Source organism: Shewanella sp. 10N.286.52.E4, from assembly GCF_041468785.1.
Classification (GTDB): Bacteria; Pseudomonadota; Gammaproteobacteria; order Enterobacterales; family Shewanellaceae; genus Shewanella; species Shewanella electrodiphila.
In genome coordinates, this window is record NZ_JBFRJJ010000042.1 from 1 (window position 1) to 44,708 (window position 44,708).

Sequence of the window (44,708 nt, forward strand, 5' to 3'; positions counted from 1 at the left end):
GGTCTGCCAAACATCAAATTTAGCAACACAAACACTCAAGTAGCTGGCTTGCCAAACATTAAATTTGCAGAAACTAATATACATGTAGCAGGTTTACCAAACATTAAATTCAGCAACACAAGCATTGCTTAAGGAAATCATTATGTTTAATTCATTAAAGAAAGCCCTTGGTATTGCTCAACCACAACGTAAAAAGGTAAAGCTACCTGAAGGTTTAGAACATTTAGAAGTCATTAAAGCTAAAGCTTGGTGGAGTTAAATTTGCGTAATTTAACAATCAACTATAGCCAATAAAAAAGGGAGCAAATGCTCCCTTTTTTATTGGTGTTACCAATTCAGAAATGATTGGTCTGCTCACTCTCAATAGAGAGCTTTCTAAGCAATAAGTATTTGTGACTATTAAATAACGGATACGCTAATGGCCCCATTAACAATCCCGCCAATGACCACCTTTTAACAGCCATGCCGTTACTAAAAGCCTGGTTACCTAGGTAATAGCCTGATGCACACGATAATAAGATAAGTAGAAATATCACTGAAACCTCTATAATTCATTCAGTTAACATCATTCCTTAATGTATGGGTAAATTAATATGTATTGTCATCACCCTCAACGCTCAGATTATAACCAAACCTAAGCGTATTTACTAATAGCCTTTAAAAGCAATAATCAATCAAATACACAAACGGGCTATTTTTTAGGCAAATAACTGCCACTTTCGCATGAAAAAGCGGCGCAATGTTGCCGCTTTGTAAAATTATCAATAGCAAAAAGTATTAATTAAGGCTAATAAAAATTAGTCCCCTCTTCCGCCATTTGAATTAATTTGTCACATGGTGTGAAACGTTCACCATGTTGTTGTTCATATTGACGTAACTTTGACACTAGTGTCGCGATGCCCATTGAGTCCATATAACGGAATGGACCACCTAAAAATGGTGGAAAACCGATACCAAAAATAGCGCCAATATCACCGTCGCGAGGGTTTGCAATTATTCCTTCATCTAAACAGCGCACCGCTTCGTTCAACATGAGTACAACGCAGCGCATCGCAATGTCACTTGCTGAGCCTGTTGTTTGATTGCTGACACCCAGTACTTGGTAGACAGTCTCGTCCACTAATTTAGCTTTAGACTTTTTATTGCCATATTGATAGAAACCTTTGCCATTTTTACGTCCCTTACGGTCATCAGCAAGTAACTTATCAAACGCATCTGGCGCTCTAAAACGTTCACCTAATTCTTGCGTTAAGATTGGCGCGATCTTAGCGCCTACATCTATCCCCACTTCATCAAGTAGTGTTATAGGTCCGACAGGGAAACCGAATTTAACCAAGGCTTTATCAAGGCTTTCTACTTTCTCGCCAGATAATAAAACTTGAGCGGCTTCATTCATGTAAGGAGCAAGAATACGGTTAACATAAAAACCTGCGCCATCCTGAACAACAATAGGCGTTTTGCCTTGCTTACGCGCAAAAGCAACTGTGGTAGCAATGGTTTCAGGTGATGTAGTTTTATGTGCAATAACTTCAACTAACGGCATTTTTTCTACAGGAGAAAAATAATGTAAACCGATGACATTTTCAGGTCTTTGCGCCGCTTCTGCAATCTGACCAATAGGTAAAGATGAAGTGTTAGATGCAAAAATTGTGTTTTCATGACATTCGCGCTCTACATCTTTCACCATCTGATGCTTGAGTGCTAAATCTTCAAATACCGCTTCAACGACGATATCCGCATCTTTAACGCCTTTATATTCTGTTGTCGTCGTCATTAACGCCATTAAATTATCTCTAACAGCGGGTGTCATATGACGTCGCTTGACCCCTTTCGCCAATAATTTATAGGCATAAGCTAATGCGTTGCTTAAGCCTTTGTCATTGATGTCTTTCACTCGAGCAGGAATTTTAGCTTTAGTGGTTGTAACAGAAGCGATACCGCCACCCATCAAGCCACCACCAATAACGAGAGCTTTATTCACTTTGCGCGGCTCAGCACCTTCTGCTCCAGTTTCTTTTTTCATTTCAGTCGTTGCAAAAAAGATGCTGCGAAGTGATTCAGATTCAGGAGACATGACGAGTTCTGCAAAATGGCTTGCTTCAACCTCAAGCCCTTTAATCATGCCTTTATTCATCCCTTGCTTAACACAGTCGATGATTTTAGCTGGTGCAGGATAATTACCCAGTGTTTTCTTTTGTACTTGTTTTGCGGCTTGATCGAAGATGATATCGCGAGTGGTACTTGTGGCTTCAAGCACCTTATTTAGTGCGCTCTTCTTGGCAACTTTAGCCGCAGACTTTCCTTTCTTGGCCATTGCAATGGCGGTGTCCAACAAAATTGACTCAGGAACAACATCATCAACAAGCGCCATTTTAAGTGCTTGCTTAGGACGGATTTGCTTACCCGTTAGCATCATATCAAGTGCAGTTGTGATGCCTACTTTTCTAGGCAAACGTTGCGTACCGCCACCACCTGGCAATAAACCAAGCTGAACTTCAGGTACACCCATGATAGTTTTCTTATCATCAGTACACACACGTAAATGACACGCTAAAGCTAACTCTAAACCACCACCTAAACAGGCACCATTAATTGCAGCAACAACAGGTATTGATAGTTTCTCAAGTTCATTGAAAACGACATGCCCTTGTTGTGATAATTCTTTCGCAGCTGACACACTGGTACATGCGTCAAGCATACTAATATCAGCACCTGCGACAAAAGAATCTGATTTCCCTGAAATAACCACTAAGCCTTTTACACTCGCGTCGTGTTTAATTTCAGCTAAAATTTCGCTTATTTCAGGGCCAAACTCTGCTTTTAAGGTGTTCATGGTTTCACCAGGAACATCCATAGTCAAAATAGCAATACCGTCTTCGCGGCGAGATAAATTAAATGTCTTTTCCATCAGAATTACTCCACTTCAACTATCATTGCTGCGCCAAGACCACCAGCAGCACAAGCTGTTGCTAGACCAGTACCACCACCACGTCGTTTTAATTCACGACACACTTGAGTGATTAAACGTGTACCAGTAGCTGCAAATGGATGTCCATAAGCCAACGAGCCACCTAAAACGTTAAATTTACTCATATCGATTTCACCGATTGCGCGGTTTCTACCAAGCTTTTCTTCGGCAAACTTTTTAGAACCAAACATTTGCATATTCGCTAGTGTTTGCGCAGCAAACGCTTCATGCATTTCAATAAGGGTTAGATCTTCAAGCTCCATTCCTGCACGTTTTAATGCAAGCGGCGTAGCGTAAGACGGTCCCATTAACATGTCTTGCCAAACATCAATGGCAGTAAATGCATAACTCTTAATGTAACCAATAGGCTGATAACCTAACGCTTTAGCTCTGCCTTCACTCATTAGAATAATGGCTGAAGCACCATCAGTTAATGGCGTACTATTAGCTGCAGTAACAGAACCATGTTTACGGTCAAAAGCAGGACGTAATTTTGCGTAAGACTCAAGCACTGAGTTTTCGCGGATATTATTATCACGGTCAATGAATTGCTTATAAGGAGGTACGTGAGCGGTCATGACTTCGTCACGTAAGTTACCTGTGTTCCAGGTTTCTGTAGCCAATGTGTGCGAGCGATGCGCCAATGCATCTTGATCAGCACGGCTAATGCCATAGGTCTTTGCCATTTGCTCAGCTGTTTGCCCCATAGAAAGGCCAGTTGAGTACTCAGCTACCGCTGGCGGTACAGGCATTAAATCTTTAAGACCTAAGCGGCGAGCTATCGCGAATTTTTGCTTGAAGGTACGCGCTTTATTTAAATCAACCAGAGCATGTGCTAATTTTTTTGAAACGCCAATTGGCAATACAGAAGAAGAGTCTGCACCACCTGCAATACCAATTTCAACATTGCCTGTCATGATAGATTCAGCCACATTTACTGCAGACTGAAAACTTGTAGCACAAGCTCGGGTCACACTGTAAGCATCGGTTGAAACATCCATGCCTGTGCCCAACACAATTTCACGGGCGATATTCGGCGCTGCAGGCATTTGCACCACTTGACCATACACAAGCTGCTCAATAGTTTTAGGGTCTAACTCTGAACGCGATAGCAATTCATTAACCACCATTTTGCCCATATCTAATGCTGATACGCCATGAAATGCGGTAGCTTGTTTTGCGAATGGGGTACGTAAGCCCGCCACGATTGCAATGCGCTCTCCGCGGGCGTTGGTTACTTGTTGTCTATCACTCATTGTTCACCCTCTTGTAATTGTTTAGCCTTTAACTGGCTTATCAGTGAATATCGATTAATGTCAGACAGATCTGGTCTGACCATAAAAGTGTGATCTGATTCTAACTTTTAATTGCGAAGTTTTAAACATCTGTATGAAAATAAGCTCAAATTAAAGGCATACCTTGCCTGAATACACAATTTATAGTAATAAAATCATCTAATTAAAATTTAGAGCTTTAGCTTTAATTTGTCATTTTTTGTATATATTCACTCATTATTTGCGAACTTAACTCAGTTCACCTTTGCTAATGAATAAATAAAAATGAAAATCTGTTAATCATACTAGCCAAAGGCTAATGAAATTCATTAACATGGGTTTAATTAGAACAAAATTCAGCAAATAATTGAGTATCATCATGCCTTTGAGTCGATTTCATTCCTTACGCGCTTATTTAGATAATGTTATTTTGGGACAACCTGTATTAACAGAGAACTTACTTATCGCATTAATTGCCGATGGGCATTTACTGGTTGAAGGCCCTCCAGGTCTTGCAAAAACACGCGCTGTAAAGGCCTTGTGTGATGGGGTTGAAGGTGACTTCCACCGTATTCAATTTACTCCCGATTTATTACCTGCCGATTTAACCGGTACAGATATTTATCGTGCGCAAACAGCCACATTTGAATTTGAAGCAGGACCAATATTTCATAACCTTATTTTGGCGGATGAAATCAACCGTGCCCCTGCAAAGGTGCAATCAGCACTACTTGAGGCAATGGCTGAAGGTCAAGTAACCGTAGGTAAAAATAGCTACCCACTTCCAGATTTATTTTTAGTCATGGCGACTCAAAACCCACTAGAGAATGAAGGTACCTACCCGCTACCAGAAGCTCAACTAGACCGCTTTTTAATGCATTTAAATCTCGATTATCCAAGTGCTGATACAGAGCGTAAAATTTTGCGTCAATCGCGAAATGAAGCCGTCACTAAGCAGCTACCTACCATTGAACCTGTGGCTCAATCTGATGTGTTTGCTGCCCGCGAACAAGCTATGGGATTGTACTTAGCTGAGCCACTCGAAAGTTATATTGTCGAAATTATCATGGCAACTCGTCAACCTGAACGCTATAGCCCTGAGTTGGCTAAATGGCTTGAATACGGTGTCAGCCCTCGTGCATCTATTTCACTCGAGCGCTGTGCCCGCGCAAGAGCTTGGTTACAAGAGCGAGATTTTGTCTCGCCAGAAGATATTCAAGCAGTAGCGCCCAACGTACTGAGACACAGATTATTACTCAGTTATCAAGCACAGGCTGAAGGCATTAATGCAGACCATGTTATCAACCATATTTTAAGCCAAGTTGCAGTACCTTAAATGGGCGAGCTCGCATTTAAGTACCGTTAATTTTAACGCTTTTAAATTGGAACAATAGCACTATGCCAGTTGAACAAACGCTTGAAAATTCGTTGCCATTATTCAGTAATGGCGTGAATTTAACTGAGCAAGAACTCATTAGCTGCCAAAGCACCGCTCGCGCGATGCCGGATAAACGCAGCCGAGCCAAAGCCAGTCAAGCAGGTCATCGCAGTAGCCTGATTAAAGGCCGTGGGATGGAATTTGCCGAAGTACGTCATTATCAAAATGGTGATGATGTCAGAACCATTGACTGGCGAGTCACCGCTAGAACTGGCAAAGCGCACACTAAGCTGTTTGTTGAAGAACGTGAACGCCCCATTATTTTGTTTGTCGACTTTAGCCATAGCTTATTTTTTGGTTCGCGCTTGTTATTGCAATCAGTACAAGTTGCCCACCTTGCTGCAACACTCGGCTGGAATGCGATAAACCATGGCGATCGCCTCGGCGCTTTTATCGCAAGTGAAACTGAACACCTTGAATTAAAACCAAGAAGCCGCCGCCAAGGAATACTTCAACTTACTTCTGCATTAATTAAAGTACATGAAAATCAGTTAAATCATTTTGATGAACTGCCCCAAGACCCACAGCATATTCTTCGTGCCTGTCAACGCCTGCAAAGAATCGCAAAACCAGGCTCCTTAGTATGGATTATTACCGATGGGCAGCACTTTACTCAGGAATGCTTAGCGGCATTAACAGAACTTAAACGTCACTGTGATGTAGGTGCATTTATTATTAGCGACCCACTGAGACAAGGAACACTCACCTTGCCTAAACGTTTTAGTTTACCAGTGAGGGATGGCAAGCAGCAGTTAACACTTACCCGAGACAGCTATGATGCATGGCTGAGTCAGCAACTGGCTAGCCAGCAACAATTTATCGCACTAATGAAAATGATTAAGGTGCCGACTCGATTTATCGATGCCGGAAAAAGTCTTAGTGACCAATTGGAAGTATTACGTTAAATGAATACTGCTCAAACAAACCCTGCACTAATGCAACTGGAAGATATCGTACTACCAGAAAAAATTAGCCAGTTCCCTATTGCACCAGGATTTTGGATACTCGCACTATTCATTATCGCGCTCATCATTTTTGCTGTGGTTAAAATAAAGCAGCATCGCCGCTATCATCTCCCGAGAAAAGCAGCATTAGCGGATTTTGAACAACTAGAACCTGCTAATAGCCAATTTGCTAGTGATATTAATACGCTATTAAAAAGAACCGCGATGAGTTACTTCCCTCGTGAGGATTTTGCTAAGTTAGACGGCGATCGTTGGTATCAATGGCTAGGGTTACGCTTATCCGAACAAGATGCGATAAACATGGGGCAACTCCTGAAAAAGCGATATCAGAAAGACGGCCTGACTTTAACCGAGTCGACACAGTTACACACTTTTACTGAACAATGGTTAAACAAAAGTAGCCGCTTTATCGCGCTATCTGATATGCCTGAAAATATCACTCCGACAAGTCATCAATCGGAGGCATCATGTTCTCAATAGCTTGGCCATGGCTGCTTTTATTATTGCCACTGCCCTTTTTACTCAAACAAAAACATCTTACTAAAAATAGTGGCGGCCAACTGCAACTCCCAGGTATTGGCAGCGCTGAACAACAATTAACAGTCCATCAAGATAAATCAAGCCGCAAAGCCTACTGGTTTATGTGGTTATGCCTATTGTGTGCCTTAGTTCGACCACAATGGTTAGGCGAGCCTATCGAACTGCCTTCAGAAGGCCGAGATGTCATGTTAGCGGTTGATTTATCAGGTAGTATGCAAATAGAAGACATGGTGGTAAATGGCAAAACAGTCGATCGCTTAACCCTCATCAAGCACGTCATCGGTGATTTTATTGAAAGACGAAACGGCGATAGACTCGGCCTGATTTTATTTGCAGATCACGCTTATCTTCAAGCGCCACTCACCCAAGACAGACGCTCAGTTGCCAAGTTTCTTGCCGACAGTGAAATTGGCCTAGTGGGTAAACAAACGGCCATTGGTGAGTCGATAGCACTTGCTGTAAGACGTTTTGATATGGTCAATGACAGCAATCGAGTGTTGATCTTATTAACCGATGGGTCTAATAACGCAGGGAACATTGAACCTGAAGTTGCGGCAAGAATTGCAGCTAAACGAAATGTCACCATTTATACCGTGGGTGTTGGCGCTGAAATATTGGAACGCCGCAGTATTTTCGGTACCGAACGGGTAAACCCATCGCTTGATTTAGATGAAGAACAACTACAACAACTCGCAGATATGACAAACGGTCATTATTTTAGAGCAAGAAATAGTGAAGAGTTGGCACAAATTTACCAAAAGATTGATGAGTTAGAACCTGTGAGTCGCGATCAATTGACCTATCGTCCCAAAAGTGAACTGTTTTACTGGCCATTATTGTTAGCCTTACTGATGAGTGTGTTTATCAGTTTACGCGGCCAATTACCTTCTTCATCACCTTTAAACGCTAAAACAACATCTGGAGGACGATAATGAGTTTACATTTTATTCGTCCAGAATGGCTGCTTGCCTTAATCCCTTTAATCGCAATTGCGTTGTTTTTATGGCGCAGCCAACAGCGTAATTCGGCTTGGCAAGGTTATATTGCACCGCATTTGGCAAACACATTAATCAGTGAAACCAACCAAGTGAAAAAGCAACCTAAGTGGTTACTTATGATATGTTGGTTTATCGCTGTAATCGCGATATCGGGTCCAGCAGTCAATAAACAGAGTTTGCCTGTTTACAGCAACGAGCAAGGTCGAGTGCTGGTCATGGACATGTCCTTGTCTATGTATGCAACCGATCAAAAGCCTAATCGCTTATCCCAAGCTAAATTTAGGGCCACTGATTTTTTAACGAACTTAACTGAAGGTGAAACAGGTTTAATCGCCTTTGCTGGCGATGCCTTTACAATTAGTCCTCTTACCCGAGATAAATCAACACTACTCAACTTATTACCAACACTGACGCCTGATATCATGCCTGTTAGAGGGTCTGATTTATCTGCTGCACTTGAACTCGCTCAGCAATTACTGTCCCAAGGCGGGCATATTACGGGTGATATTATCGTCATGACAGACGGGGTAAACCCACAACAATATGTTGATGCTGCAAAAGTACTTGATGGCAGTCGTTACCGTGTATCAGTGATGGCATTTGGCACACAACAAGGCGCAGCAATACAGTTACCTGATGGTCAATTAATGCGTGATAATCGCGGTGAGATAGTCATAGATAAAACCGATTTTAAACGACTTGAAAACTTAGTTATCCCTACTGGTGGATTAATGATCCCTGCCACTGCAGATGGCAGTTCATTAAGCCGATTAGAGCGCTGGCTTGCTAATGATGGCGACGCTAAAGCCACTGAGCTTGAAGGTGAAAGCTGGCAAGATTTAGGTCCATACATCGCCATGCTGTTGATTATTCCTGTGTTACTCAGCTTTAGATTTACTCTAGTACCAGTATTTACTGCCCTAACCTTAGGTTTATTGTTTCAACCAAGTCCTGTTATGGCTAACACTTGGGATGACTTATGGCAAACTCAAGACCAACAAGCAAGCGACACCTTTAACCAAGCACAATCTGCTGAAGATTATGCCAGCGCCGCCGAGCAATTTAGCCAGCCGTTATGGCAAGCCAGTGCCCAGTACAAAGCGGGTGACTATGAAAATGCACTCGCAGGGTTTGAACAAGATAACTCTGCACAAGGTTTATATAATCAAGCCAATAGCTTAATGCAATTGAATAAATTGGATGATGCTATCGCACGTTATCAAGACGCTTTAAAACAGCAAGCTGACTTTCCTCAAGCACAAAAAAACCTCGAACTTGCTGAAAATATGAAACAGCAACAAGAACAGCAATCTGGTGAAGGTTCGGATCAATCTGATCAAAGCGACTCAGACAATAGCGAGTCTGAACAGAATGAAAATAATCCCAGTGAGAATGGCGAAGGCCAATCCCAGCAACAAAACTCCGACCAGAATGCTGAACAAAACTCTGAACAAAATGCCGAACAAAACCAATCTGAGCAACAAGATTCAGAACAACAAAACAGCCAGGAAAATAGTGCTGAACAAGACAAACAGCAAAATGAGCAAGAGCGTAACGAAGAACGAAACGAAGAAATTAGCGAAGAAAATAGCGAAGAAAATAGCGAAGAAAATCAATCTCAATCAGAAACTTCACAAAGTGATAGTGCTGAAAATGAGAATGAACAAACAGAAAATGAAGCTCAAATGCAGGCGGATGCTCAACAAAATAACCAAGCAGAACCAACTCCTGAACAATTAGAGCAACAAGCACAGGCGGCAGCGGAGCAAGCTGAAGCTGAAAAATCTGACAAACAGCCAGAATCTTCTCAGCCCATTGCATCATCACAGCTGACTGAAGAACCTTTACCAGCAGATTTAGAACGCGCACTTCGCGCTGTGAGTGAAGATCCGCAAGTGCTTATTAGAAACAAAATGCAACTTGAATATCAAAAGCGTCGCCAAAGCGGCCAACTGCCTAAGGACAAACAACAGTGGTAAATAGAATCGTTATCGGCCTTCTTGCAATTCTTTTTACAGGGCAAGTTTACGCAGTCACTCAAATTCAAGCGACTGTTGACAGAAACCCTGTGATGCAAGGTGAATACTTTGTCTTAAATGTCACCGCAAACGCAGATTTAAATGCGGGTTCTTTAAATACATCTATCTTATTAAAGGATTTCATCGTCGGACGAACCAGTGTCGGCAGAAGTACGCAAATCGTTAACTTTGATTCATCTAAAGAGACTCGTTGGCAAGTGCTGCTATCGGCTAAAAACGCCGGTACAGTGACAATCCCCGCATTTACCATGGAAGGGGTTAAATCAAACCCTATAAACCTCACAGTCGCTAAAGCGGGCAGCCAACCGCAACAAATGCGCAATTTATTTGTTGAGGGTCAGCTCAGCACCAATGAAGCGTATGTAGGCCAGCTAATTACCTACAAGGTTAAACTGTTTTTAGCAGCCGAGTTACAGCGTGGCGTTATCAGTTCACCAGAAATAGCTGGAACCGAAATTAAACAAATAGGCGATGACACAGATTCAGTTGAAGTTGTTGATGGTCGCCGCTTTAGAGTGATTGAAAGAACCTATTCAATTATTGCCGACACCCCTGGCACGTTAGCCATTAAAGGCGCAGGATTTTCAGGTGATATCTTAGTCGAAGCGCCAAGACGCGGCGGTATGTTCGGCTTTAATGAAAGCAGACCGATGCAAGCTAAAGCAGAAGACACTCAAATTACCATCAAGCCTATTCCAGATGTATATCAAGGTGATTGGTTGGTGAGTGATTTATTAATTGCGAAAGAGATATGGCCTGATGAGCAAGGTAATGAATTTGAAATAGGAACGCCCATTACCCGAACGATTAATGTCGTTGCATCAAATGCAGATAGTAACAGTTTACCTGACATCAAATTAACCATGCCTAACGGGCTTAGATCTTATCCAGAAAAACCAGTAAGGCAAACTGTGGTACGTGAAAATCAAGTCATCGCTCAATACAGTTTAACCAGCGCGATTGTACCAACAAAACCTGGTACTTTTACTTTGCCTGAAATTATCATTCCTTGGTGGAACCCACATTTGCGGCAGCAGCAATTTGCCACCATACCAGCAAGAATCGTCACCATTACCGGCACCGTGGCGGCTGAACCTGCTCAAATAATAGAGCAAACTGAAACAAGCAATAACAGTTCAGGTATTTGGCCGTGGCTAACACTATTATTTACGACGTTATGGCTTATCACTTTAGCCTTGTGGTTTAATGCTCGTCGTCAACAACACACCACTAAACTTGTTGCAACTACGCCATCAAAAGTGCCGTTGGCACTAGCTGCTAATATGAATGATATTGCTCAAGCTTGTGATAAAAATGATGTCACCTTAGTGATTTCATTACTGCAACACTACTATAGTGCTCAGTTTGCCAAATCGATGACATTGTCTGATATAGCGCAATTATCTACGGTGCTTTCAAAAGCGATTCATCAGTTACAACAAGCTAAATACAGTGAGTCAACGTCAAGTATTGATAAAGGTTTACTACTAAAAGCAATTGAACAAACCCAGATAAATCAACAGCAAACGGCTCCCTCAGCGCTAAGCTCACTGAACCCATAAGCATATTTATACTTGCTATTCACAGCTAACCTTTTAAGCTATCGAACATAATATTTAACAATAAGTCATAAAATGTTCGATAGCTTGCGAAATAAAAAGTCCGAACCCACGGTCTTATCTGACATGCTAACTAAACAGCGACGATACGACAGCCTCGTCAGGGCACTTCACACTGATATCTTCCGATACGCCTACTGGTTAATCGGCGATAAGCATATTGCTGAAGACGTCACTCAAGAAACCTTTCTTCGTGCTTGGCGCGCTTTAGATTCGTTAAAAGATGATAAAGCAGCAAAAGCATGGCTAATTACCATATTACGCCGTGAGAATGCACGCAGGTTTGAGCGTAAACAGTTTGACTACAGTGATGTTGAGCAAGAATTGCTTGAAGATGAAAAATCATCGACCAATGAAGAACAAACTGAGCAATATTGGCTACGTAAGCAAATTGGACAACTTGAAGTCGAATATCGTGAACCACTATTACTGCAACTGATTGGCGGTTTTAGCGGTGAAGAAATTGCTGATTTATTAGAGTTAAATAGAAACACCGTCATGACGCGTTTATTTCGCGCCCGTAATCAATTAAAAGACGCTTTAGAGTCTCCTGAAGTTAGAGGTCAATCAAATGGATGATCTAAAATTTCGTCGCCATGCATATGGTGACCCAAACAGCCAAGATGAAGAATTTCTTGCACAAATTTCAGCGTCTGAATCCGATGCAAAACTCGTTAACGAGCTAAAAGCATTAGACAGTAAACTGACCAATGCACTGAATATTGATGTGCCTGATGACTTAGCTGACAAACTGATTTTACGTCAGCAACTCAGCAAGCATCAGCAGCAAAAAAAGCACACTCGCTACTTAATGGCGATGGCCGCGTCAGTTGCCTTAGTGATTGGATTAAGCGTCAGTATGCTTCGTTTTACGCCAGTTGATTTAGCAGAACATGCTCTGGCACATGTTTATCATGAGCCAAAGGCAATGAATGTCGATCAAAATGTTGGCTTTGAAGATGTAAACTTTAAACTGGCTGGTATTGGTGGATTAGAGAACGCCAAGTTCATCCAACAACCAGGTAAAGTGTTTTACACTTCTTACTGTGATTTCCAAGGTGTAAAGAGTTTGCACCTTGTGATGGAAGGTGAGCAAGGGAAAGTTACCCTCTTTATCATCCCCACCGAAAACAGAATGGTCACTGAAGAATCGTTTGCAGATCAGAATTATCATGGTTTAGGTTTTCAAACAGCCGACACCTTCATGTTACTGGTAGGTGAACAAGATGCTGACCTGCAATACGTAAAAAACGAGATTGAGCAAACTTTTATTTAAATTCAAACATTTAGCAAACAAAGCGTTCACAGACCAGCTAGTGAAATTTCATTGGCTGGTCAATAACTCTTCATACTTCCTGTCAAAATTGTGCACTGTGTCAAACATCTGTTAGCATATGCCGCACAATAATGAGAACAATACGGAAGTAGCATGGCAATTGAAGCTCCAATTCTAATTACATTCATTGGTTATCTCGCCCTTATGATAGGCATAGGCTATTGGGCCTATCGCAAAACAGACACAGTAGACGATTACATCCTAGGCGGCCGCAAAATGGGCCCAGCCGTAACAGCACTGAGTGTCGGTGCGTCAGATATGTCAGGTTGGCTATTACTCGGTTTACCTGGCGCGGTTTATTTAGGTGGTTTAGGTGAAGCTTGGATTGGCTTCGGTTTGGTTTTTGGCGCATGGCTTAACTGGTTATTCGTTGCCAGACGTCTTCGTATCTACACCCAAGCGGCAGATAATGCCCTTACCCTACCCGACTTTTTTGAAAAGCGCTTTGAAGACAAGCAAGGCTTTTTAAAGTTAGTTTCTGCTATTACTATCCTAGTGTTTTTCACTTTCTACACTTCATCAGGCATGGTTGGCGGTGCAATCTTATTTGAACAAATCTTTGGTCTCGATTACACCATCGCATTATTGATTGGTTCAGTCATCATTGTCGCTTATACCTTTGTTGGTGGCTTTTTTGCTGTGAGCTGGACAGATTTCTTCCAAGGTTGTCTGATGTTGCTTGCACTGTTAATTGTACCAATAACCATTTTCAGCAAACCTGATACGCAAGTGGCTTTAGAAACACTTGACCCGAAAATGCTGTCTTTCTTACACAGTAATATGACTACGATTGGTCTTGTGTCACTACTGGCTTGGGGTTTAGGTTACTTCGGCCAACCACATATTCTTTCTCGCTTTATGGCAATTGGCAGCCCAGATGACATCCCGCTATCACGCCGCATTGCAATGAGCTGGATGCTTGTTGCATTAATCGGCGCATTAGCAACGGGGATAGCCGGTACGATTTATTTTGCTGATGCACCATTAGCTAATTCTGAAACCGTTTTCATTCACTTAGCCCAAGTTGCTTTTAATCCTTGGATTGGCGGTATCTTAATCGCGGCAATTTTATCAGCGATTATGAGCACTATCGATTCACAGCTCCTTGTTTGCTCAAGTGTCATCACTGAAGATTTTTACCGTAAATGGTTACGTCCTGACGCGAAAGACAAAGAGTTAATGCTAGTGGGCCGCTTTGGTGTGTTGGCCATTGCTGTTATCGCAATTGTGATTGCACTTGACCCTGACAGTAAAGTTCTTGAGCTGGTGAGCTATGCATGGGCAGGATTTGGCGCAGCATTTGGACCTGTAGTGTTAATGTCACTATTTTGGCAAGGCTATAGTCGTAATGGTGCTATCGCCACTATTCTTGTTGGTGCGATAACGGTTGTCGTGTGGAAGCAGCTTTCTGGCGGTATCTTCGACTTATACGAAATCTTACCAGGTTTCCTATTCGCCACGGTTGTCGGTGTTGTAGTCAGTAAAATCTCACCACCAGCTGAGTCAATTAAGACGCAATTCGCTAACTTTAAAGCTTCGCTTTAATCTCCAAAAGGTTCGATTACTGGTGTAAAACTGGTAATCGAACCTCTCAGCGTACACTTGTACGCTTTTTTACAAAATAATCTTGTTACCCACTTGTTACCTGTTATTTCGTTATAATATTTCAGCCTCCAGAACCAAATTCACAACTGCCCTACAGCACAGCGTTTATAGAGTATTTACTCAGTTTGACCTAAATACGTCAAAAACAAAAATTAACTTAACAGTAACAATAACTAGCAACTGGTCGGAGTTGTAGAGGTAACAACTGTTACCTAATATGCCCGCAATTACTAAGTTGGTGTTGATTGGGGAGCCCTATGCTAAGCATGGCGCGAATTAATAAACTGACGTACAACGATGAGAGCAAACTGATGACTAAATTCAACAAGACACTTCTTGCAGTAGCGGTAACGCTAGCAAGCACACAATCAATGGCAGCTGGTTTTCAGTTAAACAGCCAATCTGCAACTGGTATTGGCCGTGCGATGGCGGGTGATGCAATCATCGCTGATAACGCGTCTGTACTAGCACGTAACCCTGCTGCTATGGCATTGTTTGATGAAACAGCTATCTCTGTTGGTATGACTTACGCTGATATCAATGTTGAAGTTAGTGATGTTCAGTATGACTCGTTATTAGGTGGAACCAATCACTTAGGCAGCCTAGATAACGCAGCAGAAAATAAAATTATCCCAAACTTTTATTACATCAATCCTATTAATGACAAAATCGCTTTCGGTTTTGCTGCATTCAGTAACTATGGTACTGGTACCGACCTTAGTGAGCTAAACAATAACCAAGACTTCAACACTCCTATTGATTTGCTGGGTAATACTGAAGTTGTCACAATCAACTTAAATGCCAGCATGTCATACCGCATTAACGATTCTCTAAGCCTAGGTTTAGGTTTAGATATCATCCAAGGTTCTGGTACATTAACTCGTAATGGTGAAATCACGATTCCAGGCGTAGGCGAAGATATTCCATTAAACCTTGTTGATGTTGACGCTGATGGCTGGGCTGTTGGTGGTATCGTTGGTTTAGCTTACGAAATTAATGAAAATCACCGATTTGGTCTAAGCTACCGTTTCAGCCCTGAAATGAAAGCTTCCGGTGACATAGCTTATAATGCGAATCCATTAACAGCTGCAGAAAACTTCGATGAAATTGAAATTCCAATGGCTGATATCGCTCAGTTCGCTGGTTTCCATCAGTTAACTGAAAAGTTTGCTGTTCACTATACCGCACAGTGGACTCAATGGAGCACATTCGATCATATCGGCTTAGTTGATGGTGATGCTGGTTCTAGCGAAGCTATTTTAAAAGAATACAACTGGAAAGATTCTTGGTTCTTAAGTTTAGGTGCAACTTACGACATCAACGAAAACTGGACCGTTAGAGCTGGTATTGCCAACGACCAAGGTGTAGTCGGCGAAGTATCATCTTTATCAATTCCTGATTCAGACCGTATTTGGTACTCAGCAGGTTTCACTTACAACATTAACCAAAACTCGAGTATCGACTTCGGCTATACCTTAGTAGACGGTGAAAAAGTGCATGTTCTTGAAGAAAGCGCCTTAACGCCAACAGTTAGTGCTTATACTGAGTCTGGTGCAAACTACTTCTCACTGCAGTACAACTACAACTTCTAAATTTAACAATTTACTAGTGTAGATTAAGACTAGAAAAGCCGCCTATTCGAGTTAGGCGGCTTTTTTGTGTCTAAATTCTCTCCAACGATTAATAACACAATCCCTATTAACACAATCCCTATTAACACAATCCCTATTAATACAACATCCATTAGATTTTCCTCATAAATAGATTGCACAAGACAATAAAGTCTATTAGAATTTTCTTATGGATTATTTTTCTATTGTTGGATAAGTTTATGTGGCGCACACGTTCGATGTTAATTACGGTTTTATCAATTTCGCAAATCAGCATTTTTGCCCCATTGGCAATTGCGGCGCCCGAAACCATCCATATCCAACCGCAAAGTCATATTCCTTACCTTCAATTTGATGGGCAGATTGAAGCAATCAAAGCTGCCACGGTTTCTGCGCAAACTGCTGGGCGAATTCTTAAACTTAACTATGATGTAAATGATACTGTCCCAGAAGGCGCTGCTTTACTTGAAATAACCAGTAAAGAGCAAGGCGCTGGACTTGCGGCTGCTGAAGCTGAACTTGCACAAGCCAAAGCGAGAAATATTGAATCTCAAGCCCAGTTCAAGCGTTATCAAGAGCTGTTTCCAAAGGGCGCGATTTCTAAAGGTGCTATGGACGAGGCGACGGCTAACTCTGCCTCAAGTTTACAAGCCGTATCAGCTGCTAAAGCCAAGTTAATTCAAGCCAATGAAACCTTAAACTACACCACGGTTAATGCCCCTTTTAGCGGCCGCGTTACCCAGCGTTTTGTTGAGCAAGGCGAAACCGTCACTGTTGGCCAAGCCCTATATGCTGGTTACTCTACCGACAATATGCGTGCGATCTTTCAACTGCCGCAGCAATATCGACAACTCGTCGATGCTAACGCAAAGATTACCGTTGAGCTCAACTCTGGCTTGCGTATTAGCTCCACTGATATCAATCCATATGTGTTCTTACAAACTGCAAGTCAAAGCTACCAAGTACGTATCAACCTACCACAAACAAACGCCGCTCTCTCGCCAGGTGAATGGGTAAAAGTAATGATTGCCGATACAGCAACAGATCAAATTATCATTCCACATTCTGCGGTCTTTCAACGTGGCGACTACACAGCAGTATTTCGTCAGCAAAATGATAAGTTCGTGCAAACACAAGTTAGATTACGCCAAATCGACAATCAACAATATGTTGTCGAAGCGGGTTTAATTGCTGGCGATAAGATTATTAAGCGCGCCACTAAGTACCTACTCAACACCGAAAAATCAGGCGAGTAATATCATGACTGAACCTACTACTCTTGGCATTTCAGGTAAAATTGCAAAAGCCTTCCAATCAAGTGCTATCACGCCATTGTTGGCTCTTTTAGCGCTTTTATTAGGCTTATTTGCCATCATAGTCACGCCTAAAGAAGAAGAACCACAAATAGACGTCACTTTTGCTGATGTTTATATTCCTTATGTTGGCGCCACACCAGAAGAAGTGTCTAGACAGGTCACATTACCCGCTGAAAAGATTATTTCTGAACTTAAAGGAATAGACACCTTATATTCCTTTTCGATGAATGACGGTGCGCTCATCATCGCAGTATTTGATGTGGGCGTTGCTCGCGATCACGCCATTGTTAATTTATACAACCAACTGCAATCAAACCAAGATAAGTTTAATCAAGCTGCAGGCATTGGCACACCTTTAATCAAACCTCGCGGTATCGATGATGTACCAATTGTAGGCTTAACCCTTTGGTCGAAAGATCCTAATGTGAATGCTGAAGAATTAACCATTGTCGCCACTGAACTTGAAAATGAATTTAAGCGGGTTAAAGGTACTCGAGAAATTTACTCGATGGGACGCCAAGAGCTGGCGGTAAATGTTCGACTTGATCCACTTAAAATGAATCACTATGGCGTGAGTTTTTCAGAGTTAACACACGTCCTCACTGATAATAATCAAATATCCATGCCTGGTGACTTAATCCAGCAGAATCAACTCATCAAGGTTCAAACTGGTCAGTTCCTTCAGAGCATTGAAGATGTGAGCCAATTGATTGTTAAAGTTAGCCAAGTCAATAACCAAGCAAACCCTGTGTATTTATCAGATATTGCTGACATCAGCTTACAAGCTGATACCGCAACCGATAACGTTTGGCATGTTGATTCATCAGGCACCTACCCAGCTGTCACGATTGCCATTGGTAAACAAGGCGGCGAAAACGCGGTGGAGATCACTGAGCAAATCATGACGCGCCTAGCCAAGGTCGATAATCTATTAATTCCAGACAATGTTGAAGTAACGGTTTCAAGAAACTATGGTGAAACAGCTGGTAATAAAGCCAATACGCTCATCCTGAAACTCATGTTTGCCACGATGGCTGTTGTGCTATTGGTATTAATCACCATGGGCAAGCGTGAAGCCCTAGTGGTCGGTATCGCAATTATCGTCACCTTAGCCATGACATTATTTGCATCGTGGGCATGGGGTTTTACCCTTAATCGAATATCCTTATTTGCGTTAATATTTTCCATCGGGATTTTGGTCGACGATGCCATTGTGGTGGTCGAAAATATTCACCGACACATGGCAATGGGGACTAAAGACTTTAAAACACTGATACCTCTTGCAGTTGATGAAGTCGGCGGGCCGACGATTCTAGCCACCTTTACTGTTATTGCTGCACTTATGCCTATGGCGTTCGTTTCTGGTCTTATGGGGCCTTATATGAGCCCTATTCCGATAAATTCCAGTATGGGTATGTTGATCTCATTAGTCGTCGCATTTGTCGTCACACCTTGGTTGAGTTTAAAACTGCTCAGACACAGTCATTCAGGTCAACAAGACAATTCAGATGTTACCGTATCAAGTTCGGCTACATCTGATACAAAACAAGCGGTTCGTCAGACACAATTAAATTCAGGTCAACAAGACAATTCAGGTGTTACCGCATCAAGTTCGGCTACACCTGATACAAAACAAGCGGATCGTCAGACACAATTAAAGCCACAGTCACATAATACAGACGATAAACTACAGGCTTTATTCACACGATTAATGACACCGTTTCTCATAGGTAGCAAAGCGCGTTTAGCCCGCTTTGGCTTAACAGGTGCCATTTTATTATTAATTGCTATCGCTGTAGCATTGCCAGTTGGCCAGGCTGTGATTTTAAAAATGCTGCCATTTGATAATAAGTCTGAGTTTCAAGTGTTGGTGGATATGCCCGAAGGTACCCCAGTGGAGCAAACTCAGCGAGTCCTTAAAGACTTAAGTGACTACTTGCTCAGCGTAGATGAAGTTGAACATCTACAACTTTATGCTGGTACTCACGCACCAATAAACTTCAATGGCCTTGTCAGACATTATTTTATGCGACAAAGCCAAGAGTTGGGTGATATCCAAGTAAACCTTGTCGACAAATCAGATAGAAGTAGAGATAGCCACGAAATCGCAACCTCAGTTCGCAATAAACTGCATGAGATAGCTAAACCCTATCAAGCCAATATTAAAATTGTTGAAGTGCCACCTGGACCACCTGTGTGGTCACCGATTTTGGCAGAGGTTTATGCCCCCACGACTGAATTGCGTGAGCAAACCGCCAAAGCATTAGAGCAACGCTTTAAGCAAACTGAACATGTGGTCGATGTGGATATTTATCTGCCCAGTGATGCGGCGCACTGGCGCTTAAATATTGATAGAAGCAAGGCGCAATTATTGGGTCTTCAATACACTCAAATTGTCAATACCATCGCCACTGCGGTAGAAGGTGCAGATGTGAGTTATTTGCATAATAAAGATTATCAATTACCGATCCCAATTAGATTACAGGCAAGCGAAGAATCTAAGCTTAATTTACAACAGATATTGTCATTAAGATTGACCAATGCCGAGGGCACAAGCATTAGCTTAAGCGACCTTGTATCAATTGAGTACGGCAACATCAATACCCCAATCATCCACAAAAACATGGTGCCGATGATTATGGTGGTTGCTGATATGGCAGGGCCAACAGATAGCCCACTTTACGGCATGTTCAGCATGTTTGCAGGCATAGAAGATGATAATGACTCCGGCGTTAACCCTTACCCAATTAAACAGCATTTGATTAATCAACCCGATGGCTTAGATGAAGTGGCTATTTTATGGGATGGTGAATGGAAAATTACCTATGAAACCTTCAGAGATATGGGAATTGCCTATGCCATTGGGATGATAGCGATTTACTTATTGGTTGTGGGCCACTTTAAGTCCTATATCGTTCCTTTAGTGATTATGGCGCCTATTCCGCTGACTATTATTGGCGTGATGCCGGGCCATGCTTTATTGGGCGCTCATTTCACCGCCCCGTCAATGATTGGCATGATTGCCCTTGCCGGGATCATCGTACGGAATTCGATTTTACTCGTTGATTTCATCAATTTAGAAACAGCCAAAGGTGTGCCGCTGGAACAAGCAGTTATTCAGTCAGGCGCTGTGCGGGCAAAACCCATTATGTTGACTGCATTTGCAGCCATGATCGGTGCCCTATTTATCATTGATGACCCTATCTTTAATGGTCTAGCTATCAGTCTTATTTTCGGGATTTTTATATCCAGTATTTTAACTCTGGTGGTTATTCCAATTCTGTATTACAGCGTAATGAAAAATAAACAATTTATACAAGAATAAACAAGGTATTTAAGGAGATTCACATGTCTTTAGAAAGAGTTATTATGGCATTTGCCGGTTTTATGGTGTTGTTGTCATTGGCATTAACAGCTTGGCTAGATCATAACTTTATCTGGCTAACCGTGTTTGTTGGCGCTAATCTATTACAAAGTGCCTTCACTGGCTTTTGCCCAGCTGCAATGCTGTTTAAAAAGCTAGGTGTCAAAACGGCCACTGAATTAGCAATGCTACAAAAAGAATAAAAGGAACGCCTGTGCAACAACGACACTCTCGCTTTTTTCATCAAACAGCATTACTGGTTATTGGCTGCTTAGCATTGATGTTTTCAGCTATTTCAAGTGCTGAAGATAAGGTTCCAAGTGTGGCTTGGGATAAAATTAATGCTGGAGCGATACTACTTGATGTCCGCACTGAACAAGAGTTTGCAGCAGGACATTTAGAAGGGGCTATCAATATCCCTTTTGAAGTGGTGCTAAACAAATTAACCGAGCAAAAGCTGTCAAAAGATACGTCAATCGTACTCTATTGTCGTAGTGGAAGACGCAGTGGCATTGCTAATGCAGAACTGGTCAAAGCAGGTTTTACTCAAAGCTATAATGGCGGTGGATTTGAAATATTGCGCGCACATGAAACTAATTAACCTCGTTAACTGATCCCCACAACGACCTCAATATTGGTATCTATTTGTGACACAAAAAAGCCTCATTGATGAGGCTTTTTTAATGTCTAACTCTTTATCACTCAATACTCGTGAACCCAATTTATTTGTATAACCGAACATAAATGATAGCACTGACGCTAAAGGACTTTAACCATCGGAATACAGGCAAGATCGATCCCTCTAGGAGAATGCCAAACAGACTGATTATGTCCTTCAAAACCACAACTTCTGTAGAATGCGGCTGCATTTAACGTGGCATCCAACCTCAATTCTTTACAGTTTACTCGCCTTGCTTGAGCTTCTAGATGCATAAGCATTCGCTTACCTAAGCCTTTACCGAAAGACTCTGGGCGAACAAATATGGCATCGACCATACCGTTATCAACATCAAGCATACCAACACCAACCACTTTGTTTTCGATTTCAGAAACAAAACCATATTTTGCGAATGCATGAGCAAACTCTGTCGGTAACTCTCCATCTGTCCACTTAGTCAATATATCATCGCTATAGTGGCCTTTGCATTGTGATAAAATCGCCAGATTACGAATTTCAAATGCGTCTGGAGCATCGTCAATGGTTGCCTTTCGAATATGCATAATCACTCCATCTAAAAAGGTTTATTAGACATTAATGATTATACTTTTGAAAAACAACACCAAAGACGATTTGATTTAATCATTTCAGAACAAAACTTCAATGACCTAAGTAACTTCAATAACTGTATGCAATTCACCACATTCAGCTAGCGACTTTTACTTTCTCGATGCTATCGGCTATTTCCATAAAGCTAGGATTAAGGCTCACATCAATCGGGAGTTTTAATTTTCGCACGATATCATTTGCTGAAATAAGTCCCCGAATCACATCTCGTTGCTCATCGACAACCAAACAATGCTGATGCTGAGAATGTTTAAGCGTATCAATCACATCACAAATGCGCGCTTTTGAAAGTTCTTGGTAATCAATGGCTTTTAAGGCATCTTTTGGCAGCATGAAGTCGGACAATAATAACTGCTCCCTTGGGAAGCCTTGTGCGACATGTTTTTGCATTTCTTGGCTATGAAGCATTTGCAAACTGACTAAGCCCATAAAGTGGCCTTTTTCATCAATCACTATTTTGAGCCTAACATGGGATTGTTTCATCAAATGTTCAACATCGACAGCTGCGGTGTTCATTTTAATGACTAAAGGTTTGAGGGTTTTAAAATCGGTGAAAACTGCAGAGGCGGCAGAGAATATATTGATATGCTCAGCCACTTCTGGCCGAGCGAGTAGATCTATTTTTTCAATAGTTTTTAACGATAGCGTCTTCATTGTCACATCCTTCATAGACTGTTCTAGTACAAATCCCAATTTGTTATCGAGTCTATTCTGGTTGCTTCAACATTTACCCGTTAAAACATATCTTGTAAAAAACATATTTTGTAAAAAACAGAGTCAGTAAAGATATTGAAAACCAAATATATAACCTTCTGAAACCGCTGTTTAAAACGGTCATAGCCATAAAAGTTATTATATTGGCCATTTTAAAAATGGCGCACGTCGTTATAACTAAGGCAAGGTTACTAAGACTTGGTAACCTACAAATTATAGTCCATATTTAGTTTGCTGTTACTTTAACTGCTCAGGTTGGATCATCAAACTGTTAGTGTCATCAGACAGCCAAATCTCGCCATCACTGATGCTCACTTGAATCTTCATACTGCGCGCGACAAACACTTCCATAGCTTTAACACTGTCTTCATCAATATTAAATACTGACAGGTTCTTATAGCGTTGAAGCGCCTGTTCATTTTGCTGCCACCAGATAGGTACACTGCGACCCGCATATGTGATTAATTGCACTTGCTTTGAACGGCCGCACGCTTTGCGTAGCCATTTTTCATCAGCTTGGCCAAATTCAATCCAAAGCATGATTTCATCTGAAAGACTCTTTTCCCATAGCTCTGGCTCATCATCAACACAAAGGCCTTTGCTGAACTGCAAAGCGTCTGAGGCATTCATAATAAACGCGAGAATTCTTACCATCATACGGCTATCAGTTTCTGAAGGATGCTGAGCAATCGTTAATTGATGGTCAGCATAGTAATTTCTGTCCATATCAGCAATTTGAAGTGCAGCTTTAAAGACGGTAGCTTTAGGCGCCATGAGGGTTCCAGTCAAATAAAAAAACCGAGTTTATACTGTTTAACTTCAGTATGAAACTCGGTTTATGATAAGCGGTTATCAAACAGACCTTATTTTACCACTCTCGGCATCAATTTTATAAAAATGAACTCAATCACGTTAATATTATAAAGCGCCAGGTTGTAGATGTTTGGCCATAGGAAAATGCGCTTTAAGCTTATTCAGTTTTTCTTGATTGACCACCAGTAACATCCTATCGCCATGTTGATATTTCTCAGTGATTTCGCTCAATGTTGGAATGCTTTCACGACTGGCATCACGTCTTACTAACTCATTAATATCGGTTAAGCTATGGTGGTTAGCACTACTTGCCTCATGATTAACACCATCTTGAGTCATATCAGAATAAAACGTATCTATTTTTTGTAGTAATGGCATGGCGGCAATAGGAAGCAATCCTGCATTATCATTTTCATTAAATAATAAAATTTCACCTTCGGCGCCATAACTTTCAAATGCATCTTGGTAATGGCTTTGCGTGCCACTATCAAAACGATCATTATTGAGATTAAAAAAACGTTCCCAAAATAATCGTCTGTCTTTACCTGAAGTAATTTTATGCTGCACTTCAATGCGCTTAGAAGCGACGAAATCAAATAATGGACTCAATGATTGCGGTAATAACGTTTCAAGGCGTGAGCGAATGGTACGAGCGAATACAGGCGCAGCACCAGCAGTACTAATCGCGACGACTAATCTTCCTCTGTCGACAATTGACGGGGTAATAAAGCGGCAGAAACTTGGATTATCGACAACATTTACCCAAATTCCTTTTTGAGTGGCCAAAACCGCATAATCCATATTCAGCTGTTCATTAGCCGTCGCCATGTAAATAACATCATAATCAGCAATGTCATCAGCGTGAACTGCACGTTGATAAAGCTTGATACGACCCTTTTGTTCATAAACACGGATTTCGGCAGCAATATCTGGCGCAATAACGTCTATTTCGGCTTCTGTACGAGATAATAAATCTAACTTTCTGGTTGCTACTTCACCAGCACCAACAATTAATACACTTAAATTTTTAGTATCCACAAACAATGGGAAGTACTGCATTGATTAGTCTCGAAATATCACAATGACCTGACTATAACCAATTTAATCAGTGATTGTCCTAGTCAATTTGGCTATCAAAGATAATCAATTAATATGATTTAACTCATTATCTTAGTTTTGGGTCATTGGTTATGGCTATTCGCTATTGATATTCATTATGTATATTAGTTATGAGGTGTACTTTGGGGCGAACTGCATTGCCAACACAATTCAAAACTGCCGTCATTCATTTCATGACAATGTAAACATTGCCATTGAGGACGATCCATATCATGTGATTCAAGAATTGAGCGAGCTTGCTCTAATTGATTTTGGTTAACCCATAGATCGACAGTTTGCATTTCAGTAGGAAGTTCGCCGACCCCCCCCACTAATGCTTCGCCTGTGAGCTCGACCATGATGCCATTTGTTTCCAGTAGTCCTTTCCAAGTGTGTGCCTGGAGCAAGTTTCCACCAGTTAATAGTACTTTTCTATCTTCCATTATTATCCTTACTGCTATTGCTCTGCTGGCAAATTTTTAATTATCCTACTTGCAAATGGTTCTTGCTGTCGAGCATTGATTAAACTTTATACTCAATATATGCTCATGTTAGTTCTAAAAGGAGAACAATATGAATCTTCAAATATCAGGCATTTTTCAAATTACCAGCTGGGATGAAACCACCGATATCCAGCACCCTGATGGCGCGAAACAAACGTCAGCAAGTATTACCCAAATGTATTCTGGTGATCTTGAAGGGGTCAGCCAGCCTAAATACATTATGTGCTATACCGCCGACGGCATGGCAGTATTTTGCGGTTATGAGAACGTTGAAGTGAGTGTTAGTGGTAAATCTGGCAGTTTCGTATTACAGCATGATGGCAAATTTGAAAATGGCATTGCCAGCAGCCATTTTATGATTGTGCCTAATTCTGGCCAAGGTGAGTTAGTTAATATTCAAGGACACGGTACTTTTACTTCTGGTGAAAAAGGCCAAGCCCATTATCAAATCGAAGTGACTCAATTATGATCCCATTTACGATTACTCGATTACATACCAATTTTGGCATTATCAAAGCAAAAGGGCTGTGGGAGGCTCAAGCGGTGGACAGTACCCAGGTTAACGTTTTAGAGCAACTTTCAACGGATGGTTGGGTTGAACTCGATGTATTACACCCTGCTAATGGCCAGTTTATTGCTGCAATTTCTCCTCTCGTCTTCCAACATTTGTTATCCCAACAAAACGCTTAATTCGCTAAATGACATTCACAAAAAAGCCACTCAATATTGAGTGGCTTTTGGGTTCGCTAATTATTAGCTATTTCCTTAATAAGTTAATAATTAAGGCATAACAGCGTCTTGATCAGCGCCTTCTTTTTCAATCTCAACAGGCATCATATGTTCACGACAGATCCCAAGCTTAATCGCTAAGAAACTTGCAACGTAAATAGATGAATAGGTACCCACAAAGATACCGCACAGCAATGCTGTTGCGAATCCGTGGATCATCGTGCCACCTTTAAGGAACAGTGCAATCACTACCACAAGGGTTGTACCTGTTGTAATAATGGTACGGCTCATAGTTTGAGTAATTGACTTATTGACGACTTCATTAGGGCCGCCTTTACGCATCTTGAGGAAGTTTTCACGAACACGGTCATATACAACAATCGTATCGTTCAATGAATACCCGACAACGGTCAATAAGCCCGCTAATACGGTCAAATCAAACTCAAGTTGTAAGATTGAGAAAACACCTAAAGTAACGATAACGTCATGAGCAAGTGCCGCAACTGAACCCATTGCTAAGCGCCATTCAAAACGGAATGATACGTAAATCAAAATACAAATTAACGCAACAATAACGGCTAGACCGCCCTGCTCGGCTAACTCTTTACCGACTTGAGGTCCAACAAACTCAACACGCTTTTGAATCACGTTCGAATCAATTGAACGAGCAGCTTCCATAACGGCGCTAACTTGGTCATCACTTTTGATTTCTTCTCGTACCGGAAGACGAATTAATACGTCACGGCTTGAGCCAAAGTTTTGAACCACCGCACCTTCTGCTTCATCAGCATCAAGTCCGCTGCGCAGTTGAATCAAATCAACCTGCTGAGAAAACTCAAGTTCAACGACGGTACCGCCAGTAAAATCAAGTCCCCAGTTTATGCCTTTAACCCCTAAAGAGAGTAGAGAACCAACAACAAGAACAACCGATAAAAGACTGATAACCTTCGCATGCTTAAGGAAGTCGATCGCTTTGGTAACTGAAAATATTTGTAACATAGTCGACGTCTCCTTAAATAGACAGTTTCTTAACGCGTTTACCACCCCACATGAGATTCACGATGACACGTGTTCCCACAATAGATGTAAACATAGACGTTGCGATACCTATCATTAGTGTGACTGCGAAACCTTTTACAGCACCAGTACCCACAGCAAATAGAATCAAGGCAGTCATAAAGGTTGTGATGTTCGCATCGGCAATGGTAGAGAATGCATTCGCATACCCTTCATGAATTGCCTGTTGAACACTACGACCTGCTAACAACTCTTCACGAATACGTTCGAAAATAAGCACGTTGCCATCAACAGCCATACCAACTGTTAGTACCATACCTGCGATACCTGGCAGGGTTAATACTGCACCTGGGATCATCGACATGACACCCACAACCATCACTAAGTTAGCAGTTAATGCTAAGTTTGCGATGACGCCGAATGCACGGTAATAAATAAGCATAAAGATTAAGACAACTATCATGCCCCATATCATCGCCATTTTACCGTTTTCGATATTTTCAGCACCAAGACTTGGACCAATTGTGCGTTCTTCAACAATCGTTACCGGCGCTATCAAAGCACCTGCACGTAGCAGTAACGCTAAACTTTGTGCTTCAGCATGGTCAAGACCATTAATCACGAAGTTACGGCCAAGACGTGCCTGAATAGTTGCAACTGAAATGACTTCTTCAATCTTAGTCATTTTCACAGTGCCATCAGGGTTACGTTGTCCGCTATCTTTATACTCAATAAATAAAGTCGCCATTGGGTTACCAATGTTGTCTTTAGTCACGTTTGAGAAGATATTACCGCCTTTAGCATCAAGGTTAATTGACACCTGTGGACGACTGTATTCGTCAAATGAAGGTTGAGCACCAGTGATATGATCACCCGTTAGCATCACTTCTTTTTTCAATACAGCAATACCGCCAGAACGACGTGGGTAAACTTCAGATGATGCAGGAACGCGGCCAGCAGCAGCTGCGGCTTGGTCAGCTTTATCATCTACCATGCGAAATTCAATCGATGCGGTTGCACCCAAAATCTCTTTTGCGCGCGCAGTATCTTGAACACCTGGTAACTGAACAATAATACGTTCTGCACCTTGACGTTGTACAACTGGCTCAGCAACACCTAACTCGTTAACACGATTACGAATAGTAGTGATGTTTTGCTGAAGTGCGTCTTCTTTGATTTGACTCAAATAAACATCACTCATGCTTGCGTATAAAGCATAGTTTTCGCCAACGCTACCGTCGGTGAATACCATTTCATTGCTTAACGATTTTAAATAACGTTCAGCTTTAGCAAGATTGTCAGCATCACGGAACTTGATTTCTAAGCCTTTAGCCGTTTTACGAACGCCGGCATAACGGATTTTCTGTTCACGTAATTGGCTTCTGAAATCAGCAATTTTGGCTTCTTCCATCTTACGAATGGCTTCGCCCATATCCACTTCCATTAAGAAATGAACACCGCCACGTAAATCAAGACCCAATTTCATTGGCGTCCCACCCATGGCATCAAGCCATTCAGGGGTAGCTGGCGCTAAGTTTAATGCAACGGTATATTTGTCACCTAAACTTTCTGCAATTGCTTCTCTTGCCAATAATTGCTGTTCAGCATTTTGAACACGGACAATTAATTGTCCATCTTCGAGCTCAGCGCGCTTTACCGCAATGCCTTTACTCTCAAGTAATCCATTTACTGACGATAGTGTTGAAGCTGTTACTTCTGCGCCACGAGTCGCTACGACTTGTACCGCATGATCCTCACCATAAAGGTTTGGAATTGCATAGAAACCACCAATGGTGAGGACAAGCAACACCATGATGTTTTTCCACATTGGGTATTTATTTAACACACCTGAGCCCTCTTGGCTTACAACGACTGGATAGAACCTTTAGGCAATACCGCTGCAACATAATCCTTCTTGATAGTGATTTGACTTGTTTCATTGATGCTCAATAAAAGGTAATCACTGTCTTCGCTGATTTTAGCAATCTTGCCTAAAATGCCGCCGCTTGTTAGCACTTCATCGCCTTTGCTTAATGCTGACATTAGGCTTTTGTGCTCTTTAACGCGCTTTGACTGAGGACGGAAAATCATAAAGTAGAAAATCAAGCCAAAAACTACTAGCATGAAAATCAGTTCCATCGTGCCGCCACCTTGTGGTGCGCCAGCTGCGTTTGCGTATGCATTTGAAATTAACATATTACTCTCTTCTTGTTTTCTAGATTAAAAATCAGTCTTGTAATTCTGGTACTGGTGGGACTTCACGACCCAACTTAGTATAAAAATCCGTAACGAAGGCGTCTAATGTACCCGTCTGAATAGCACCACGCAAACCTTCCATCAAAATTTGATAGTAACGTAGGTTATGAATGGTGTTTAAACGCGCACCTAAGATCTCATTACAGCGATCTAAGTGATATAAATAAGCACGTGAATAATTCTTACAGGTATAACAATCACAGCTTTCATCTAAAGGAGCGGTATCATCGCGATGACGAGCATTACGAATTTTGATGACACCTTCAGAAGTAAATAAGTGACCGTTACGGGCATTACGAGTTGGCATAACACAGTCAAACATGTCTACACCACGGCGAACGCCTTCCACTAAATCTTCTGGTTTACCCACGCCCATTAAGTAACGCGGTTTTTCTTCTGGTAGCTGAGGACAAACATGCTCTAAAATGCGGTGCATGTCTTCTTTTGGCTCACCAACTGCCAAACCACCCACGGCGTAACCATCGAAACCGATGTCAGTTAAGCCTTTAACGCTTTCGTCGCGTAAATCTTCATATACACCACCTTGAACAATACCAAATAAAGAATTTGGATTTTCTAAGCGGTTAAACTCGTCACGTGAACGTTGTGCCCAACGCAGAGACATCTGCATTGATTTACGTGCTTCGTCATGCGTTGCTGGATACGGAGTACATTCGTCAAAAATCATCACGACATCGCTGCCTAATGAGTTTTGGATTTGCATAGACTTTTCAGGGTCTAAGAAAATCTTTTCACCATTAATTGGTGAACGGAAATGTACACCTTCTTCGGTAATTTTACGGATGTCCCCCAAGCTAAATACTTGGAATCCACCTGAATCGGTTAAAATAGGACGTTGCCAGTTCATGAAGTCGTGTAAGTCACCATGCTTGCGCATAATTTCTTCACCAGGACGTAGCCATAAATGGAATGTATTACCCAGTAAAATATCCGCACCCGTCGCACGAACTTCTTCTGGTGTCATACCTTTAACGGTGCCGTAAGTGCCAACTGGCATAAAAGCAGGTGTTTCAACCGTGCCACGTTCAAAAACTAAGCGGCCGCGACGTGCGCGTCCGTCTGTTGTATCAAGTTCAAAATTCATAAATCACCTTGCCAGATAAACAGTCTGACTCGTTGTTGTTGCATAAGACATGAGGGCATAAGTGATAACTTCAAGTAATAAGTTAAAATTAACCCAAAAAAATACCCACCTCTGTGGGCGGGTATTTTAGATCAAAATCAATCGTTACGGGGCTTTTTTCGTTAAAAACATGGCATCGCCATAGCTAAAAAAGCGGTATTTTTGTTCGATCGCGTGTTGATAGGCATTCATTACATTATCAAAACCTGAAAATGCACTAATTAGCATGATCAAAGTTGATTCTGGTAAATGGAAATTAGTCACCATGGCATCAATCACTTTGAACTGATAACCAGGAAAAATAAAGATATCGGTATCGCCTTTAAACTCAGCTAATGGATTATCACCACTTGCTTTGGCCGCACTTTCAAGTGAACGAACCGACGTAGTACCCACTGCAATGACTCGATGACCTGCTTGTTTGGTTGCCGCGATTAAATCAACCACTTCTTGAGAGACTTCAGCCCACTCAGAATGCATCACATGCTCATCAATGGTATCAACACGAACAGGTTGAAAAGTCCCAGCCCCGACATGCAAAGTCACAAAAGCAATATTCACGCCTTTGTCTTTTAATGCAGCCAGCATTGCATCATCAAAATGCAAGCCTGCAGTTGGCGCAGCTACTGCGCCAGGAGTTTGATTGTAAACCGTTTGATAACGCTCTTTATCAGCATCTTCGTCAGGACGGTCAATATATGGAGGCAGTGGCATATGACCCACTTCTTCTAGCACTTCAAGAATCGTTTTATCAGAATCCAGTTCTAATTCGAATAGCGCGTCATGACGCTTAAGCATCTTCATTTCATAACCGCCATCTAGGATGACAATTGAATCAACTTTCGGCGATTTTGAACAACGAACGTGAGCAAGAATACGCTTATCATCAAGCATTCTTTCAACAAGAATTTCGAGTTTACCGCCTGAGGCTTTTTGGCCAAATAGACGCGCGGGAATAACACGAGTGTTATTAAACACCATCAAATCGCCACTGTTTACTTTCGACAACACGTCAGTGAATTGCTGATCTGCTAATGCACCGCTATTGCCGTCAAGGGTCAATAATCTTGATGCATTTCGCTCCGCCATTGGGTAGCGGGCAATAAGTTCATCTGGTAAATCAAAAGAAAAATCAGCAACGCGCATATCTATACTCTTTTAAAGACAATAAAAACGGCCGCTAGTCTAGGACTACCGCCCATGAATATCAAGTTTAGACGGTGATTTAATCTTTGGTTTGCCAGCAGCAGGAAACAAATATCTGAATGTGATTGAGTAAAGAATCGATCTACATTGAATGCTGAACCAAATTTCAGTTCAGCTTTTAACCGTTCGGAGGGTTACTTAATATTGGGCGATTTGAATTGATGGATATTGCTATCTAATTCTGCAGCAGATTTTGCTGCATCAGTTTCTTCAGCTAAAGAGTTATTTTCAGGTAGAAAAGATTGCTTTTCGAATCGAAGGTCAACTTCAATTTTGGTACGCTTGCGATTAGGTTGTTGACCCAGTACTGACATTATCCAGTTTTTCATCATCCATGATCCTTAAACCGATTTTTATAATTAGACGTAACATCCCTGAAAAATAATACCAATGACATTTGAGTAGAAATCTATATGATTGAAACTAGACTTAAAAGATGTCAGCAGGCGTTTAACTTTTCACTACGTGGTTAAGCATCATACTGAAAAATTCAAAAAATAAAAGTACAAAATATGAACTTTCTTGCTCACCTACATTTAGCCGATATCAGCAATACTCATTTGGCAGCCAATCTCGCTGGTGACTTTGCAAAAGGCGATATAAAACACTTCCCACAGCATTTACAGCAAGGGATTTGGCTTCATAGGCAGATAGATCAAATAACTGATAGCCATGAATTAATTGTGGACTTAATCAAATTATTCCCAAAATCATCTCGCCGAGTCGCACCAATATTGGTGGATTTAGCCTTTGACCATTACTTGGCCTTTTATTGGGATGAATATCATCAGGAGCCTTTGGCTGACTTTACTCAAAAAGCTTATCGCAGTCTTGAGGACACTTCTGACTTACCGGAAAAGTTGCAACTCATCATTCCCAGCATTATCGAACAAGATTGGCTATCCAGCTACCAAACTAAACAAGGATTGAATAAAGCCATTGAAGGCGTGAGCCGGAGAATTTCAAAACCTGAATTGTTTAACACGGCCATCAAAGATGTAGATACATTATATGTCGATATTGAAATTGCATTTAGAACCTTTTATCCGCAATTAATGGCATACAGTCGAATTTATAGTAGAAAAACACCTGAGCAATACCTGCCATAGTCAGGTAAAGCACCGACGCGTATAATCCACCAGAGCAAGCTAGATTAGACCATTATTGTTATTCGCTGTGCGTTAATCATTACTGCACAGCGAAAACTTTGCTAAAATACCCCACTATTTTGTAAACCGATGCGACTTCATGCAAATTTTTGATTACCAACCACCTAGTATTCCTTGGCTAGATATCCGTTATAAAGACCGCGATATCATTGTCATCAATAAGCCAGCTGGATTACTCGCTAATCCGGGTAAAGCACCTGCGACACATGACTGTGCTATTACACGTGTGCAAAAACTATTTCCTGAAGCCATCTTAGTGCATCGTTTAGACTGTGATACCTCAGGTGTAATGGTATTTGCTCGTAATAAGAAAGCCGAATCTCATTTAAAGACCCAATTTCAGGACCGTAAAACCAAAAAGGTTTATATCGCAGAGGTTAAGGGCCAACTTGAGAGTGACTTAGGCACTGTAGATTTGTCATTAGCAGCCGACAAAACTAACCCGCCTTTTCAAATTGTATCTGAACAAGGAAAAACAGCGGTTACGCATTATGAAGTGATTGAAAGACACCCAGAGCATACTCTGGTTAAACTGATGCCAGAAACAGGTAGAACACATCAACTGCGCGTTCACATGCTAGCACTCAACCATGTGATATTAGGTGATGCGTTTTATGCTGATGAGAATACCATCGCGCTAAGAGATAGATTGAGCCTGCACGCGCAAATGCTAACAATTACCCATCCTTACACGCAAAAGCAGCGAACCTTTTTCAGCAAGCACCCTTTCAGTGACTAAGGTAAAGGGCTAGCAGCTAAGATTTAGTGATTTAGTGATTTAGTGATTAGTAATTTGCCCAATGACTAAAATAAAAAAACCGCTCATATGAGCGGTTTTTTTAGCTTGTAAAGTAGTCTTTATTAGCTGTTTTCTTTCGCTTCCGCAGCTTCACATGCTGCAGCAGTGAATACGACATCGGTAGAACTGTTTAATGCTGTTTCAGCAGAGTCCTGAACCACACCAATAATGAAACCAACAGCAACCACTTGCATCGCCACATCATTTGAAATGCCAAATAAGCCACAAGCTAATGGAATTAATAATAGCGAACCGCCAGCAACACCTGACGCACCACAAGCTGATACCGCTGCAACCACACTTAATAACACAGCGGTTAAGAAGTCGACTTGAATACCTAAGGTATTTGCAGCTGCAAGCGTCAGCACTGTAATCGTAATTGCCGCGCCGCCCATGTTAATGGTTGCACCTAATGGAATGGATACTGAATAAGTATCTTTATGAAGTTTTAACTCTTCACACAATGCCATATTCACTGGAATATTCGCTGCACTTGAGCGCGTAAAGAATGCAGTCACGCCACTTTCACGTAAACATTTCAGTACCAATGGATAAGGATTGCGTCTGATTTTTATATACACAATAATCGGGTTAACCACTAATGCGATAAACAGCATTGAACCCACTAACACACCCAATAATTGAGCGTATCCCGCTAAGGCTTCAAAACCTGTGGCTGCAATTGTGCCAGAAACCAAACCAAAGATACCAATAGGTGCGAAACGAATTACGAAACGAACGATTTTAGTTACGCCGTCACTTAAATCTGACACCACTTTCTTCGTTGAATCACTCGCATGATGTAATGTGATCCCCAGACCCACAGCCCACGCTAAAATACCAATATAGTTACCTGTTAATATGGCATTTACTGGGTTATCTACAATTTTGAATAGCAATGTATTCAATACTTCTGCAATGCCTTGTGGCGGGTTAGACCCTTCAACACCACCTGCAAGTAATAACGTTGTTGGAAATGCAAAACTAAATGCCACAGCCGTTAATGCAGCAGCTAACGTGCCAACCAAATACAAGCCGATAATAGGTCGCATATTGGTTTGGGTGTTTTTCTTTTGATTTGCAATTGATGATGCCACTAAGACAAACACTAAAATAGGTGCAACAGCTTTCAACGCTTCAACAAATAAACTACCTAAAAATGACACTTGAGTAGCTGCTGAGGTTGAAACTGTGGCGAGGATAACACCGAGAACAATACCGACGAGAATTTGTAGCACTAAGCTACCGTTAGCAACCCGCGCTAACAGTGATTGATTTTGATTCATTGCTTGACCTATGATTATTATATTTATGGCTTTTAATAAGCTCTAATATTTGTGCGGCTTTTAATAAGCTCTGATAGGTATATATCGGATGAAATGGCTAAAGTCTAGTCTGAGGGCAAAATGATACGCTAATATTACTCACTAGTTCCAAACAAACCACATTTAGCCAACATGTGACCAATTATAATGCAGTAGGTTAAAACCCTAGCAAAACCACTATTTAGCACCACGTAGCATGGCATCGATTAATTCATGAGCATCAAATTTGGTCAGCGCTTCATTGGCGCCGACTTGCTTAGCTTGACTGACACTTATCTCACTGGAAAGCGAAGTATGCAAAATGATGTACGCGTTCGCTAGCTCAGGATTGTTCTTTACTTCAAATGCTAACTCATAGCCATCAAGCCCTGGCATTTCAATATCACTGACTAAAATATTAATAGGTTTTTGTTGGGCTGCTGCATCACGCATTATTTGCAATGCATCATGACCATCTGAAGTCACATCATATGGAATGTTAATCGAGTCGAGTGCATCGGATAATTGCTTTCTGGCAACCTTGGAATCATCCACCAATAAAATACGCATCGGCTTTAATTGTTCACGCTGGACATCTGTCAGTATTGCGCGGTTTGCAGCTGGATCATGTGGGAATATTTTAGCCATCAGAAGTTCAACATCAAGTAGTTGAACTAATTTATTATCTAAGCGCGTCACCCCAGTTAAAAACACATTATGACCTAGGTTGGACGCTGGCGCTTCAATGTCGCGCCAATTACACTCAATGATTTTATCAATGGCTCTGACTAGAAAACCAATCACCATTCTCTGGCAATCAGTGATAATCACATAACAATCTTTTTGCTCATCTGGCGAAATAGCTTTAAAGCCAATAGCTGCTGCCATATCAATCACGGCAATAGTATTACCGCGAATAGTCGCTGCGCCAAGAATTGATGGGTGAGAACGTGGAATTTTGGATAAATTACTAAATGGGACAATTTCGCGGATCTTCAACGTACCTAAGGCAAATTGCTGAATATGAGAGAGATGAAACAGTAACAGCCCCTGAGATTGGCTCGCTTTGCTCTTCATAAAATCACCCATTAAAATACATTAAATTGAGTTAACCATACCGATAATAACATATCAAATTTAGGCGAAACTAATTGAGTTTTAGGGGTTAAAGTTGTGACTCTATTGGCAATAATGCAAGAAAATCCGCAAAGAATTTGCGCCAAAAACCTGCGCCTGGTTCTGCATAAATAACCTTGCCATCTGTATTGTCTATCCAGACCAAGTCGCCATCTTCGATAGCGAGTTCATAGGCTTTAGAAACGGCTGACTCAGTTAACCCTGCAACCATGTCTTTGGCTAATTGTTGACTTTCAATCGCAATGCCCATTTCGGTATTAATCAATGCTGAACGAGGGTCGAAATTAAAAGAGCCGACAAAGACCATGTCTTCATCAATGACGAATGTCTTAGCGTGCAGGCTGCTACGACTACTGCCCTTCCAGCTGGATTTTTTCTCAGTTGGACTGCCTTTTACTTCGTAAATTTTAACCCCGCCTTCAACCAACTTTTGACGGTACTGCTGATAACCTGCATGAACAGCAAGTACATCCGTCGCCGCTAAGCTGTTTGTAACAATGGTAATGTCTTTACCTTGTTTAACTCCTTTAATAAAAGCATTGGTTGCCGCATCTCCTGGAACAAAATACGGTGACACAATCACTAATCTTTGCTGAGTTTGATTAAAAAAGTAGTTTAGATCATCAAGTAAAATGGGAGTGTCGCTACTCGCTTTGAGCTTATTAGGTGGGTCATAGACAACATCAGCTTTACCCCAGTACCACTGCACAGACTGGTTTTTAAGCCTTTCTAGCAGACTGCTGTTCTCAAGGCGTTTATAGTATTCACTACTCGCTAATGTCGCTTTATAATCTGCCGCTTCTTGGATCAATAGTTCAAGGTTGGTATTTATATCGTTGGCAGGAACAAGTTGTTGAATGCTTTGAACTTGTTTAGAGTTCCAATAGGTATCAAACTGGGTTGAGACGTCATCAACAGCCTCACCGATAGTCAGTACATCTAAGTCACCAAATTCGACATCTTCGTTTGCAGAAAAATATTCAGCGCCAATATTTCTGCCGCCCACAATGCTCACTAAGTTATCTATGGTTAATGACTTATTGTGCATGCGATGATTCATGCGAGTGAAATTAGTAATGAATGCAATGCCACGATAATGTCTTTCATAGGAAGGGTTAAATAGCCTTACAGAAATATTAGGATGATTAGCAATCACCATCCATCCATCATCATAGCTAGCAGTGGTCATATCATCTAATAAAATACGCACTCTCACACCACGCTCAGCTGCTTGATATAAAAACAGCGTGAGCATCTTACCGACATCATCATTGCGATAAATGTAGTACTGCAAATCAATGCTTGTTGTTGCGCTTTCAATCATTGCTAAACGAGCGATGAATGCATCAAGGCCATCAGCTAAGGTTTTAACACCGGTTAATTCTGGTTTTTTATGCGATTTTACATATTCCGCTAACACTGAATCTTTGGGGGGAGCAAGTTTATATTGAGGCTCTAAAGGTTCAAATTCCACCTGAGATGCACAACCGGAAATAAAAAAGGCAAACACAAAACATAAGATAAATATGTATTTATTGTTGTGCATTCACCGATTCCTTTCTCGTTATGGATTTAAACCTTTGATCCTATTCTAGGACAACTCATTCTAGGATAACTAATCTTGCAAAGCATATAGCACGTCAAAAACTAATTGATCCCAGCCTTCTGAACTAAATGCGATATCGCGGATACTGCGCACTTGGCTTACCGCGTGAACAGGGGCAGCGCCATTATCCATCAAATAATACGCCATCATAATACCCGTTCTATCTTTGCCTGAGCGACAATGTATCAACACGGCAATATTATCAGCCTCACATTGACGAATAAATGCCAGCGCTTTTGGCGCTTGTTCAGTGCAAATAGCAACGTCACCTTCCTGTGGCGGAATATTTCTTGAAAAAGGCGTACAAAGGTAGCGAATACCTAGCGTTGCTAGTTGTTCTTCATCGACACCTTCACCGTTATTGAGCGATACAATCGCACCAATACCAGCGGCTTTTAACTCTGCGACATCCCATTCATGTTTATTGGGACCACTTCGACCGGCGATAACGCCATCTACTAACCAAAATAACTGCTTCATATTTAATGGTTACTCTTAAATTTATGATTCGGGTTTATTTATCATTTAACGTAGAATCAATCCCTGAACCTCATAAGCTTCCATTATTCAAATGGTTTTATTGAGCACTGTCATCTTTATCGCTATCTTCTTTAGCAATACCAGCCCAAATATCAACATTAACAGGTGCTTGTTTTTTCTTCTTTTTCTTACCCGTACCAGCTGGTTTTGCCATTGGCTTTTCTACAGCATATTCATCGTCAGGCATTTCTTCATCAGGTTCAAAGCCAACAAAAGTTTCACGCTCTAAACGAATTTTGTTCTTTTTCTCGATAATACTGAAATGATGGTAATCAGCATGGGCAATCAAAGATAACGCTAAGCCCACTTCACCAGCACGGCCACTGCGACCAATACGGTGCATATAATCAGCTGGGCTTCGTGGTAAATCAAAGTTAATCACCACTGGCAGTTTCTCAATATCTAAACCACGGGCTGCAATATCGGTGGCAATTAACACTTCAATATCGCCTGCTTTAAAGCCCTCTAAAACGCGGTTACGTGCGCCTTGACCTTTATCACCATGAAAGACTTCCGCAGTAATGCCACGCTTTGATAATTTATCGGCTAGATGCTTACAGCTATTTTTCGCATTGACAAAGATAAGCGCTTGGCGCCATTTATTTTGCTTAATTAGTTCAGCAAGAAGCGCAGTTTTCTTTTCACGATTGACCGTGAACACCCGTTGTACTAATGTGCTGGCATCCGCACTCTGCAGTTGGATTTCAACAGGGTCTTGCAGCAGATTATCTGTCAGTGTGCGAACTTCTTCAGGGAACGTCGCAGAGAACAACAAGGTTTGTTTTTTCTGTGGCATTAAGGCAAGCAAAGATGATAACTCTTCAGTAAAACCAAGACTCAGCATTCGGTCAGCTTCATCAAGCACTAAGGTTTCAACTTTATCTAACTTAATCGCATTGCTCGAAATCAAATCAAGTAAACGCCCAGGAGTTGCCACCAAGACATCTGTGCCGCCACGTAGCGCTAACATTTGCGTATTGGCTGATACACCACCAAACACAGCTGTTGATTTAATTGCACCATTAAAATGAACAGCATAAGACTTCACACTGTCAGCAACTTGTTTTGCAAGCTCTCGTGTAGGCACTAACACTAATGCCGAAACAAAGTTGCCTTTATCTTTTTTAGCACCTTGTTGGGCTTGATGGATCTTTTGCAGAATGGGTAAAACAAATGTAGCAGTTTTACCTGAACCCGTATTGGCGCCAGCTAATAGATCTTTTCCTGCAATAACACTCGGAATAGCCTGTGCCTGAATAGGTGTTGGCGTTTTATATTCCATTTCCGCAAGACGATTGTTAATAGGTGCAATAAGGCCAAGTTCGGCAAAAGTTGTTGCACTTGTCTGCGAAGTAACAGGAGAGTTGTTAGCTGATGTCATTAATTATGGATGCTCAAATAAAATAGAAATTGGATATAGCTTTGAGAGTATTTTAGCTTATTTGAGCAGGTTAAGTTAGCGATATTGCGCATGCTATGCGCATTTAATAAGCTAAATGATACATAGCAGCTAAAAAGTGGACTCAAGCTAGATTAGAAATGATTAAAACTAAAGAAATGCCCTCATCAATAGCTCGCTAATATTTAATGAATGACTTCATTCGTTCTTAGCTTAATCTTAGTGAGTCTATCCTTTACAAGTTGACCCCTTCCAAGTTCAATAAAAATTGCTTCATTTCAAGTCCGTAAGCATAACCGGTTAAGCTGCCATCTTTGCCAATCACTCGATGACAAGGCACAATTATCGCAATTGGGTTTGCGCCATTTGCGGCGCCAACAGCCCTCACCGCCTTGGGGCGCTTAATCGTATCGGCAATGGCCGCATAACTACAAATATCGCCAAAGGGCAGCGCCTTTAATGCTTGCCAAACTTGCTGCTGAAACTCAGTTCCTTTGGCTGCTAATTTGACATCAAAATCTTGCCTTTCACCTGAAAAATACTCGCGTAATTCTTCAATAGCTTGAATAACAATAGCTTTCGCTTGATTGACCTCTCCTGAGTCCGCCTGAGATAACGCATCCAGTGTGGTTGATTCAGCGACCACTTGTAAGTGAGTCAGCCCATGCGTTGATGCTTGTAGTTTCAGATAGCCCACAGGACTAGCAATAACCTGTTGAAACACTGGCGGTTGATTATTAATTTTCATCATTTTTCCATAATTGAAAGGTTAAATAACTGCCCCAAGGGCTGACTTGCTGACTGATTTTCTCTACAAGCTGTTGATAATATTTAGATGTGAAGTCTGTCGTAGTTCCTAAAGTAATGTCTTGCTTTGCTATGAGTGCTTTAAGTCTATTTTTAATCACTAAATCGCCACCTAAAAAGATATTAGGGTCACTTTCTCCGCGCATTCTGGCGTAAGCAATCGTCCACGGGCCTATGCCTTTCACCTCAATCCAGGCTTCGGGTGAGGCTAACGGGTTATCAGCAACGAATTGACCTAAGCCGTTTAATGCACGTTTTCTGGCGCCAGGCATTTTAAACTCATCAAGTCCTGCTGTGGCAACCTGTTCAGCTTTAGGAAAAAACAGCACTTCTCGCTGGCCTATGACTGCTTTATCGCCGTAATTTACTGCTAGCACATTAAGCAATTTACTCGCCTGAATGACGCTCACCTGCTGCCCTAACACAGCTCGGCAACCCGCCTCAAAAACTGATGCTGTCGCGGGGATCCTAAGGCCAGATGATACATGCATCCCCATAGACACTAATGGAGAAAAAGAAGCTTCTATTACATCCATATCAGCGTCTAAATCTAATATTTTTCTTACATATTGAACAACTTGAAATAAATAGCCAATATCTTGCTCACGTTCGAATTGCACATTCAGTAACAACTGGTTTTTTGCGTTAACTTCTGAGATTTCAAATGTGCCTCTAATTGAAATATCATCAAAATCCAGTGAAAAACTACGTCCATATATGAGCGACTGTTCATCAAGCCACTCCATACCTTCAACCGCGCGAACTTTGTAAAATGCCCATAAATCAGACCATAAAAATGGCGGACGGTAATCCAGCAATAAGTTAATCCCATGGGAGAAACTGGCATGTGTATCAAGAGCTGGTTTGTTTTTAATCCCTTTCCTGGCAATAGGATTAGTATTCGTTTTAGCAGACGGTGAACGCCTTAATTGAGATGGCGTCAGTTGCAGTTGCGCTTTAAACACTTCATTAAATCGTCTAATACTATTGAAACCTGCCGCCATGGCCACATCAGTAATAGGTAGCTGTGTTTGATGCAATAATTGTTTAGCAAACATTAACTGGCGGTATAGAGCATATTTTTTGGGCGATGTTCCAAGTTGTTTGTTAAATAATTGACTCAAATAGCGAGAACTTATGCCAAGACGTGCAGACAATTGGGTTAAAGATTCTGCATTCTCACCACTTAAACACCCTGCATCAATCAAGCTAATGGCCCGCAGTAAACTGGTGTTGGTGCCTTTCCAAGCGTTAGATTGCGGCGCACTGTCAGGCCTGCAGCGTAAACAAGGTCTAAGCCCTGCTTCTGCAGCTTTGATCGCTGAATCAAAATAAATCACATTTTGCTCTTTTGGCGGCGATGCTGGACAAATTGAGCGACAAAAGATACCTGTGGTTTTAACCCCAATGAAAAATCGGCCATCAAAACGTGCATCTCGACTTAGTCTTGCTTGTCTGCAGGTATCATCAGGTAAATGGCAATGATTGTAAGCAAGCGAAGACAAACCCACTGGCATCTCGTTTGATTGATGGGTATCCGTTTTATTAATAGTTTTCATGGCGGCGTAAACTAACTCACAATCTTAAAATGTGAATCTACTTTAACCAAAGTTGTCGCCACTCACTAGCGGAAAACGGAACTCAATGTAGATTTAATGCTGACATCAATTGTCATAATCAATTCAACACTTCGTTCACAAGTTACGGTATCCTATCGTTAACTAATATTTGTTTGAGCTGTTGATGTTTAAATTTTTCGAATCGTTAACCAATCCCCTTCCTCAAGAAGAGCCGTCGCAAGCCCCTAAAGGCGTATATGCTTTCTGCCGTCATTACACTCGCGGGTTTGAAAAGCATCTAATCATTATGTCGATATTAACCGCTATTTTGGCCATTTTAGAGGTGTCATTATTTGGTTTTATGGGCAAATTAGTAGACTGGTTAGTCACTAAAAACCCTGAGACATTATGGCAGGATGAAGGGAACACCCTCATTGGTATGTCCGTAATTGTCTTAGTGGTGATCCCTGCATTGGTCTGGCTGCATGCTTCTATTGTTCATCAGACACTCTTGGGTAACTACCCGATGGCGATACGCTGGCAAGCACACCGTTATTTGCTTAAACAAAGCGTTTCGTTCTATCAGGACGACTTTGCCGGACGTATTGCCACCAAAGTCATGCAAACCTCACTAGCTGTGAGAGAAACCGTGATGAAATTGCTTGATGTACTGATGTACATCATTATTTATTTCACCTCAATGCTAGTGATGATTGCCAGTGCTGATGTGCGTTTAATGCTACCGATGCTAGTGTGGTTATTTGCTTATGTTGCTATTCAGTGGAAACTCGTGCCGAAATTAAAAGCGATTTCTACTAAGCAAGCTGATGCACGCTCGACCATGACAGGACGAATTGTTGACAGTTACACCAATATTTCAACCGTAAAGTTATTCTCGCACACCAAACAAGAAGCAGATTACGCCCAAGACAGCATGATGGGCTTTTTACAGACTGTGTATGGTCAAATGCGTCTAGTAACTATCATTAACGTGCTGGTTCAAGCAATTAACTATTTGTTGGCATTTACCATTGCGGCAGTATCAATTTGGTTATGGGCAGATAACGCCATCACTGTGGGTGCGATTGCTATCGCTGTCAGCTTGGCATTGCGCCTTAATGGCATGTCTCAATGGATCATGTGGGAAATCAGCTCACTGTTCGAGAACATAGGTACAGTAACAGATGGGATGAACACCTTATCAAAACCGATTGAAATTGAAGATAAAACAGATGCGAAAGATATCGTTGTAGACAATGGTAAAATTGATTTCAATGATGTCAGTTTTAATTATGGTGAAGCATCTGGTGTCATTAACGACTTGAACTTGAACATCAAAGCGGGCGAGAAAGTCGGTTTAGTCGGCCGCTCTGGCGCAGGTAAATCTACATTGGTAAATTTGCTAATGCGATTTCATGATGTAGAAAAAGGCCACGTTGCAATTGATGACCAAAAGATCACCGATGTCACTCAGGACTCTTTGCGCTCAATGATTGGCATGGTGACTCAAGATACCTCATTACTGCATCGCTCCATTCGTGAAAACATCCTTTATGGCGATCCAACAGCGTCAGATGAGCAATTACTGGCGGCAATTGAACAGGCTCAAGCCAGTGAGTTCATTAAAGACTTATCAGATCCCTTTGGTAATACTGGACTTGATGCACAGGTCGGCGAGCGCGGTGTTAAATTATCAGGTGGTCAACGCCAACGTATCGCGATTGCCCGTGTGCTGCTTAAAAACGCGCCAATTTTGTTACTCGATGAGGCAACATCTGCTCTCGATTCTGAAGTAGAAGCAGCGATTCAGGAAAGTTTATATGAATTAATGCAAGGTAAAACTGTGATTGCCATTGCCCATCGTTTATCAACCATCGCAGCAATGGACAGGTTAATTGTCTTGGACAAGGGCAAGATTGTTGAACAAGGTACGCACCAGGAATTGATAAAGTCGGGGGGTATTTATGCGCAGTTATGGGCACACCAAACAGGTGGCTTCCTCGGTATAGATTAATCGCTTAATAAAATAACGATTCGTTTTCCTCTACTAAGCCGTTCAATGCATGTTGAGCGGCTTTTTTAGTGGTTTGATCAAGCTCTAATTAAACGAACCCAGTCAATCACACATGTATTGAGTTACCTGCGAAAACTGAGCATTCCACAAAAAAGGTCAGAGATGTAGAGGGAAATAGAGAAAGAGTTAGAGTTAGAGACAGAGACAAAAATAGACTTAGATTTATGAAGTAAGTAAAGAAAACGCAACGGCTTTAAAGTACGAATTAAATATTTGAAATGAAGAATCTTTAGAAAGGTAAAACAGGAATAAAAAGAAATGGTGGTCGATACTGGGCTCGAACCAGTGACCCCCTCCTTGTAAGGGAGGTGCTCTCCCAGCTGAGCTAATCGACCTGGGGATTTCATAATGTTTTAATTCTTTACGAAAAGAATGGTGGTCGATACTGGGCTCGAACCAGTGACCCCCTCCTTGTAAGGGAGGTGCTCTCCCAGCTGAGCTAATCGACCTGGGATTTCATAATGATTTAATTCTTTC

The 44,708-nt window shown here is 41.5% G+C and carries 39 protein-coding genes and 2 tRNA genes; 19 read left to right on the plus strand and 22 right to left on the minus strand.

From position 1 onward, the window contains the following. Positions 1–787 precede the first annotated feature (787 nt). Positions 788–2,908: a fatty acid oxidation complex subunit alpha FadJ gene (gene fadJ, locus AB4153_RS18685; protein WP_303518171.1), complete on the minus strand. Its 2,121-nt coding sequence runs from the start codon at positions 2,906–2,908 to the stop codon at positions 788–790. A gap of 5 nt (positions 2,909–2,913) precedes the next feature. Then, on the minus strand, positions 2,914–4,224 hold the full coding sequence (gene fadI / locus AB4153_RS18690; protein ID WP_229372179.1) for an acetyl-CoA C-acyltransferase FadI: 1,311 nt from the start codon (positions 4,222–4,224) through the stop codon (positions 2,914–2,916). A gap of 397 nt (positions 4,225–4,621) precedes the next feature. Between fadI and AB4153_RS18695 the strand changes: the two genes are divergently transcribed. From AB4153_RS18695 to AB4153_RS18760, 14 genes are all read left to right on the plus strand, one after another. Next, positions 4,622–5,578, plus strand: coding sequence for a MoxR family ATPase (locus AB4153_RS18695; protein ID WP_248956906.1), 957 nt, complete (start codon positions 4,622–4,624; stop codon positions 5,576–5,578). A 62-nt stretch (positions 5,579–5,640) separates the two neighbouring features. Continuing rightward, complete coding sequence (locus AB4153_RS18700; RefSeq protein ID WP_102526701.1) at positions 5,641–6,585, plus strand: DUF58 domain-containing protein; 945 nt, start codon at positions 5,641–5,643, stop codon at positions 6,583–6,585. Then, on the plus strand, positions 6,586–7,125 hold the full coding sequence (locus AB4153_RS18705) for a DUF4381 domain-containing protein (RefSeq protein WP_371998361.1): 540 nt from the start codon (positions 6,586–6,588) through the stop codon (positions 7,123–7,125). Continuing rightward, complete coding sequence (locus AB4153_RS18710; RefSeq protein WP_371998362.1) at positions 7,113–8,117, plus strand: VWA domain-containing protein; 1,005 nt, start codon at positions 7,113–7,115, stop codon at positions 8,115–8,117. Before AB4153_RS18705 ends, AB4153_RS18710 begins: the two co-directional genes overlap by 13 nt. After that, on the plus strand, positions 8,117–10,162 hold the full coding sequence (locus tag AB4153_RS18715) for a VWA domain-containing protein (RefSeq protein ID WP_371998363.1): 2,046 nt from the start codon (positions 8,117–8,119) through the stop codon (positions 10,160–10,162). The genes AB4153_RS18710 and AB4153_RS18715 overlap by 1 nt, the downstream gene beginning before the upstream one ends. Beyond that, complete coding sequence (locus AB4153_RS18720) at positions 10,156–11,784, plus strand: BatD family protein (RefSeq protein ID WP_371998364.1); 1,629 nt, start codon at positions 10,156–10,158, stop codon at positions 11,782–11,784. Before AB4153_RS18715 ends, AB4153_RS18720 begins: the two co-directional genes overlap by 7 nt. Positions 11,785–11,856: 72 nt before the next feature. Then, positions 11,857–12,420, plus strand: a complete 564-nt coding sequence (locus AB4153_RS18725; protein WP_102526697.1) for a sigma-70 family RNA polymerase sigma factor — start codon at positions 11,857–11,859, stop codon at positions 12,418–12,420. Beyond that, positions 12,413–13,117, plus strand: a complete 705-nt coding sequence (locus tag AB4153_RS18730) for a DUF3379 domain-containing protein (RefSeq protein ID WP_102526696.1) — start codon at positions 12,413–12,415, stop codon at positions 13,115–13,117. Before AB4153_RS18725 ends, AB4153_RS18730 begins: the two co-directional genes overlap by 8 nt. A gap of 153 nt (positions 13,118–13,270) precedes the next feature. Beyond that, positions 13,271–14,722: a sodium/proline symporter PutP gene (putP, locus tag AB4153_RS18735; protein WP_102526695.1), complete on the plus strand. Its 1,452-nt coding sequence runs from the start codon at positions 13,271–13,273 to the stop codon at positions 14,720–14,722. A gap of 371 nt (positions 14,723–15,093) precedes the next feature. Continuing rightward, positions 15,094–16,374 (plus strand): OmpP1/FadL family transporter, encoded by a 1,281-nt coding sequence (locus AB4153_RS18740; RefSeq protein WP_371998376.1) that lies wholly within the window; start codon positions 15,094–15,096, stop codon positions 16,372–16,374. Positions 16,375–16,613: 239 nt separating this feature from the next. Next, positions 16,614–17,648 carry an efflux RND transporter periplasmic adaptor subunit gene (locus AB4153_RS18745; protein WP_371998365.1) on the plus strand — a complete coding sequence of 345 codons (1,035 nt, stop codon included), beginning with the start codon at positions 16,614–16,616 and terminating at the stop codon, positions 17,646–17,648. Positions 17,649–17,652: 4 nt separating this feature from the next. Then, positions 17,653–21,033, plus strand: a complete 3,381-nt coding sequence (locus AB4153_RS18750) for an efflux RND transporter permease subunit (protein ID WP_371998366.1) — start codon at positions 17,653–17,655, stop codon at positions 21,031–21,033. Positions 21,034–21,056: 23 nt separating this feature from the next. Beyond that, a complete protein-coding gene (locus tag AB4153_RS18755) occupies positions 21,057–21,275 on the plus strand; it encodes a DUF2892 domain-containing protein (RefSeq protein WP_102526693.1) in 219 nt (72 codons plus the stop codon). 11 nt (positions 21,276–21,286) lie between these two features. Further along, positions 21,287–21,673, plus strand: a complete 387-nt coding sequence (locus AB4153_RS18760; RefSeq protein ID WP_371998367.1) for a rhodanese-like domain-containing protein — start codon at positions 21,287–21,289, stop codon at positions 21,671–21,673. Between the two features lie 158 nt (positions 21,674–21,831). On the opposite strand, the gene AB4153_RS18765 is transcribed toward AB4153_RS18760, so the two are convergent. The 5 genes from AB4153_RS18765 to AB4153_RS18785 form a co-directional block, all read right to left on the minus strand. Next, positions 21,832–22,293 (minus strand): GNAT family N-acetyltransferase, encoded by a 462-nt coding sequence (locus AB4153_RS18765; RefSeq protein ID WP_229372156.1) that lies wholly within the window; start codon positions 22,291–22,293, stop codon positions 21,832–21,834. A 142-nt stretch (positions 22,294–22,435) separates the two neighbouring features. Next, positions 22,436–23,011: a CBS domain-containing protein gene (locus AB4153_RS18770; RefSeq protein ID WP_102526691.1), complete on the minus strand. Its 576-nt coding sequence runs from the start codon at positions 23,009–23,011 to the stop codon at positions 22,436–22,438. 297 nt (positions 23,012–23,308) lie between these two features. Continuing rightward, on the minus strand, positions 23,309–23,845 hold the full coding sequence (locus tag AB4153_RS18775) for a YaeQ family protein (RefSeq protein ID WP_102526690.1): 537 nt from the start codon (positions 23,843–23,845) through the stop codon (positions 23,309–23,311). A gap of 144 nt (positions 23,846–23,989) precedes the next feature. Further along, positions 23,990–24,943, minus strand: coding sequence for a bifunctional precorrin-2 dehydrogenase/sirohydrochlorin ferrochelatase (locus tag AB4153_RS18780; protein WP_371998368.1), 954 nt, complete (start codon positions 24,941–24,943; stop codon positions 23,990–23,992). A gap of 164 nt (positions 24,944–25,107) precedes the next feature. Next, positions 25,108–25,425 carry a DUF2007 domain-containing protein gene (locus AB4153_RS18785; protein ID WP_102526688.1) on the minus strand — a complete coding sequence of 106 codons (318 nt, stop codon included), beginning with the start codon at positions 25,423–25,425 and terminating at the stop codon, positions 25,108–25,110. 130 nt (positions 25,426–25,555) lie between these two features. Here AB4153_RS18785 and AB4153_RS18790 point away from each other — a divergent pair, with 130 nt between their 5' ends. Both AB4153_RS18790 and AB4153_RS18795 read left to right on the plus strand, forming a co-directional pair. Next, positions 25,556–25,954, plus strand: a complete 399-nt coding sequence (locus AB4153_RS18790) for a DUF3224 domain-containing protein (RefSeq protein WP_248956916.1) — start codon at positions 25,556–25,558, stop codon at positions 25,952–25,954. Then, positions 25,951–26,175, plus strand: a complete 225-nt coding sequence (locus AB4153_RS18795; protein ID WP_303518139.1) for a hypothetical protein — start codon at positions 25,951–25,953, stop codon at positions 26,173–26,175. Before AB4153_RS18790 ends, AB4153_RS18795 begins: the two co-directional genes overlap by 4 nt. 90 nt (positions 26,176–26,265) lie before the next feature. Here AB4153_RS18795 and secF read toward each other — a convergent pair whose 3' ends face one another. The 6 genes from secF to AB4153_RS18825 all read right to left on the minus strand — a co-directional run bounded on the left by secF (position 26,266) and on the right by AB4153_RS18825 (position 32,166). After that, entirely contained in the window at positions 26,266–27,213 is a 948-nt protein-coding gene (gene secF / locus AB4153_RS18800) for a protein translocase subunit SecF (RefSeq protein ID WP_371998369.1), read from the minus strand. 13 nt (positions 27,214–27,226) lie between these two features. After that, positions 27,227–29,077, minus strand: coding sequence for a protein translocase subunit SecD (gene secD, locus AB4153_RS18805; RefSeq protein ID WP_102526684.1), 1,851 nt, complete (start codon positions 29,075–29,077; stop codon positions 27,227–27,229). A 17-nt stretch (positions 29,078–29,094) separates the two neighbouring features. Beyond that, positions 29,095–29,427 carry a preprotein translocase subunit YajC gene (gene yajC, locus AB4153_RS18810; protein ID WP_102526683.1) on the minus strand — a complete coding sequence of 111 codons (333 nt, stop codon included), beginning with the start codon at positions 29,425–29,427 and terminating at the stop codon, positions 29,095–29,097. Between the two features lie 31 nt (positions 29,428–29,458). Next, positions 29,459–30,592, minus strand: coding sequence for a tRNA guanosine(34) transglycosylase Tgt (gene tgt, locus AB4153_RS18815; protein ID WP_102526682.1), 1,134 nt, complete (start codon positions 30,590–30,592; stop codon positions 29,459–29,461). 144 nt (positions 30,593–30,736) lie between these two features. Next, positions 30,737–31,777: a tRNA preQ1(34) S-adenosylmethionine ribosyltransferase-isomerase QueA gene (queA, locus tag AB4153_RS18820; protein WP_371998370.1), complete on the minus strand. Its 1,041-nt coding sequence runs from the start codon at positions 31,775–31,777 to the stop codon at positions 30,737–30,739. A gap of 194 nt (positions 31,778–31,971) precedes the next feature. Continuing rightward, positions 31,972–32,166, minus strand: a complete 195-nt coding sequence (locus tag AB4153_RS18825) for a hypothetical protein (RefSeq protein WP_133146614.1) — start codon at positions 32,164–32,166, stop codon at positions 31,972–31,974. Between the two features lie 183 nt (positions 32,167–32,349). On the opposite strand from AB4153_RS18825, the gene AB4153_RS18830 reads away from it, so the two are divergent. Together AB4153_RS18830 and AB4153_RS18835 are read left to right on the plus strand one after the other, a co-directional pair. Further along, on the plus strand, positions 32,350–32,946 hold the full coding sequence (locus AB4153_RS18830) for an ACP phosphodiesterase (protein WP_102526679.1): 597 nt from the start codon (positions 32,350–32,352) through the stop codon (positions 32,944–32,946). 139 nt (positions 32,947–33,085) lie between these two features. Further along, on the plus strand, positions 33,086–33,745 hold the full coding sequence (locus tag AB4153_RS18835) for an RluA family pseudouridine synthase (RefSeq protein WP_371998371.1): 660 nt from the start codon (positions 33,086–33,088) through the stop codon (positions 33,743–33,745). 122 nt (positions 33,746–33,867) lie between these two features. Here AB4153_RS18835 and sstT read toward each other — a convergent pair whose 3' ends face one another. The 7 genes from sstT to AB4153_RS18870 form a co-directional block, all read right to left on the minus strand. Continuing rightward, on the minus strand, positions 33,868–35,091 hold the full coding sequence (sstT, locus tag AB4153_RS18840) for a serine/threonine transporter SstT (protein WP_102526677.1): 1,224 nt from the start codon (positions 35,089–35,091) through the stop codon (positions 33,868–33,870). Positions 35,092–35,307: 216 nt separating this feature from the next. After that, positions 35,308–36,186, minus strand: a complete 879-nt coding sequence (locus tag AB4153_RS18845; protein ID WP_102526708.1) for a chemotaxis protein CheV — start codon at positions 36,184–36,186, stop codon at positions 35,308–35,310. A gap of 88 nt (positions 36,187–36,274) precedes the next feature. Continuing rightward, the gene (locus AB4153_RS18850; RefSeq protein ID WP_371998372.1) at positions 36,275–37,792 is read right to left on the minus strand and encodes a phosphatidylserine/phosphatidylglycerophosphate/cardiolipin synthase family protein; all 1,518 of its coding nucleotides are present in this window, start codon (positions 37,790–37,792) and stop codon (positions 36,275–36,277) included. Positions 37,793–37,861: 69 nt separating this feature from the next. After that, complete coding sequence (locus AB4153_RS18855; RefSeq protein WP_371998373.1) at positions 37,862–38,332, minus strand: dual specificity protein phosphatase family protein; 471 nt, start codon at positions 38,330–38,332, stop codon at positions 37,862–37,864. A 97-nt stretch (positions 38,333–38,429) separates the two neighbouring features. After that, positions 38,430–39,773: a DEAD/DEAH box helicase gene (locus AB4153_RS18860; RefSeq protein ID WP_248956922.1), complete on the minus strand. Its 1,344-nt coding sequence runs from the start codon at positions 39,771–39,773 to the stop codon at positions 38,430–38,432. Between the two features lie 253 nt (positions 39,774–40,026). Beyond that, positions 40,027–40,539, minus strand: a complete 513-nt coding sequence (locus AB4153_RS18865; RefSeq protein ID WP_371998374.1) for a methylated-DNA--[protein]-cysteine S-methyltransferase — start codon at positions 40,537–40,539, stop codon at positions 40,027–40,029. Then, positions 40,529–42,157, minus strand: coding sequence for an Ada metal-binding domain-containing protein (locus AB4153_RS18870; protein WP_371998375.1), 1,629 nt, complete (start codon positions 42,155–42,157; stop codon positions 40,529–40,531). Before AB4153_RS18870 ends, AB4153_RS18865 begins: the two co-directional genes overlap by 11 nt. Positions 42,158–42,341: 184 nt before the next feature. Here AB4153_RS18870 and AB4153_RS18875 point away from each other — a divergent pair, with 184 nt between their 5' ends. Continuing rightward, positions 42,342–44,171: an ABC transporter ATP-binding protein gene (locus AB4153_RS18875; protein ID WP_229372119.1), complete on the plus strand. Its 1,830-nt coding sequence runs from the start codon at positions 42,342–42,344 to the stop codon at positions 44,169–44,171. A 319-nt stretch (positions 44,172–44,490) separates the two neighbouring features. On the opposite strand, the gene AB4153_RS18880 is transcribed toward AB4153_RS18875, so the two are convergent. Both AB4153_RS18880 and AB4153_RS18885 read right to left on the minus strand, forming a co-directional pair. Beyond that, a tRNA-Val gene (locus tag AB4153_RS18880) sits at positions 44,491–44,566 on the minus strand. A 38-nt stretch (positions 44,567–44,604) separates the two neighbouring features. Next, a tRNA-Val gene (locus tag AB4153_RS18885) sits at positions 44,605–44,680 on the minus strand. Positions 44,681–44,708: the final 28 nt, after the last annotated feature.

Excerpts from the sequence above, each read along its gene's own strand:
- fadJ (WP_303518171.1), bottom strand. The coding sequence starts at position 2,908 with ATGGAAAAGACATTTAATTTATCTCGCCGCGAAGACGGTATTGCTATT.
- fadI (WP_229372179.1), bottom strand. The coding sequence starts at position 4,224 with ATGAGTGATAGACAACAAGTAACCAACGCCCGCGGAGAGCGCATTGCA.
- AB4153_RS18695 (WP_248956906.1), top strand. The coding sequence starts at position 4,622 with ATGCCTTTGAGTCGATTTCATTCCTTACGCGCTTATTTAGATAATGTT.
- AB4153_RS18700 (WP_102526701.1), top strand. The coding sequence starts at position 5,641 with ATGCCAGTTGAACAAACGCTTGAAAATTCGTTGCCATTATTCAGTAAT.
- AB4153_RS18705 (WP_371998361.1), top strand. The coding sequence starts at position 6,586 with ATGAATACTGCTCAAACAAACCCTGCACTAATGCAACTGGAAGATATC.
- AB4153_RS18710 (WP_371998362.1), top strand. The coding sequence starts at position 7,113 with ATGTTCTCAATAGCTTGGCCATGGCTGCTTTTATTATTGCCACTGCCC.
- AB4153_RS18715 (WP_371998363.1), top strand. The coding sequence starts at position 8,117 with ATGAGTTTACATTTTATTCGTCCAGAATGGCTGCTTGCCTTAATCCCT.
- AB4153_RS18725 (WP_102526697.1), top strand. The coding sequence starts at position 11,857 with ATGTTCGATAGCTTGCGAAATAAAAAGTCCGAACCCACGGTCTTATCT.
- AB4153_RS18730 (WP_102526696.1), top strand. The coding sequence starts at position 12,413 with ATGGATGATCTAAAATTTCGTCGCCATGCATATGGTGACCCAAACAGC.
- putP (WP_102526695.1), top strand. The coding sequence starts at position 13,271 with ATGGCAATTGAAGCTCCAATTCTAATTACATTCATTGGTTATCTCGCC.
- AB4153_RS18740 (WP_371998376.1), top strand. The coding sequence starts at position 15,094 with ATGACTAAATTCAACAAGACACTTCTTGCAGTAGCGGTAACGCTAGCA.
- AB4153_RS18745 (WP_371998365.1), top strand. The coding sequence starts at position 16,614 with ATGTGGCGCACACGTTCGATGTTAATTACGGTTTTATCAATTTCGCAA.
- AB4153_RS18750 (WP_371998366.1), top strand. The coding sequence starts at position 17,653 with ATGACTGAACCTACTACTCTTGGCATTTCAGGTAAAATTGCAAAAGCC.
- AB4153_RS18755 (WP_102526693.1), top strand. The coding sequence starts at position 21,057 with ATGTCTTTAGAAAGAGTTATTATGGCATTTGCCGGTTTTATGGTGTTG.
- AB4153_RS18765 (WP_229372156.1), bottom strand. The coding sequence starts at position 22,293 with ATGCATATTCGAAAGGCAACCATTGACGATGCTCCAGACGCATTTGAA.
- AB4153_RS18770 (WP_102526691.1), bottom strand. The coding sequence starts at position 23,011 with ATGAAGACGCTATCGTTAAAAACTATTGAAAAAATAGATCTACTCGCT.
- AB4153_RS18775 (WP_102526690.1), bottom strand. The coding sequence starts at position 23,845 with ATGGCGCCTAAAGCTACCGTCTTTAAAGCTGCACTTCAAATTGCTGAT.
- AB4153_RS18780 (WP_371998368.1), bottom strand. The coding sequence starts at position 24,943 with ATGCAGTACTTCCCATTGTTTGTGGATACTAAAAATTTAAGTGTATTA.
- AB4153_RS18785 (WP_102526688.1), bottom strand. The coding sequence starts at position 25,425 with ATGGAAGATAGAAAAGTACTATTAACTGGTGGAAACTTGCTCCAGGCA.
- AB4153_RS18790 (WP_248956916.1), top strand. The coding sequence starts at position 25,556 with ATGAATCTTCAAATATCAGGCATTTTTCAAATTACCAGCTGGGATGAA.
- AB4153_RS18795 (WP_303518139.1), top strand. The coding sequence starts at position 25,951 with ATGATCCCATTTACGATTACTCGATTACATACCAATTTTGGCATTATC.
- secF (WP_371998369.1), bottom strand. The coding sequence starts at position 27,213 with ATGTTACAAATATTTTCAGTTACCAAAGCGATCGACTTCCTTAAGCAT.
- yajC (WP_102526683.1), bottom strand. The coding sequence starts at position 29,427 with ATGTTAATTTCAAATGCATACGCAAACGCAGCTGGCGCACCACAAGGT.
- tgt (WP_102526682.1), bottom strand. The coding sequence starts at position 30,592 with ATGAATTTTGAACTTGATACAACAGACGGACGCGCACGTCGCGGCCGC.
- queA (WP_371998370.1), bottom strand. The coding sequence starts at position 31,777 with ATGCGCGTTGCTGATTTTTCTTTTGATTTACCAGATGAACTTATTGCC.
- AB4153_RS18825 (WP_133146614.1), bottom strand. The coding sequence starts at position 32,166 with ATGAAAAACTGGATAATGTCAGTACTGGGTCAACAACCTAATCGCAAG.
- AB4153_RS18830 (WP_102526679.1), top strand. The coding sequence starts at position 32,350 with ATGAACTTTCTTGCTCACCTACATTTAGCCGATATCAGCAATACTCAT.
- AB4153_RS18835 (WP_371998371.1), top strand. The coding sequence starts at position 33,086 with ATGCAAATTTTTGATTACCAACCACCTAGTATTCCTTGGCTAGATATC.
- sstT (WP_102526677.1), bottom strand. The coding sequence starts at position 35,091 with ATGAATCAAAATCAATCACTGTTAGCGCGGGTTGCTAACGGTAGCTTA.
- AB4153_RS18845 (WP_102526708.1), bottom strand. The coding sequence starts at position 36,186 with ATGAAGAGCAAAGCGAGCCAATCTCAGGGGCTGTTACTGTTTCATCTC.
- AB4153_RS18850 (WP_371998372.1), bottom strand. The coding sequence starts at position 37,792 with ATGCACAACAATAAATACATATTTATCTTATGTTTTGTGTTTGCCTTT.
- AB4153_RS18855 (WP_371998373.1), bottom strand. The coding sequence starts at position 38,332 with ATGAAGCAGTTATTTTGGTTAGTAGATGGCGTTATCGCCGGTCGAAGT.
- AB4153_RS18860 (WP_248956922.1), bottom strand. The coding sequence starts at position 39,773 with ATGACATCAGCTAACAACTCTCCTGTTACTTCGCAGACAAGTGCAACA.
- AB4153_RS18865 (WP_371998374.1), bottom strand. The coding sequence starts at position 40,539 with ATGAAAATTAATAATCAACCGCCAGTGTTTCAACAGGTTATTGCTAGT.
- AB4153_RS18870 (WP_371998375.1), bottom strand. The coding sequence starts at position 42,157 with ATGAAAACTATTAATAAAACGGATACCCATCAATCAAACGAGATGCCA.
- AB4153_RS18875 (WP_229372119.1), top strand. The coding sequence starts at position 42,342 with ATGTTTAAATTTTTCGAATCGTTAACCAATCCCCTTCCTCAAGAAGAG.